This window comes from Gilvibacter sediminis (genome assembly GCF_028561565.1).
GTDB lineage: Bacteria > Bacteroidota > Bacteroidia > Flavobacteriales > Flavobacteriaceae > Gilvibacter > Gilvibacter sediminis.
In genome coordinates, this window is record NZ_JAQQTE010000001.1 from 1365258 (window position 1) to 1422112 (window position 56855).

General features: G+C 43.4%; 62 protein-coding genes (2 of these 62 cut by a window edge). 47 read left to right on the forward strand and 15 right to left on the reverse strand.

Translation table 11 applies throughout. The annotated features are described in order from the left end of the window. Positions 1 to 1776, forward strand: partial view of a VCBS repeat-containing protein gene (locus POW22_RS06225; protein WP_272831764.1) — the 3' portion only. 1593 nt of this gene lie to the left of the window's left edge; only the last 1776 of its 3369 coding nucleotides appear in the window; its start codon lies beyond the left edge, outside the window; the stop codon is at positions 1774 to 1776. A gap of 1 nt (position 1777) precedes the next feature. On the opposite strand, the gene POW22_RS06230 is transcribed toward POW22_RS06225, so the two are convergent. After that, positions 1778 to 3055, reverse strand: coding sequence for a replication-associated recombination protein A (locus POW22_RS06230; RefSeq protein ID WP_272831765.1), 1278 nt, complete (start codon positions 3053 to 3055; stop codon positions 1778 to 1780). 84 nt (positions 3056 to 3139) lie between these two features. Here POW22_RS06230 and POW22_RS06235 point away from each other — a divergent pair, with 84 nt between their 5' ends. Then, positions 3140 to 3898, forward strand: coding sequence for a rhomboid family intramembrane serine protease (locus POW22_RS06235; RefSeq protein WP_272831766.1), 759 nt, complete (start codon positions 3140 to 3142; stop codon positions 3896 to 3898). Between the two features lie 2 nt (positions 3899 to 3900). Here the strand turns inward: POW22_RS06235 and rlmB are convergent, their stop codons facing one another. The 5 genes from rlmB to POW22_RS06260 form a co-directional block, all read right to left on the reverse strand. Continuing rightward, positions 3901 to 4644: a 23S rRNA (guanosine(2251)-2'-O)-methyltransferase RlmB gene (gene rlmB, locus POW22_RS06240; RefSeq protein WP_272831767.1), complete on the reverse strand. Its 744-nt coding sequence runs from the start codon at positions 4642 to 4644 to the stop codon at positions 3901 to 3903. Positions 4645 to 4704: 60 nt separating this feature from the next. After that, the gene (locus tag POW22_RS06245) at positions 4705 to 5682 is read right to left on the reverse strand and encodes a hypothetical protein (RefSeq protein ID WP_272831768.1); all 978 of its coding nucleotides are present in this window, start codon (positions 5680 to 5682) and stop codon (positions 4705 to 4707) included. Positions 5683 to 5703: 21 nt separating this feature from the next. Next, positions 5704 to 7287, reverse strand: a complete 1584-nt coding sequence (locus POW22_RS06250) for a SusD/RagB family nutrient-binding outer membrane lipoprotein (RefSeq protein ID WP_272831769.1) — start codon at positions 7285 to 7287, stop codon at positions 5704 to 5706. Between the two features lie 99 nt (positions 7288 to 7386). After that, positions 7387 to 10656, reverse strand: a complete 3270-nt coding sequence (locus POW22_RS06255) for a SusC/RagA family TonB-linked outer membrane protein (protein ID WP_272831770.1) — start codon at positions 10654 to 10656, stop codon at positions 7387 to 7389. Between the two features lie 124 nt (positions 10657 to 10780). Next, positions 10781 to 12475 carry a BamA/TamA family outer membrane protein gene (locus POW22_RS06260; protein ID WP_272831771.1) on the reverse strand — a complete coding sequence of 565 codons (1695 nt, stop codon included), beginning with the start codon at positions 12473 to 12475 and terminating at the stop codon, positions 10781 to 10783. A 185-nt stretch (positions 12476 to 12660) separates the two neighbouring features. Here POW22_RS06260 and rpsL point away from each other — a divergent pair, with 185 nt between their 5' ends. The 40 genes from rpsL to ctlX all read left to right on the forward strand — a co-directional run bounded on the left by rpsL (position 12661) and on the right by ctlX (position 38347). Continuing rightward, a complete protein-coding gene (gene rpsL / locus POW22_RS06265; protein ID WP_087524602.1) occupies positions 12661 to 13035 on the forward strand; it encodes a 30S ribosomal protein S12 in 375 nt (124 codons plus the stop codon). A gap of 24 nt (positions 13036 to 13059) precedes the next feature. Further along, the gene (gene rpsG, locus POW22_RS06270) at positions 13060 to 13536 is read left to right on the forward strand and encodes a 30S ribosomal protein S7 (protein WP_272831772.1); all 477 of its coding nucleotides are present in this window, start codon (positions 13060 to 13062) and stop codon (positions 13534 to 13536) included. Between the two features lie 8 nt (positions 13537 to 13544). Continuing rightward, the gene (fusA, locus tag POW22_RS06275) at positions 13545 to 15677 is read left to right on the forward strand and encodes an elongation factor G (RefSeq protein WP_272831773.1); all 2133 of its coding nucleotides are present in this window, start codon (positions 13545 to 13547) and stop codon (positions 15675 to 15677) included. Positions 15678 to 15687: 10 nt separating this feature from the next. After that, a complete protein-coding gene (gene rpsJ, locus POW22_RS06280; RefSeq protein ID WP_010181931.1) occupies positions 15688 to 15993 on the forward strand; it encodes a 30S ribosomal protein S10 in 306 nt (101 codons plus the stop codon). 166 nt (positions 15994 to 16159) lie between these two features. Further along, positions 16160 to 16771, forward strand: a complete 612-nt coding sequence (gene rplC / locus POW22_RS06285; RefSeq protein WP_272831774.1) for a 50S ribosomal protein L3 — start codon at positions 16160 to 16162, stop codon at positions 16769 to 16771. Then, entirely contained in the window at positions 16771 to 17400 is a 630-nt protein-coding gene (gene rplD / locus POW22_RS06290; RefSeq protein ID WP_272831775.1) for a 50S ribosomal protein L4, read from the forward strand. The genes rplC and rplD overlap by 1 nt, the downstream gene beginning before the upstream one ends. A gap of 6 nt (positions 17401 to 17406) precedes the next feature. Further along, complete coding sequence (gene rplW / locus POW22_RS06295) at positions 17407 to 17697, forward strand: 50S ribosomal protein L23 (protein WP_272831776.1); 291 nt, start codon at positions 17407 to 17409, stop codon at positions 17695 to 17697. Between the two features lie 27 nt (positions 17698 to 17724). Next, a complete protein-coding gene (gene rplB / locus POW22_RS06300; RefSeq protein WP_272831777.1) occupies positions 17725 to 18549 on the forward strand; it encodes a 50S ribosomal protein L2 in 825 nt (274 codons plus the stop codon). A 6-nt stretch (positions 18550 to 18555) separates the two neighbouring features. Continuing rightward, on the forward strand, positions 18556 to 18834 hold the full coding sequence (gene rpsS, locus POW22_RS06305; RefSeq protein ID WP_087524609.1) for a 30S ribosomal protein S19: 279 nt from the start codon (positions 18556 to 18558) through the stop codon (positions 18832 to 18834). Positions 18835 to 18840: 6 nt separating this feature from the next. Beyond that, positions 18841 to 19248 (forward strand): 50S ribosomal protein L22, encoded by a 408-nt coding sequence (gene rplV / locus POW22_RS06310; protein ID WP_272831778.1) that lies wholly within the window; start codon positions 18841 to 18843, stop codon positions 19246 to 19248. Positions 19249 to 19255: 7 nt separating this feature from the next. After that, positions 19256 to 19972, forward strand: a complete 717-nt coding sequence (rpsC, locus tag POW22_RS06315) for a 30S ribosomal protein S3 (protein WP_087524611.1) — start codon at positions 19256 to 19258, stop codon at positions 19970 to 19972. 19 nt (positions 19973 to 19991) lie between these two features. Then, a complete protein-coding gene (gene rplP / locus POW22_RS06320; RefSeq protein ID WP_087524612.1) occupies positions 19992 to 20411 on the forward strand; it encodes a 50S ribosomal protein L16 in 420 nt (139 codons plus the stop codon). Positions 20412 to 20422: 11 nt separating this feature from the next. Beyond that, a complete protein-coding gene (gene rpmC / locus POW22_RS06325; RefSeq protein ID WP_272831779.1) occupies positions 20423 to 20614 on the forward strand; it encodes a 50S ribosomal protein L29 in 192 nt (63 codons plus the stop codon). Between the two features lie 16 nt (positions 20615 to 20630). Further along, entirely contained in the window at positions 20631 to 20888 is a 258-nt protein-coding gene (gene rpsQ / locus POW22_RS06330; protein ID WP_087524614.1) for a 30S ribosomal protein S17, read from the forward strand. A gap of 2 nt (positions 20889 to 20890) precedes the next feature. Further along, positions 20891 to 21259, forward strand: coding sequence for a 50S ribosomal protein L14 (gene rplN, locus POW22_RS06335; RefSeq protein WP_272831780.1), 369 nt, complete (start codon positions 20891 to 20893; stop codon positions 21257 to 21259). Positions 21260 to 21271: 12 nt separating this feature from the next. Continuing rightward, a complete protein-coding gene (gene rplX / locus POW22_RS06340; protein WP_087524616.1) occupies positions 21272 to 21586 on the forward strand; it encodes a 50S ribosomal protein L24 in 315 nt (104 codons plus the stop codon). A 2-nt stretch (positions 21587 to 21588) separates the two neighbouring features. Next, complete coding sequence (rplE, locus tag POW22_RS06345) at positions 21589 to 22140, forward strand: 50S ribosomal protein L5 (RefSeq protein WP_272831781.1); 552 nt, start codon at positions 21589 to 21591, stop codon at positions 22138 to 22140. Between the two features lie 3 nt (positions 22141 to 22143). Then, positions 22144 to 22413 (forward strand): 30S ribosomal protein S14, encoded by a 270-nt coding sequence (gene rpsN, locus POW22_RS06350; RefSeq protein WP_087524618.1) that lies wholly within the window; start codon positions 22144 to 22146, stop codon positions 22411 to 22413. A gap of 61 nt (positions 22414 to 22474) precedes the next feature. Then, positions 22475 to 22876, forward strand: coding sequence for a 30S ribosomal protein S8 (gene rpsH / locus POW22_RS06355; protein ID WP_272831782.1), 402 nt, complete (start codon positions 22475 to 22477; stop codon positions 22874 to 22876). Positions 22877 to 22891: 15 nt separating this feature from the next. Continuing rightward, on the forward strand, positions 22892 to 23434 hold the full coding sequence (gene rplF, locus POW22_RS06360; protein ID WP_272831783.1) for a 50S ribosomal protein L6: 543 nt from the start codon (positions 22892 to 22894) through the stop codon (positions 23432 to 23434). A gap of 11 nt (positions 23435 to 23445) precedes the next feature. Continuing rightward, the gene (rplR, locus tag POW22_RS06365; protein WP_272831784.1) at positions 23446 to 23796 is read left to right on the forward strand and encodes a 50S ribosomal protein L18; all 351 of its coding nucleotides are present in this window, start codon (positions 23446 to 23448) and stop codon (positions 23794 to 23796) included. Positions 23797 to 23799: 3 nt separating this feature from the next. Then, positions 23800 to 24324 (forward strand): 30S ribosomal protein S5, encoded by a 525-nt coding sequence (rpsE, locus tag POW22_RS06370; RefSeq protein WP_272831785.1) that lies wholly within the window; start codon positions 23800 to 23802, stop codon positions 24322 to 24324. An 11-nt stretch (positions 24325 to 24335) separates the two neighbouring features. Further along, positions 24336 to 24515, forward strand: coding sequence for a 50S ribosomal protein L30 (gene rpmD / locus POW22_RS06375; protein ID WP_272831786.1), 180 nt, complete (start codon positions 24336 to 24338; stop codon positions 24513 to 24515). Positions 24516 to 24525: 10 nt separating this feature from the next. Further along, positions 24526 to 24978 carry a 50S ribosomal protein L15 gene (gene rplO, locus POW22_RS06380; RefSeq protein ID WP_272831787.1) on the forward strand — a complete coding sequence of 151 codons (453 nt, stop codon included), beginning with the start codon at positions 24526 to 24528 and terminating at the stop codon, positions 24976 to 24978. 13 nt (positions 24979 to 24991) lie between these two features. After that, on the forward strand, positions 24992 to 26335 hold the full coding sequence (secY, locus tag POW22_RS06385) for a preprotein translocase subunit SecY (protein WP_272831788.1): 1344 nt from the start codon (positions 24992 to 24994) through the stop codon (positions 26333 to 26335). Between the two features lies 1 nt (position 26336). Continuing rightward, positions 26337 to 26552 carry a translation initiation factor IF-1 gene (gene infA, locus POW22_RS06390; protein WP_008613577.1) on the forward strand — a complete coding sequence of 72 codons (216 nt, stop codon included), beginning with the start codon at positions 26337 to 26339 and terminating at the stop codon, positions 26550 to 26552. A gap of 141 nt (positions 26553 to 26693) precedes the next feature. Then, positions 26694 to 26810 carry a type B 50S ribosomal protein L36 gene (ykgO, locus tag POW22_RS06395; RefSeq protein WP_010519235.1) on the forward strand — a complete coding sequence of 39 codons (117 nt, stop codon included), beginning with the start codon at positions 26694 to 26696 and terminating at the stop codon, positions 26808 to 26810. Between the two features lie 2 nt (positions 26811 to 26812). Further along, positions 26813 to 27187 carry a 30S ribosomal protein S13 gene (rpsM, locus tag POW22_RS06400; protein WP_272831789.1) on the forward strand — a complete coding sequence of 125 codons (375 nt, stop codon included), beginning with the start codon at positions 26813 to 26815 and terminating at the stop codon, positions 27185 to 27187. 11 nt (positions 27188 to 27198) lie between these two features. Then, a complete protein-coding gene (gene rpsK / locus POW22_RS06405; protein ID WP_272831790.1) occupies positions 27199 to 27588 on the forward strand; it encodes a 30S ribosomal protein S11 in 390 nt (129 codons plus the stop codon). Positions 27589 to 27667: 79 nt separating this feature from the next. Then, entirely contained in the window at positions 27668 to 28273 is a 606-nt protein-coding gene (gene rpsD, locus POW22_RS06410; protein ID WP_087524628.1) for a 30S ribosomal protein S4, read from the forward strand. Between the two features lie 25 nt (positions 28274 to 28298). Next, entirely contained in the window at positions 28299 to 29291 is a 993-nt protein-coding gene (locus tag POW22_RS06415; protein WP_272831791.1) for a DNA-directed RNA polymerase subunit alpha, read from the forward strand. 85 nt (positions 29292 to 29376) lie between these two features. Continuing rightward, positions 29377 to 29850 (forward strand): 50S ribosomal protein L17, encoded by a 474-nt coding sequence (rplQ, locus tag POW22_RS06420; protein ID WP_272831792.1) that lies wholly within the window; start codon positions 29377 to 29379, stop codon positions 29848 to 29850. A 178-nt stretch (positions 29851 to 30028) separates the two neighbouring features. Then, positions 30029 to 30748 carry a hypothetical protein gene (locus tag POW22_RS06425; protein ID WP_272831793.1) on the forward strand — a complete coding sequence of 240 codons (720 nt, stop codon included), beginning with the start codon at positions 30029 to 30031 and terminating at the stop codon, positions 30746 to 30748. A gap of 46 nt (positions 30749 to 30794) precedes the next feature. Then, positions 30795 to 31562 (forward strand): hypothetical protein, encoded by a 768-nt coding sequence (locus POW22_RS06430; protein ID WP_272831794.1) that lies wholly within the window; start codon positions 30795 to 30797, stop codon positions 31560 to 31562. A gap of 24 nt (positions 31563 to 31586) precedes the next feature. Then, the gene (locus POW22_RS06435) at positions 31587 to 32294 is read left to right on the forward strand and encodes a hypothetical protein (protein WP_272831795.1); all 708 of its coding nucleotides are present in this window, start codon (positions 31587 to 31589) and stop codon (positions 32292 to 32294) included. A gap of 144 nt (positions 32295 to 32438) precedes the next feature. Continuing rightward, entirely contained in the window at positions 32439 to 33539 is a 1101-nt protein-coding gene (gene carA / locus POW22_RS06440) for a glutamine-hydrolyzing carbamoyl-phosphate synthase small subunit (RefSeq protein WP_272831796.1), read from the forward strand. 135 nt (positions 33540 to 33674) lie between these two features. Beyond that, positions 33675 to 34961, forward strand: a complete 1287-nt coding sequence (gene eno, locus POW22_RS06445) for a phosphopyruvate hydratase (protein ID WP_272831797.1) — start codon at positions 33675 to 33677, stop codon at positions 34959 to 34961. 167 nt (positions 34962 to 35128) lie between these two features. Then, positions 35129 to 36415 carry a citrate synthase gene (locus POW22_RS06450; protein ID WP_272831798.1) on the forward strand — a complete coding sequence of 429 codons (1287 nt, stop codon included), beginning with the start codon at positions 35129 to 35131 and terminating at the stop codon, positions 36413 to 36415. A 38-nt stretch (positions 36416 to 36453) separates the two neighbouring features. Next, positions 36454 to 37365: a dimethylarginine dimethylaminohydrolase family protein gene (locus POW22_RS06455; protein WP_272831799.1), complete on the forward strand. Its 912-nt coding sequence runs from the start codon at positions 36454 to 36456 to the stop codon at positions 37363 to 37365. A 52-nt stretch (positions 37366 to 37417) separates the two neighbouring features. Then, positions 37418 to 38347 carry a citrulline utilization hydrolase CtlX gene (gene ctlX, locus POW22_RS06460; RefSeq protein ID WP_272831800.1) on the forward strand — a complete coding sequence of 310 codons (930 nt, stop codon included), beginning with the start codon at positions 37418 to 37420 and terminating at the stop codon, positions 38345 to 38347. On the opposite strand, the gene POW22_RS06465 is transcribed toward ctlX, so the two are convergent. From POW22_RS06465 to POW22_RS06475, 3 genes are all read right to left on the reverse strand, one after another. Beyond that, the gene (locus POW22_RS06465) at positions 38344 to 39774 is read right to left on the reverse strand and encodes an SDR family oxidoreductase (protein ID WP_272831801.1); all 1431 of its coding nucleotides are present in this window, start codon (positions 39772 to 39774) and stop codon (positions 38344 to 38346) included. The two genes, ctlX and POW22_RS06465, sit on opposite strands and share 4 nt — an antisense overlap. 65 nt (positions 39775 to 39839) lie before the next feature. Next, a complete protein-coding gene (locus POW22_RS06470) occupies positions 39840 to 40271 on the reverse strand; it encodes a hypothetical protein (protein ID WP_272831802.1) in 432 nt (143 codons plus the stop codon). A gap of 4 nt (positions 40272 to 40275) precedes the next feature. Continuing rightward, positions 40276 to 40965 carry a chromophore lyase CpcT/CpeT gene (locus POW22_RS06475; RefSeq protein WP_272831803.1) on the reverse strand — a complete coding sequence of 230 codons (690 nt, stop codon included), beginning with the start codon at positions 40963 to 40965 and terminating at the stop codon, positions 40276 to 40278. A 119-nt stretch (positions 40966 to 41084) separates the two neighbouring features. On the opposite strand from POW22_RS06475, the gene argS reads away from it, so the two are divergent. Further along, positions 41085 to 42857, forward strand: coding sequence for an arginine--tRNA ligase (argS, locus tag POW22_RS06480; RefSeq protein ID WP_272831804.1), 1773 nt, complete (start codon positions 41085 to 41087; stop codon positions 42855 to 42857). 1 nt (position 42858) lies between these two features. Here the strand turns inward: argS and POW22_RS06485 are convergent, their stop codons facing one another. From POW22_RS06485 to POW22_RS06510, 6 genes are all read right to left on the reverse strand, one after another. After that, on the reverse strand, positions 42859 to 45399 hold the full coding sequence (locus tag POW22_RS06485; protein WP_272831805.1) for a TonB-dependent receptor: 2541 nt from the start codon (positions 45397 to 45399) through the stop codon (positions 42859 to 42861). Continuing rightward, complete coding sequence (locus tag POW22_RS06490; RefSeq protein ID WP_272831806.1) at positions 45386 to 46288, reverse strand: FecR family protein; 903 nt, start codon at positions 46286 to 46288, stop codon at positions 45386 to 45388. The genes POW22_RS06485 and POW22_RS06490 overlap by 14 nt, the downstream gene beginning before the upstream one ends. 49 nt (positions 46289 to 46337) lie before the next feature. Next, positions 46338 to 46868 (reverse strand): RNA polymerase sigma factor, encoded by a 531-nt coding sequence (locus POW22_RS06495; protein WP_272831807.1) that lies wholly within the window; start codon positions 46866 to 46868, stop codon positions 46338 to 46340. Positions 46869 to 47687: 819 nt separating this feature from the next. Further along, positions 47688 to 50192: a TonB-dependent receptor plug domain-containing protein gene (locus POW22_RS06500; RefSeq protein WP_272831808.1), complete on the reverse strand. Its 2505-nt coding sequence runs from the start codon at positions 50190 to 50192 to the stop codon at positions 47688 to 47690. A 16-nt stretch (positions 50193 to 50208) separates the two neighbouring features. Then, positions 50209 to 51105: a FecR family protein gene (locus POW22_RS06505; protein ID WP_272831809.1), complete on the reverse strand. Its 897-nt coding sequence runs from the start codon at positions 51103 to 51105 to the stop codon at positions 50209 to 50211. 52 nt (positions 51106 to 51157) lie between these two features. Then, positions 51158 to 51673 carry an RNA polymerase sigma factor gene (locus POW22_RS06510; RefSeq protein WP_272831810.1) on the reverse strand — a complete coding sequence of 172 codons (516 nt, stop codon included), beginning with the start codon at positions 51671 to 51673 and terminating at the stop codon, positions 51158 to 51160. A 98-nt stretch (positions 51674 to 51771) separates the two neighbouring features. Between POW22_RS06510 and POW22_RS06515 the strand changes: the two genes are divergently transcribed. From POW22_RS06515 to ffh, 4 genes are all read left to right on the forward strand, one after another. Next, positions 51772 to 52440 (forward strand): hypothetical protein, encoded by a 669-nt coding sequence (locus POW22_RS06515; RefSeq protein WP_272831811.1) that lies wholly within the window; start codon positions 51772 to 51774, stop codon positions 52438 to 52440. 177 nt (positions 52441 to 52617) lie between these two features. After that, positions 52618 to 54465 carry a fasciclin domain-containing protein gene (locus tag POW22_RS06520; protein WP_272831812.1) on the forward strand — a complete coding sequence of 616 codons (1848 nt, stop codon included), beginning with the start codon at positions 52618 to 52620 and terminating at the stop codon, positions 54463 to 54465. A gap of 134 nt (positions 54466 to 54599) precedes the next feature. Further along, positions 54600 to 55661 (forward strand): hypothetical protein, encoded by a 1062-nt coding sequence (locus POW22_RS06525; RefSeq protein ID WP_272831813.1) that lies wholly within the window; start codon positions 54600 to 54602, stop codon positions 55659 to 55661. A gap of 114 nt (positions 55662 to 55775) precedes the next feature. Next, positions 55776 to 56855 carry the 5' portion of a signal recognition particle protein gene (gene ffh, locus POW22_RS06530; RefSeq protein ID WP_272831814.1) on the forward strand. Its footprint extends 249 nt past the window's final position, so only the first 1080 of its 1329 coding nucleotides appear in the window; the start codon lies at positions 55776 to 55778; its stop codon lies off the right edge, out of view.

Consider the following 56855-nt stretch of genomic DNA (forward strand, 5'->3'; position numbering starts at 1 on the left):
TTCATCACCGTAAAGACCGAAGGGAAACTCTCCGAGGCCTTTCCGCAGATCTTTTTGACACAAAATTCGGGCAATACCCAACTCATTGAAGCTAAGCGCGTGCGTGGCTATCTCTCGGCAACAACCAATTCCGCATCTTTTGGTATTGGAAAAGATACCCAGGTTGCTGAGGTGAAAGTACTATGGCCGAGCGGGAAGCAAGAAATTAGAACAGATATTGCAGCCAACAGCACGTTGACTTTTAAGGAGGCTGATGCTACAGATTCTGGGCGTAATGTAAATCCATCCCAAGCCATGCTTAAGGCTACGGCTTCAACTATGGGCTTGGATTTTCAGCACAAAGAGAATGATTATAACGACTTTAGTTTGGAGGTGCTTCTGCCATACAAACAGTCTACTATGGGCCCCTTTATGGCCACTGCAGATATCAACGGTGATGGCCTTGAAGATGTATTTGTTGGAGGTGCTGCAGGGCAGAGCGCTTATTTGTTCAAACAAACCCAGAGTGGTTTTAGCCGTGTGCGTGTGCCTGCCTTTACTGCAGATGCTGAGGCTGAAGATATGAAGGCCGTCTTCTTTGATGCCGATGGAGATTCGGATATGGATCTTTATGTGGTGAGCGGTGGTAACGCCTTTGCGCAGGGATCCATTAAATACACCGACCGCTTGTACCTCAATGACGGTCAAGGCGGTTTTACCAAAAGCGAGAACGCTGTTTTAGGTGCCTTCAAACAGAGCGGTCACGCTGTTGCGGCCTTAGACTTTGATCAAGATGGTGATATGGACCTGATGGTTGGGAATCGAATGCTTCCGCAGCAATACCCACAAGCTGCTCCGAGTTATTTACTCAAAAATGACGGGAACGGTCAATTCACTCCTGCGGGTACTGCGGCCTTTTCAGATGCTGCTAACCTCGGCTTGGTCAATGATCTTCTAGTGACCGATTTTGACAATGACGGTTGGTCCGATCTTATCGTAGCGACCGAATGGGATGCCGTGAAGATGTATCGCAACAATCAAGGGAGTTTTGAAGCCTATCAAGGCGTAGCTGGTCTGGCTGATCAAAAAGGCTGGTGGTTCTCCGTTAGTGAGACCGACATCAATAAAGATGGAAAGCCCGATTACATTTTAGGGAACCTCGGAGTGAATAGCAAGTATAAGGCCACTGAGAGTACACCGCTTAAAGTGTACGGTTATGATTTTGATGACAACGGAAGCTTTGATCTGGTCTTGAGTAGTAAGTACAACGGTCGCGATGTCCCGGTTAGAGGTAGGGAATGCTCTTCTCAGCAGATGCCCTTCATCGCTCAGAAATTTGAGACCTACGCAGCCTTCGCAAATGCTTCCTTGCAAGATATCTACGGAGCAAAGCTTAACAGCGCCTATCAACGTGAGGTCAATCAGTTTCATTCTATGGTTATGCTCAGTAATAGTGCTGGTGGACACGATCTTATAGAATTGCCTGCCTATGCACAAACGGCTCCTGTTTTAGGAGGAATTACTGTGGATGTGGCTTCGGATGGAACTCCTGCCTTTGTTGCGGTAGGTAATATTTACAATACAGAGGTGGAAACCCCACGTATGGACATGGGAACAGGAATGGTACTGCAGTGGCAAGACGGTTCATTTAAGGCCAGCGGAGGGCCATCAACTTTTTATGTAGAAGGTGATGCTAAATCCATAACCGCTATTGACCACAAAGGGACTGGTAAAACTTTGGTGCTTGTTGGGAGAAACAATGGGCCGCTAGGCGTGTTTGAGCTTGTAAAGTCCTAACTTAGAATTTGTATTTGTCTTTCCAAAGCTGGCTTAGGTAGTCTTTGAGCGCGCGTTCTCTTTTGTTATTCCCGGGACGGTAGAAGTTGTAATTGCTGAGTTCTTCAGGTAAGAACTGATGCGGAACAAAATTTCCCTCATAATTATGGGCGTACTGATAACCTTCTGAATAGCCCAGTTCTTTCATCAATTTGGTTGGTGCATTTCTAATGGAGAGCGGCACAGGAAGATCCCCTTGCGCCCGAACGGCAGCCTGTGCTTCATTTATAGCCACATAGGAAGCATTGCTCTTTGCTGAAGTTGCCAAGTATATAGCACACTGAGACAAGATGATCCGCGCTTCTGGATAACCAATTACGCTAACGGCCTGAAAGGTGTTGTTAGCAACCATTAAAGCCTGTGGATTCGCGTTGCCAATATCTTCTGAGGCAAGGATCAAAAGTCTGCGCGCAATGAATTTGACATCCTCGCCGCCTTCTATCATTCTGGCGAGCCAATAAACCGCAGCATTTGGGTCGCTGCCTCGAATCGATTTAATAAAAGCCGATACAATGTCATAATGCTGTTCTCCGGTTTTGTCATAGCGCACTACGTTTTGTTGTACCTTTTGAGTAACTAGGTCATTGGTTATGACAACACGGTCAGAATCTGCCGTGGCCACAACCAATTCAAGGATGTTGAGCAGTTTTCTTGCATCACCACCAGAAATGCGCAACATAGCCTCTGTTTCCTGTAGCTTTATGTCTTTTTTGTTCAACAGGTCGTCTTGAGCAATTGCACGCTTTAAAAGCGCCTCTAAATCGTTTTTAGAGAAGGCGTTGAGTACGTAGACCTGACAGCGCGACAATAATGCGGGAATTACCTCAAAACTCGGATTTTCTGTCGTGGCACCGATCAGGGTGACCCAACCTTTCTCTACAGCCTCTAAAAGTGAATCTTGTTGGGATTTACTAAATCGGTGAATCTCATCAATGAATAACAATGGATTCTTTGTAGTGAAAAGCCCATCTTCTTTTTTTGCTCTATTGATCACCTCTCGGACGTCCTTTACACCGCTGCTAATAGCGCTGAGTTTAAAAAAGGGGCGCTCTACGGTATTGGCAATAATCGTGGCAAGAGTTGTCTTTCCTGTTCCGGGTGGTCCCCAAAGAATCAAAGAGGGGAGTATGCCTTGTTTGATCTGGTTGGTCAAAGAACCTTCTGGACCCACTAAGTGTTGCTGACTGATGTAGTCTTCTAAAGTTCTGGGTCGGATCCGTTCTGCCAATGGTGCATTCATGGGCTAAAAATACGTTTTTAACGCAGGAAGTGACAAATTAGCAGCGCCGAATTCATGGCTGAATTTTTGATACTTTAGTACTAGATGCAAAAAATTGAATATCCCTCTGTATTTGAATTTCGTCGGATCGCTATCTCTGTAGGTCTGGTTATGCTTTTGTGGATTGCGCTCTGGGCCGATCTAAGATTTGATCTCAATTTACGCAGTTGGGGTGTTTATCCCAGGACCTTTGAAGGTTTAAAGGGACTTGTATTTACTCCTTTTATTCACAAAGACCTCAGTCACCTTACCAATAATAGTATTTCCCTAGTGGCCCTGCTGTGGTTTCTGTTTTACTTCTATCCACGGGCTGCATGGAAAGTATTGCTATATGGCGCTTTACTGTCAGGGCTGGGAACCTGGCTGATCGGTAGACCAGCGTTTCACATCGGTGCCAGTGGTATAGTCTATATGCTGGTGAGCTTCCTGTTCTTTAAAGGCGTATTTAGCGGCTACTATCGTCTTATTGCTTTATCACTAATTGTCGTGTTCTTATACGGAGGATTGTTGTGGTATGTTTTCCCTATTGATCCTAAGATCTCTTGGGAAGGTCATTTGTCCGGATTTTTTGTGGGCTTTCTTTTTGCTGGAGTCGTGAAGAGCGGTGTGACACAGGAGTATCACTATCCGTGGGAACATCCAGAGTTCGATCCGTCTAAGGATCCATTTATGAGACGCTTTGATGAGTCGGGTAATTTTGTTCCTGATGAGCCTGAGCCAGAGATCGAAGTTGAAACAGATCAACAAGCGCAAAAGGTCGAGATCAAATACAATTTTAAACCTTCCTCAGAGGACAGCGAGTAAGTTTAGGACAAGCGCTGTCTTTTTGCCTCAAAAAGAATTACTGCACTTGCAACAGCGACGTTGAGCGAATCTACTTCTTCTGCAATGGGGATGTGGATCTGCGTATCAATCATTTTTAAGACCGATGGATTAACCCCACGTCCTTCAGAACCCATGACTAGGGCAAAGCTATTTTTGAGATCGGTGTCGAAAAGGGATTGTTCACCCTTTTCTGTGGCCGCGATTAGCTGAACGCCTTCAGCTTGAAAATAGAACAGCGCGTCTTTGATATGATCTACCTTGCAGATCGGAATTTTGAATAAGGTTCCTGCGGATGTTTTAATCGCATCAGCGTTAACAGGCGCGCCACCTTTCTTTTGAATGATGATTCCATTAGCACCTGCTGCAACTGCAGATCTAATGATTGCTCCAAAGTTTCTTACATCACTGATCTGATCCAACAGGATAAAGAGGGGAGTGGTAGTAGCTTCATTTGCCAGAGTTACCATTTCTTCAAGATCGACAAAAGAGACGGGAGCAATATTGGCTACAATACCTTGATGATTACGTCCTTTGGAAAGTTTTTGCAACTTCTCCATGGGTACGTAAGAGATCGTCGCACCTTGTTTAGCACATTCGTTGAGTAAGGCTTTTACCTTTGGATGTTGCTGATTGGTTTGTGCAAATACTTTAGAAATATTCATGGAAGCCTGAAGGGCTTCTTCTAAAGCGTGAATTCCGTAGATACGACTGACTTGTTCTTCCATAGGGCAAAAATAAAAAAGCTGCCTCGAAAGGCAGCTTTTTCTATATAATAAGTGAGAATCTTATTGTTTAGTGAGCGTAGCGAATACGTCTCTTGGTCCTTCACCACAGTCGCTTCCTTCGTTATCAGTAAAGCGGATGATGAATACAGAGTCATCTCCAGTTGTGTACTCACCCAAGTCTCCGTTTGGAGATGGGCCAATAGTTAGACCAGAAGAACACTGTAGACCAGAGTTCTGTCCTGGAGGGATCACAACTGTGTTACAGATAAACTGCATTGCGAAATCAACAGGATCTTGTCCTACACCAGCATCTGGAAGGTAAACGTAGTCGAAAGCACGATCTACAGAAGTACCACCTTCTGGGAAGTACATCTCTACAATTACTCCTTCTTCAAATACGTTGAAGTCAAGTACACCAGGAACACCGTTAGTAATTTGGTATGGTCCTAGGAACTCTTCTTCACCTACAGGACATACTACTGGAGTAGTGTACTGGAATGGAGAAGCAAAGAAACCACCGGTAATGATACCACCAGCATTGTTTACAGAGAATACACGTCCGTCAGTAAGATTAAGAGCGAAACGAGTAGTGAAAGTATCACCACCAAAGATCGCATCAGGAGTCAATCCTACTGCTGCTAACATCTCAGTAAGAGTAAGCGTATACGTAGTTCTTGGAAGACCGAAAGGTCCTGGAGAGAACTCGCTAGCAGGAATGTTACGGATGAACACTTCCTCAGTGGTCGCTGCAGAAGAATCACCTTCGTCAGCAGAACCATCAGCAAAAGTCAAGTAAGCGTCAACACTTTCTAGAAGTGCTCCACCTTGATTGTCTTGCTCTTCGATTTCAACAGAAAAGACAGCGTCCGTAGAACCTAAAGGAAGTTCGTTAGACGTAATAGCGATAGTTCTAAGAACAGCACCATTAGTTACACCGTCAAATACCTGATCAATCGTATTGTTTGCGTCTTCCTCACAAGAAGTTGTACCCATAACGAGTACAGCTCCTAGTGCGGCAAATTTTAATAGATTTTTCATTCTTTTCAATTTTTTTTTCAATTAGTTAGCAGGTGGGAAAGCCGGTCCAGCTGGCTTAGTATCCCAGAATACCTGCGTTGCGTTGTCTTGTCGTTGAGTAACGTTTGGATTCGCAATAACCTCTACAGATGGGTACAAGAAAGTTCTTGGGAACACACCTGGATCTGGCTCTACGTTTGGATCTAGAGTAGTTGGGTAACCTGTTCTTCTGTAGAAGTTGTAGGCATCACCAGCACCACCAAACATAGTAACGAAGTACTGCTCAGCAAGAGCATTCCAAGAGTCGTCTGAAGTATCAGTAATCATCCCTGATTTAGCAGCGATAAAGTCAGATACAGTAGTCGCGTCTGGCTCGAAAGACGTGTCGCGGTTTGTGTCAAGTGCACCGAAAGACTGAACTTTAGCGATTGACTTAGTCAAACCAGCTTCAACCAATCCAGAAGCAGCAGATGGAGATCCACCAGCTAGAGCTACTTCAGCTCTCCAGAAGTCAACGTAAGAAGCAAGGATGATAGGCTCGATTCCTTCACCTAGTCCACCAACATCTTGGTTAAGACCACCGAAGCTGTTATCATCGAACAATCCACCAGCAGGGTAAACACCTACAGCAGTACGTGTAAAGTTATCTGGAGGAGTACCGTCATCATCACCGTGGTTACGACCCCAGTATCCATCTTCTAGGAAACAGTAAGGGATCCCAGCGTATTGTGGTGGAGCAGATTCAAGAGAACAAGAAAGTGTTTCACCATTTCCTTCAGGAAGACAAGATGCACCAGGAGTACATTCTGACTGACGGAAGAAGTAGTAACGGATACGTGGATCATCATCAGAACCGTCAGCAGCGTCAGCATCTTGCATAAGACGCATTAGCCACATTGACTGATAAATGTTAGCACCAGATACAGTGTAATCTGCGTTGTAATCTGGGTGACGAGTGTTCGGGTTAAGCAATTGGGTTCCGTATTTGAACTCAAAGTCTTGAGAAGTTTCTTGGATGTAGTTTCCACCAGAAACTACAGCGTTGAAAGCTGCGATATCACCAGTAGTCAATGCGTGACGCATGATCAAAGTGTTTACAAGACGTTGCCAGTTGCTAACCTCTCCATCGTAGAAGAAGTCAGTAGCAGAACCTACGCTAGCACCTGTAAAGAATGCATTCGCCTCATCCAATCGAGCGCGAGCAGCAGCGTAAACAGCAGCGTCGTCATCTAGAGTTGGATTCGGGAACTCATCTGGGTTAAGAGCTTCAGATAGTGGAATATCACCAATGAAGTCTACTAGCATCATCAAAGTATAAGCTTCGATAGTTTTAGAAACTCCTAAGTGGAATTCTAGTCCTCCACCGTCAGCTTCGTTTTGTTGCTCAATGATACGTACGTTAGCGAAGATGCTGCTGTAAGTACGACTCCATACACCGTCAAAGGTAGAAGAGTTGTAGTTGTTGAAGTAGTCACGTCCGAACATATAGTCGATACGTGTCAATTCTGCAGATCTATCGTTGAACGTGATAGCGTTTGTTACAAAAGCACGCTGAATGGTGTTAAGTAACAGATCTGGGTCTGCCTGTTCTGGCGAGATTGCGTTCGGACTTACAAGTTGTTCCAACTCGGTTGTCTCACAAGAGTAGAATAATGATCCACTCGAGATTAACGCAAGTAAAAAGATTTTATAGATTGTTTTCATAACTAAATTAAGAGATTATAATTAGAATGATGCTTTAACGCTAAGTCCGTATCTTCTTGATGAAGGACCGTTGATGTAGTCAAATCCACGTCCGTTACCAATACCAACACCGGCTACGTTAGGGTCAAAGTTCGCTCCGTCAGGAGTGTTGTAAGCATCATACCAAAGGTTGAATCCACTTGCTGTAACTGATATAGAACCAAATGGTGTTTTTTCTAGCCATTTCTTAGGAACAGTGTATCCGAAAGAAATTTCTTGTAGACGAACTACAGATGCATCATAAACTTGCAATTCTTTAGGTCCGAATAATACATTCGAGAAGTAGTACTGCGAGTTGTTGATCTGGATTTCGTTAGGCTGACCAGTAGACTGGCTAACACCTGGTAAGATGAACGTGTTTGCACGATCTTCAGTCTCAACAATCAAACCACGTCCAAGCAATACTGCGATAGTAGAAGAAGCGATATCTCCACCTTTAGTATGGCTAAATTGGAATCCTAGGTTGAAGTTCTTGTAAGAAAGACTGTTGATGAAGTTCATTACGTAATCCGGGTTCGGGTTACCGATGATCGGAGTAATCTGACGACCGTCGTCAAGAACAACTTGATCTTCAGTTACGTAGTTACCAGCGCTGTTTACAACGAAGTTACCAGCGTCATCACGTAGAATACGAGTACCAACTAATACACCTAGCTGCTCACCACGGATAGCGGCGTTAGCTCCAAGGAATGCTGCAGTAGAACCAGCGAAAAGAATTTGATCTTCTTCTTGCTCAGTTACGATCTGCTCACTCTGTGTAAAGTTAACACGAGAATTCCAGTTGAATCCGTCTTCTTTGTCACTCTTAAAAATATCTACACTTAAGTCAACTTCCCATCCGTCACCTTCTACTTTACCAATGTTGTCCTGAGTCTGGGTAAATCCAGAAGAAGGAGCCAATGGCTTGAATACGATAAGGTCTTCAGTAGAACGGTCGAAGTAAGAAACGTTCAAGTTAACACGGTTGTTCAAGAAACGCGAGTCAAAACCAAGTTCGAATTCTGAAATAAGTTCAGGCTTCAAGTCTGGGTTAGCACGGAATCCTGAGATCGCGTTTGTAGTAATAGGTCCAACAGCACCACCGTTTCCGTTGATTGCTAGGTTCAAGTTCTGAACTGTTGGGAATCCTGTTGGGAATCCAGCAGAAGTACCAAGACCTGCACGTAACTTCAAGTAGTTAAGTCCCCATTCAGATGAACGGATAGAAGGGAATGCAGCAGTTGGCAAGAACGATGCAGAGATCGAAGGATAGAACTGGCTGTTGTTTTCAGTTGGTAAGTTAGAAACCCAGTCATTACGAGCAGATAGCGTCAAGAACGCCCAGTCGCTGTAGTCGATAGAAGTTTCAGCAAATACACCAACGATGTTTCTGAAAGTTGTATTCTGGATAGGAGTCTGAGTCAAGAAGTTGAAGTGACGAAGTACGCCAAATACAATTTGTCCATCAGACTGAACACCTTGCTGATCGAAGTTTCTTGAACGGCTAGTTGCACCAGCTGTAAAAGTAATTCCGATATCGTCAGTTAGGTCATAATCACCACTAAGAGTTAAGTAGTGGTCCCAAATACGTACGTTGTTATCCCAAGTGATGTACTGACCAAAGATAGCTTGGTTGAAGTTTACACCATTCTTGTTAGAATATTGCGTGTTACGTTCGTTGTAGAAGTCAACACCCGCACGATATAAAATGTTCAAGTTGTCGTTGAAGTCGTACTGCAGCTGAGCTGTACCGAATACACGGTTAGTCACCTGAGTAGATCCAGCGTTCTCTACTGTCCAGCGTGGGTTGATGATATCGTTACCGTTACGGTAGTAGATAGATCCACCTGTTTCTGGAATAGTAAAAGGAAGTCCCATCAAGTCTACAGAACGCGGCGTAAAGAATACGTTAGCGAAAGTAGAGAAACCTAAAGTACCGTTACCACGAGAGGCCGCTACTGGAGGAGATGCAACTGCGTTTCTAGAGAAGTTCAACGTTGCAGATACAGTGAAGTTGTTAGTAAGCTGTGCGCGACCACCAACTGCAAGAGTATTTCTGCGAATGTTGTTCCCAGGAGTAAATCCTGTTTCGTCTAAGTGACCGTAGTTTACGTTATACGCTAGTTTACCATCATCAGAGTTTCCACGGATGTTGATAGAAGTGTTAACCACGTTACCAGTGCGGAAGAAGTTCTCAACACTGTTGTAAGGTCTCCACTCGTAGCGCTGTCCTGCGAATTGTCTTGCCAATTCATTATCACCACCGTTAAGGTTGTCAATAAAAGCAGAAGTATCGTAAGGGTGAGCCAAAGTTCCTTGAGCGTCGATCAGACCAGCAGGGTCATTCAAATAACCGTCAACTCCACCAGCGTTAAAAGATGGACCCCAGTTAGAGAAGAACCATCCGAAAGACTGGTCGAAACCGTTACCGTACTTGTCTTGGTAGTCAGGTAAAGAAGCAATTTCATTTACGAAGTACGATTGGCTAACTGTGATCTCGGTCTTCTTAGTTGATTTGTTTGCTCCACCACCACCAGACTTGGTAGTAATTACAATTACCCCGTTACGTCCAGCTGTACCGTAAAGTGTTGCTGCTGCAAGACCTTTAAGTACGTTTACGCTTTCGATGTTGTTAGGATCTAAGTCTAGGAAACGAGAAGAACCAACGTTACCATCTAGGAAGTTACCTTGGGCGTTAGTATCACTAGAGAATGGTACACCATCTACAATGAATAATGCCTGGTTACTACCGGTAATCGAATTGTACCCTCGAATTACTACGTTAGTTGCAGATCCAGAAGTACCACTTTGAGCAGTGATCTGTACCCCAGAAGCTTTACCAGAAAGCACACGAGCAACGTCACCTTCTGTACGTTGTTCAATGTCTGCTGATTCAACAGTACTTACCGCATAACCTAAGGCCTTAGCCTCACGCTTAATACCTTGGGCAACTACCAATACTTCTTCAAGCTCGGTTCCCGGTACCATTTGTACGTTAAGAGTAGATGTACTTGCAGTTACTGCGATTTCCTGTTGAGTAAAACCTACGTAACTGTAGACAAGCGTCTGTCCAACTGATGCTCCGATGCTATAATTACCATCAAAGTCAGATTGAGTTCCAGTCGCGGTGCCTTTTACAATAATGTTAACCCCAGGTAAAGGTAGACCGGTATCATCGGTCACGTTACCCGTGATTGTTTTGTCTTGTGCGAACGTCAGTTGCACTACAAACGCCATGAATAGCGTTAAAATTCCACTAAACTTTGTTCTCATTTTTATAATTTATTTGAATTAGCCAATGCCAAAAATCACAATAAAAAGTTAATTACACAAGTTTTTATACTTAAAATTTACTTTTTTTTAAGGTTATTGTTACCCCTGTGTTAAGGCGGTTTTCCTAAAAATTTGAGCGTAAACTGAGGTGGATTTTTGTGTTCGAAAATGAGAAGGGAAGAGACCCTGTTTTTCCGTTTGCGATATTGATCTTAAAAACCCCTGCTTTGGATAAAAATCCAAGGCCGATTCCGAAGCTAATTAACTCTTCTTGGGTTTGATTGAGTTCATTTTCGAGATATCCAACATCCGCAATGCTATGTACATAGAGCCCTGGGTTGACTAAATAGCGGTATTCGGTATTGAGTACCGAATAGAATTGGGCGTCAATGCTGTTCTCGTCAAAGCCGCGTATGGAGGTGATGCCGCCAAAGCGCATCAGTTCATTGGTCAGGTAGTTGTCACTTATTAAGGTCTCTGTGGTATTCCTTATAAAGATGGAGTTGTTGTCGTTAAGATCTAATATGTAATAGCCGTCAAAGCTTACCTTGACCTGGTCACTGGTCATCGAGGCGCTCCGATTACCAAATTGTCCTTTGAGTTCCCACCGCGTTTTGTTGGGGAAGAGTAAGCTCGGTTGCGGGATCTGATATTGCAATCCGCCTAAAACAAAATCAGAGGTATAGTCGTCAATGTTGTTTGCGGTCAAAGTTTCCTCCAAAAGGTTGTTGGATTCAAAATGGGTATAACCGGCTAAAGCGCGTAAGCGCGGATTGATCTGATAGTGTACTTGGGCTTTTTGTTCTACAGTAACAAAGCTGGAATCGCGTTTGAAGATGTACAATTCCAGATCGACACCCAAAGGAGTCTTAAATAAATAAGGTAGGGAGGTAGCCACTCTAAAGTTCTGTTGATCCCGACCGTCGCTTTTGTAATTGATTCGAATCTCCTCGCCGAAATTCAAATTGTTGCGGAGCTCCAGATCCAGGTAGCCGTTAAAGATGATCTTAGAGTCGGTCTCACTATTGGCAAATCCCAAGATGCCATCAAAGCTATTGCTGGAGCGCTTCTTTAAATAAAGGTAGACTTCTGTGCTGTCTGGTCGGAAGAGTACTTCAGGCGCCTTGGTGCTCGTAACAAAAGGAAGACTCTCTATAGCTTCGTAGTTCTTGAGTAATTTACTGCGATCAAAAACGCCTCCTGTTTTAATTCCGGCGAAGTATTTCAAATAAGACCTCGGGAACTTTTCATAACCCTTAATGATGATCTCATCCAAAGAGCGAGCTGTTCCAGATTCGATGCTTAAGGTTCCGCGCATGGTTTGTGGATCTTCAAAATCCAAGTCAATGAGTTGGGCGGCGGCAAAAGCATTGCCCAAACTGTTTTGATAATCGGTAATGGCTTGCATGCTCGCTTCGAGATCTTCGAAGTCTATGGAGATGGTTTTGTCGTCTACCTCTGAAAATAATTTTTCGAGATCCTTTATGGGGATGCCTGATAGGCTGTGGTCAATTTGAAATCGAGTCACACGAACTCCTAAATTGTATTTTGCTGTAAAAGTACTGTCTTGAGATTTTACTGGGTTGTTGTACTCCAGATTAAGGTAACCGCCTTTGCGCAAGTTCTCTGCTGCTGCTTCTGCAGCCTGATTCATGCTGAGAAGATCTGAGAATTCTTTGGGGCCGATCAGGTCTTGAACCAATTCGGATTCTGTATTGGGAATTACCTCAATTTCCAATTTGAAATTCTGGGCTGAGACCAATCCGCAGAATAGTATATATATATTAAGGTATAAAGCGCGTTTAAAAAATCGGTTCAAAATCCCTGCTATTAGCTCTGTAAAACTAACGCAAGTGTTCGGTTTTTCATATAAATCGAGTTATCAAAATGTAAGCTTTTGAAAATTACAGAGTATACGTTTGATTACTAGAATAATATTTCTACCTTTGCATGCCCTTAAAAAGGGCCTTTTAGAATTTAAAAAAAAGTATAACAAAGGATTTTATGCCAACAATTTCACAATTAGTACGAAAAGGAAGATCCAAAATAACCAAGAAGAGCAAATCGGCTGCTTTGGATTCGTGCCCTCAAAGAAGAGGGGTATGTACTCGTGTGTACACAACCACACCTAAGAAACCTAACTCAGCAATGAGAAAGGTTGCACGTGTGCGTCTTACCAATGGTAAGGAAGTGAACGCCTACATCCCTGGAGAAGGACACAATCTACAAGAGCACTCGATAGTATTGGTTAGAGGAGGAAGGGTAAAAGATTTGCCGGGAGTTCGTTATCACATTGTACGTGGAGCACTTGACACCGCTGGTGTTGAAGGCCGTCTACAACGTAGATCGAAGTACGGAGCGAAACGCCCAAAGAAGTAAATTAACACCCGTTAAGACGAAGACATGAGAAAAAGACAAGCGAAAAAACGTCCGCTTTTACCAGACCCAAAGTTTAACGATCAACTAGTTACACGTTTTGTGAACATGTTGATGTGGGACGGTAAAAAATCTGTGGCGTTCAAGATATTCTACGATGCGATCGATATCGTAGATCAGAAAAAACAAGACGACGAGAAAACGGCTTTAGAGCTTTGGAAAGACGCTCTATCTAACGTAATGCCTCACGTAGAGGTACGTAGCCGTCGAGTGGGAGGGGCAACGTTCCAGATCCCAATGCAAATCAGACCAGACCGCAAGGTTTCTACAGCAATGAAGTGGTTGATCCTTTTTGCGCGTAAGCGTAACGAGAAGTCAATGGCTCAGAAATTGGCTGCAGAGATCCTAGCTGCGGCTAAGGAAGAAGGGGCTGCTGTTAAGAAGCGTGTGGATACACACAAAATGGCAGAAGCAAACAAAGCATTCTCACACTTTAGATTCTAAGACATAAAATGGCAAGAGATTTAAAATTTACTAGAAATATCGGGATCGCTGCCCACATTGATGCGGGTAAGACAACTACAACAGAGCGTATCCTTTATTATACTGGTGTTAGTCACAAGATTGGTGAAGTGCACGATGGTGCTGCAACCATGGACTGGATGGAGCAAGAGCAGGAGCGTGGTATTACAATTACCTCTGCTGCAACTACTTGTACTTGGAACTTCCCGTTAGAGAACGGAAAGCCAACTCCAGACACTAAAGGCTACCACTTCAACATTATCGATACTCCGGGTCACGTTGACTTTACCGTAGAGGTAAACCGTTCTTTACGTGTACTTGACGGATTGGTATTCTTGTTCTCTGCAGTAGACGGAGTTGAGCCTCAATCTGAGACCAACTGGCGTTTGGCAGACAACTACAAAGTGCCACGTATCGGTTTTGTGAACAAGATGGACCGTCAGGGATCAAACTTTATGGCGGTATGTCAGCAGGTAAAAGATATGTTGAAGTCTAACGCAGTGCCAATTGTAATGAACATTGGTGATGAGGCAGACTTTAAAGGTATCGTTGACCTTGTGAAGAACCGTGCTATTGTATGGCATGATGAAACTCAAGGGTCTACTTTTGACGTTATCGATATTCCAGAAGAGCTTAAAGAAGAGGCTGCTATGTTGCGCGGACAACTTATTGAAGAAGTTGCTGCTTACGACGAGAACCTACTTGAGAAGTTCATGGAAGATGAAAACTCTATTACAGAAGAAGAGGTTCACGCTGCATTGCGTGCCGCTGTAATGGACATGAGTATCATTCCTATGGTTTGTGGATCAGCATTTAAGAACAAAGGTGTTCAGTTCCTATTGGACGCAGTTTGTCGTTACTTGCCTTCTCCAACAGACAAGGAAGGTATTGTAGGTACTAACCCTGATACTGAAGAGGAAGAAGTACGTAAGCCAGATGTAAAGGAGCCATTTGCTGCCCTTGCATTTAAGATCGCTACTGACCCATTCGTAGGTCGTTTGGCTTTCTTTAGAGCGTACTCTGGACGTCTTGATGCAGGGTCTTACGTATTGAACAACCGTTCTGGTAAGAAAGAGCGTATCTCACGTATCTACCAAATGCACTCGAACAAGCAAAACGCTATCGAATATATTGAAGCTGGTGATATTGGAGCTGCTGTTGGATTTAAGGACATCAAAACTGGTGATACCCTATCTGACGAGAAGAATCCAATCGTACTTGAGAGTATGGAGTTCCCAGATCCTGTAATTGGTATCGCGGTTGAGCCTAAAACTAAGGCAGACGTAGACAAACTAGGTCTTGCTCTTGGTAAATTGGCTGAAGAGGATCCAACCTTCACCGTACGTACTGATGAGGCTTCTGGACAGACTATCATCTCTGGTATGGGTGAGCTTCACTTGGATATCATTGTTGACCGTCTGAAGCGCGAGTTCAAGGTTGAAGTAAACCAAGGACAGCCTCAGGTAGAGTACAAAGAAGCAATCACACAATCTGCAGATCACAGAGAGGTTTACAAGAAGCAATCTGGTGGTCGTGGTAAGTTTGCCGATATCGTATTTACAATGGAGCCTGTTGAGGACGAAACCAAAACTGGTCTTGAGTTTGTTAACGTGATCAAGGGTGGTAACGTACCAAAAGAATATGTTCCAGCGGTTGAGAAAGGATTTAGAGATGCCATGAAGAACGGTCCTTTGGCTGGTTTCGAAATGGATTCTATGAAAGTTACTTTGAAAGACGGTTCCTTCCACCCTGTGGATTCGGATTCTCTATCTTTCGAATTGGCTGCGAAACTTGGTTACAAAGCTGCTGCTAAAGCTGCACGCGCTGTGATCCTTGAGCCAATCATGAAGCTAGAGGTTATTACTCCAGAAGAGAACATGGGTGATATCGTAGGTGATTTGAACCGCCGTCGTGGTCAAGTTAACGATATGGGAGATCGCGCAGGAGCTAAGGTTGTTAAAGCCGAGGTGCCACTTTCTGAGATGTTTGGTTATGTAACTACGTTGCGTACCCTTTCTTCAGGTCGTGCGACTTCAACTATGGAATTCTCTCACTATGCAGAAACTCCTTCTAATATTTCAGAAGAAGTAATCGCTGCTGCTAGAGGAACTGCTAACGTATAATATTCAACAGATGAGTCAGAAAATAAGAATTAAGCTTAAATCTTACGATCACAATTTGGTAGACAAATCTGCTGAAAAAATCGTAAAGACCGTAAAGAGTACTGGTGCTGTAGTAACTGGTCCAATTCCACTACCTACACACAAAAAAATCTTTACCGTATTGCGTTCACCTCACGTGAACAAGAAGTCTCGCGAACAGTTCCAATTGAGCTCTTACAAGCGCCTTTTGGATATCTATTCGTCTTCTTCTAAGACCATCGATGCTTTGATGAAGCTTGAATTGCCAAGCGGTGTTGAAGTTGAGATCAAAGTCTAAGGCACAAAGCTTCCCACTTTCGTGGGAAGTGAACATGTCCCGAGCGGTTGTCGAGGGAAAAACGGAGAAAAATACATTCAGGGTTGAAAGTATTTTGACCCTGAATTTTTTTGAAATAGGAAGCATAAGAGCTTCAAAATAAATAAGTAAATAACAATTAATAATTATGTCTGGGTTAATAGGAAGAAAGATAGGAATGACCAGCATCTTTGACGAGAACGGGAAGAATATCCCTTGTACCGTAATTGAAGCAGGTCCCTGTGTTGTTACCCAAGTCAGAACCACAGAGGTTGACGGGTATGAAGCTCTTCAGCTTGGTTTCGATGACGCTAAAAAGGCAAACATGGCTGCCGCTGGGCACGCCAAGAAAGCTGGAACCGTTGCAAAACGTAAAGTCGCCGAATTCCAAGGATTTGAAGAGGAGTATAAACTAGGTGATACGATCACCGTAGAACACTTCGCTGAAGGAGAATTTGTTGATGTATCTGGTACATCAAAAGGAAAAGGATTCCAAGGGGTAGTAAAACGCCACGGATTTGGCGGGGTTGGACAGGCCACTCACGGTCAGCACAACCGACTACGTGCTCCTGGTTCTATTGGTGCGGCATCTTACCCTGCACGTGTATTCAAAGGAATGCGCATGGCAGGTCAGATGGGCAACGAGAAAGTAAAAGTTCAAAACTTGCGTGTATTGAAAGTGGTTCCTGAAAAGAATCTACTTGTTGTGAAAGGGTGTGTGCCTGGACACAAGAACGCTTACGTAACCATTCAGAAATAATGAAAGTAGCAGTATTAGATAAGAACGGAAAAGAAACCGGAAGACAAGTAACCTTGTCTAAGGAGGTTTTCGCAGTAGAGGCTAATGAGCATGCTGTTTACTTAGATGTAAAGCAATACCTAGCTAACCAGCGTCAAGGGACTCACAAGTCTAAAGAGCGCGCTGAGATCGCAGGGTCTACTCGCAAGATCAAAAAGCAAAAAGGTACGGGTACTGCTCGTGCTGGTAGTATCAAATCTCCTGTATTTAAAGGAGGAGGTCGCATCTTCGGACCAAGACCGAGAAACTACCGCTTTAAGCTGAACAAAAACCTAAAGCGTCTGGCTCGTAAATCAGCTTTGACGATGAAGGCTAACGATAAGGCCATCCTAGTTGTAGAGGACTTCCAAATGGATGCTCCTAAGACTCAGGAATTCTCTCAAGTGATTAAGAATCTGGGACTTGAAAACAAAAAGTCTCTATTCGTGTTGGGAGAGTCAAATAATAACCTATATTTGTCGTCTCGTAATTTAAAAGGTGCAGAAGTTGTAACTAACTCAGAATTAAGCACTTACAAAATTGTGAATGCAAGTAGCCTAGTGTTATTTGAAGGTTCTTTGGAAGGAATTGAAACAAACTTAAGTAAATAAGAAGCGATGAGTGTCTTAATAAAACCCATTATTACGGAAAAGGCTACTGCAGCTGTAGAAGAATTAAACGTCTACGGATTTGAGGTAGCTCCGACGGCGAATAAGGTAGAAATTAAGAAGGCAGTTGAGGCTGCTTACGGCGTTTCTGTTACTAAAGTTCGCACAATAAATGTCCGCCCAGATCGTCGTACTCGTTATACGCGTACGGGGATGCAAACTGGTAAAACAAATGCTTACAAAAAAGCACTTGTACAGGTGGCGGAAGGTGATACAATTGATTTTTACAGTAACATCTAGAATTTCTAGAAAACTAAAACGACAATAATGTCAGTAAGAAAATTAAAGCCTGTCACCCCAGCACAGCGATTTAGAGTAGTTAATGGTTTTGACGCCATTACTACTGACAAGCCGGAGAAAAGCCTATTGGCTCCGAAAAAACGTTCTGGGGGTAGAAACAGTCAAGGAAGAATGACCATGCGCTACAAAGGTGGTGGTCACAAAAGAAAGTATCGAATCATCGATTTTAAGAGAGACAAAGCCGGAGTTCCTGGTACTGTTGCCTCTATTCAGTATGATCCGAACAGAACCGCTTTTATCGCCCTGTTGAACTATCAGGATGGCGAAAAGCGTTACATCATAGCCCAAAACGGCCTTAAAGTAGGACAGAACGTAGTGTCTGGTTCTAAAGTAGCTCCTGAGATCGGGAACGCTATGCCGTTATCGGATATTCCATTAGGTACTATTATTTCATGTATTGAACTACGTCCAGGACAGGGAGCTGTTATGGCACGTAGTGCTGGTGCTTTCGCGCAGCTTATGGCTCGTGACGGAAAGTACGCTACCGTGAAATTGCCTTCTGGTGAGACCCGTTTGATTTTAGTGACTTGTATGGCAACTATCGGTGCTGTTTCTAACAGTGACCACCAGTTGTTGGTGTCTGGTAAGGCAGGACGCAGCCGTTGGTTGGGTCGTCGTCCAAGAACTAGACCAGTAGTGATGAACCCAGTCGATCACCCAATGGGTGGTGGTGAAGGGAAGTCCTCTGGAGGTCACCCACGTTCTAGAAATGGTATTCCTGCAAAAGGATTTAGAACCCGTTCTAAGACGAAAGCGAGTAATAAGTACATTGTAGAACGTAGAAAGAAATAATAAGATATGGCACGTTCATTAAAGAAAGGACCTTACGTTCACTATAAATTAGAGAAGAAAGTTCAACAGAATGTTGAGTCGAACAAGAAAAGCGTTATCAAGACTTGGTCTCGCGCTTCTATGATCACTCCTGATTTTGTTGGTCAGACCATTGCCGTTCACAACGGACGTCAGTTTGTTCCTGTTTACGTAACAGAGAACATGGTAGGTCATAAACTAGGAGAGTTTTCACCAACGCGTTCCTTTAGAGGTCACGCGGGGGCTAAAAACAAAGGAAAAAAATAATACGCCATGGGAGTTCGTAAAAGAGAAAGAGCCGAGCAAATGAAAGAAGCCAAAAGAAACATGGCTTTTGCTAAGTTGAATAACTGCCCTACTTCCCCTCGCAAGATGCGTCTGGTAGCAGACCTGATCCGCGGAGAGAAAGTAGACAAGGCGTTGAACATATTGCGCTTCAGCCAAAAAGAAGCTGCTGGTCGTTTAGAAAAGCTTTTGCTTTCGGCCATCGCTAACTGGCAAGCCAAGAACGAAGAAGCTGACGTTGAGTCTGCAGATCTTTTTGTAAAAGAGATCCGCGTAGACAGCGCTAGCATGCTTAAGCGTTTGCGTACTGCACCGCAGGGACGCGCGCACAGAATTAGAAAACGCTCTAACCATGTAACCTTGGTACTAGGAGCAAACGATAACTCACAAAGCTAGAAAGTAAATGGGACAGAAAACAAATCCAATCGGAAATCGCCTTGGAATTATCAGAGGATGGGAATCTAACTGGTATGGTGGCCGTGATTACGGTGACAAATTGGCCGAGGATGACAAGATTAGAAAGTACGTTCACGCTCGTTTATCGAAAGCTAGTGTGTCACGTGTAATTATTGAGCGTACGCTTAAACTTGTAACCGTTACTATCACAACGGCTCGCCCAGGTATCATTATTGGTAAGGGTGGTCAAGAGGTAGACAAGTTGAAAGAAGAGCTTAAGAAGATCACCGGGAAAGAAGTACAGATTAACATCTACGAGATCAAGAGACCAGAATTGGATGCACACCTAGTGGCTGCTAGTGTTGCTCGCCAGATCGAAAGCAGAATCTCTTACCGTCGTGCCATCAAGATGGCTATCGCTGCGGCAATGAGAATGAACGCTGAAGGAATCAAGATCCAGATTGCTGGACGTCTTAACGGTGCTGAAATGGCGCGTACGGAGTCTTACAAAGACGGCCGTATCCCATTATCGACCTTTAGAGCTGATATTGATTATGCACTAGTTGAAGCCCACACTACTTACGGTAGATTGGGTGTAAAAGTGTGGATCATGAAAGGCGAGGTATATGGAAAGAGAGAGCTATCTCCACTAGTTGGTCTTGCTAAGAAGCAAGGTAAAGGTGGCGGTGGTCGCGGAGGAAACAAATCTCGTCGCAGAAAGTAATTATTAAAGACATTTAGACATGTTACAACCTAAAAGAACCAAATTCCGCAAGCAACAGAAGGGGCGCATGAAAGGCAATGCCGGACGTGGAAACCAGCTTTCTTACGGTACCTTCGGAATTAAATCTTTAGATTCTAATTTCTTGACTTCACGTCAAATAGAAGCTGCGCGTATCGCCGCTACACGTTACATGAAGCGGGAAGGACAAATGTGGATCATGATTTTCCCAGATAAGCCAATTACCAAAAAACCACTCGAAGTACGTATGGGTAAAGGTAAAGGTGCTGTGGATCACTGGGCTGCAGTTGTTAAACCCGGTAGAGTGTTGTTTGAAGTATCAGGTGTACCATTTGAAGTTGCTAAAGAAGCACTTCGTTTGGCCGCTCAAAAGCTTCCCGTTAAAACAAAGTTCATTGTGTCCCGAGATTTTCAGGCGTAATTAATTAAGAGATGAAACAAGTAGAGATTAAAGAAGCATCTACCGCCGATCTACAAGAAAAGCTTGTAGAGTCAAAAAAGGCTTATACAGATCTTAAGATGGCTCACGCCATTTCACCGTTGGAAAATCCGATTCAGCTTAGAACGCAGCGTCGTACTATCGCTAGAATTCAGACCGAACTAACTAAAAGAGAAGTACAGTAAGTACGAAAGCGGAAAGATGGAAAAAAGAAATTTAAGAAAAGAGCGTATCGGGGTAGTAACCTCTAACAAGATGGAGAAATCTATCGTTGTTTCTGAGGTGAAGAAAGTAAAGCACCCGATGTACGGAAAGTTCGTACTTAAAACTAAAAAGTACGTTGCCCACGACGAGCAAAACGACTGTAACGAAGGTGATACTGTACGTATCATGGAAACACGTCCGTTGAGTAAATCGAAGTGTTGGAGACTAGTAGAAATCATTGAAAGAGCTAAGTAATCATGGTACAACAGGAATCAAGACTAAAAGTAGCAGACAATACAGGAGCTAAGGAAGTACTTACCATCCGTGTATTGGGAGGAACCAAGCGTCGTTATGCGTCGATTGGGGACAAGATTGTAGTTACCGTGAAAGAAGCCACTCCAAACGGTACAGTAAAGAAAGGAACCGTTTCTACCGCTGTGGTAGTACGTGTGAAGAAGGAAGTACGTCGTCCAGATGGATCTTATATCCGTTTTGATGACAACGCTTGTGTACTGTTAAACGCTACTGGAGAAATGCGCGGAACTCGTGTATTTGGACCAGTTGCGAGAGAGCTTCGCGATAAGCAATTCATGAAGATTGTATCATTGGCACCAGAAGTGCTTTAATCGATCAGACAAATGACAAAGCTGAAAATTAAAACAGGAGATAACGTAACAGTAATTGCTGGAGACCACAAAGGTTCAGAAGGTAAGGTACTACGCGTTATGGCTGATGCCAATAAAGCCATCGTTGAAGGTGTAAATCTTGTAAAGAAGCACCAGAAGCCAAGCGCTAACAATCCTCAGGGAGGCATCGTAGAGAAAGAAGCTGCCATTCACATTTCTAACCTGTCGCTAATCGACCCTAAGTCGGGAGATGCAACACGTGTAGGATACAGAATGGATGACGGGAAAAAAGTACGTTTTTCCAAGAAATCTAATGAAGTAATTTAGTTATGGGCTATACACCAAGACTTAAAGAAGAATACAGAAGCCGCGTGATGAACGCCCTTACCGATGAGTACGGGTATGCTAACGTAATGCAGGTACCAAAATTGGAGAAAATTGTAGTATCCAGAGGTATTGGTGCTGCTGTGGCTGACAAGAAACTTATCGAGTACTCGGTAGAGGAGTTGACTAACATCACAGGTCAAAAGGCAATCCAAACGATCTCTAAGAAAGACGTTGCAACCTTTAAGTTGCGTAAGGGAATGCCAATTGGAGCCATGGTTACATTGCGCGGAGAGCGCATGTACGAATTCCTTGATCGTTTGATCACATCGGCATTGCCACGTGTTCGCGATTTCAACGGAATCAAGGCTACAGGTTTTGACGGACGTGGAAACTACTCTTTAGGAGTTACTGAGCAGATCATCTTCCCAGAGATCGACATCGACAAGGTGCGTAAGATCGAGGGGATGAACATCACTTTCGTAACCTCTGCAGAGACCGATAAAGAAGCTAAATCATTATTAACTGAACTGGGATTACCCTTTAAAAAGAACTAAGAGATGGCTAAAGAATCAATGAAAGCCCGCGAGGTAAAAAGAGCCAAACTAGTTGCCAAATATGCTGAGAAGCGTAAGGCGTTAAAAGAGGCTGGTGATTACGAAGCATTGCAAAAGCTTCCTAAGAACGCTTCTCCAGTACGCATGCACAACCGTTGCAAGCTTACAGGACGTCCTAAGGGTTACATGAGACAATTCGGAATTTCTCGTGTAATGTTTAGAGAAATGGCCAACAAAGGTTTGATTCCAGGAGTTCGTAAAGCAAGCTGGTAAACGTTTAACTGGTGGAAGGTCCTAAAACAAGAAAGGAAACCCTCACCGCAATCAATTATAAATGACAACAGATCCAATCGCAGATTATCTGACTCGTGTTAGAAATGCAGTAGCTGCCGGCCACCGTGTGGTAGAGGTACCTGCTTCTAACTTGAAAAAAGAGATCACTAAGATCCTTTTTGATCAGGGATTCATTTTAAGCTACAAATTCGAAGACAAGCAAGGTCCTCAGGGAACTATCAAGATCGCTTTGAAGTATGACAAGCTTACCAAAGATCCAGTGATCAAGAAGATTCAAAGAATTAGTAAACCAGGTCTACGTAAGTATGCCGGTGCCAACGAAATGCCTAGAGTATTGAATGGTTTAGGAATTGCAATCGTGTCTACTTCTGCGGGAGTAATGACCGGTAAGCAAGCTACTGGCCAGAATGTAGGTGGAGAGGTACTTTGTTACGTATATTAAAAAGAGACTAGAACCATGTCAAGAATAGGAAAAAGCCCAGTAGCAATCCCTGACGGTGTAACCGTAGAAGTAAACGGGAACGCTGTTACAGTAAAAGGGAAGTTAGGCGAGTTAACACAGGATCTGAGCGATATCACCGTAAAGGTAGAAGACGGTCAGGTAACTGTGGAGCGTCCTTCAGATCACAAAGACCACCGCGCTAAGCACGGATTGTACCGCGCACTTATCGCCAATATGGTGGTCGGTGTCTCAGAAGGTTGGACCAAAGAGTTGGAACTTGTAGGGGTAGGATACCGCGCAAGCAACCAGGGTCAGAAACTAGACATAGCCATCGGATTTTCACACAACATCGTTATGGACATCGCTCCTGAGGTGAAAGTGGAAACTATTTCTGAAAAAGGAAAGAATCCGATCATCAAATTAACATCTCACGACAAACAGCTTGTTGGTCAAGTAGCAGCTAAGATCCGCAGCTACCGCAAGCCTGAGCCTTACAAAGGAAAAGGAATCAAGTTTGTCGGAGAACAAATCAGAAGAAAAGCAGGTAAATCTGCATAAACAGTTAGGTTATGGCATTATCAAAATCAGACAGAAGAGAGAGAATCCGCAACCGTATTCGCAAAACTGTTGCAGGTACCGCACAGCGTCCTAGACTTGCTGTGTTCAGAAGTAATAAAGAGATCTATGCTCAATTGATCGACGACGTGAACGGAGTGACTATCACTGCAGCTTCATCTCGTGACAAAGGAATCAGTGGAGCAAACAAATCAGAAACTGCTAAGGCAGTGGGTGTAGCTATCGCAGAGAAAGCAGTGAAGGCTGGTCTGGAATCAGTATCATTCGATCGCGGTGGATATCTATACCACGGAAGAGTAAAATCATTAGCCGAAGGAGCCCGTGAAGGCGGCTTAAAATTCTAAGATATGTACAAAGATTATAAAAACGTAGAATTAGTAAAACCAGGAGGTCTTGAGCTTAAAGATCGTTTGGTAGGCGTACAACGGGTAACTAAAGTAACCAAAGGGGGTAGAGCTTTCGGATTTTCTGCTATTGTAGTAGTAGGAGATGAGAATGGTGTAGTTGGACACGGACTTGGAAAATCTAAGGATGTGGCTAGCGCTATCGCTAAGGCTGTTGAAGACGCTAAGAAAAACTTAGTACGTATCCCATTGAACAAGGCTACATTGCCACACGAACAAAAAGGTAAATACGGCGGAGCTCGTGTAAACCTTATGCCAGCTGCTCCCGGTACCGGGGTAATCGCAGGTGGTGCAGTACGTGCAGTATTGGAAGCCGTAGGAGTACACGATGTACTTTCTAAGTCGCAAGGTTCGTCTAACCCACACAACGTGGTAAAGGCTACCTTTGATGCTTTGTTGCAAATGCGCAGCGCGCAAACTGTAGCTAAGCAGCGCGGTATTTCATTGGAAAAATTGTTTAAAGGATAAATCGCACAAGAATGGCAAAGATTAAAGTAACCAAAGTTCGCTCTGCAATCAACCGTACTCAGAATCAAAAGAGAACGTTGGAGGCCTTAGGCTTGCACAAGATTGGGCAAACCGTTGAGCACGAGAACACGCCAAATATTCTTGGCATGATAAACAAAGTACAACACCTGGTTTCTGTAGAAGCCAACTAAGATATTACTCATGGATTTAAGCAACTTAAAACCAGCCGAAGGTTCAGTACATGGCAAAGGCAAGCGCGTAGGACGCGGGCAAGGTTCCGGTAAAGGAGGAACTGCTACCCGTGGTCACAAAGGTGCCAAGTCACGTTCAGGATATTCTAAGAAATTAGGATTTGAAGGTGGACAAATGCCACTACAACGTCGTGTACCTAAGTTTGGTTTCAAAAATATCAACCGTAAAGAGTACCAAGGAATCAACTTGGATACCCTACAGAAAATGGTTGACGACAAGAAGATCAAAGACAGCGTTTCAATTGAAGAATTGGTAGCGTTGCGTTTGGCTCATAAGAATGATTTAGTGAAGATTTTAGGAAGAGGAGAACTTAAAGCCAAATTGACCGTAACTGCTCACAAATTTACGGCTACTGCTAAGCAAGCTATCGAAGCTGCTGGTGGAGAAGCCATAACGCTGTAATACATTACTAAGGATGAAGTTTATTGAAACCTTAAAGAATGTTTGGAAAATAGAAGAACTGCGCAACCGCATTCTGGTTACGCTCAGTCTTTTGTTGGTGTATCGATTCGGTGCTCAAGTAGTACTTCCGAACATCGATGCGGCACAATTGGCCGAGTTTTCTGGAAAGTTTGAAGGCGGAGGAATTGGAGCGATTCTAAACGCATTTACCGGAGGGGCTTTTGCCAACGCTTCGGTTTTTGCCTTGGGAATCATGCCGTATATCTCGGCTTCGATTGTGGTACAGCTGATGCAGATCGCAGTTCCCTATTTGCAGAAATTACAGAAAGAAGGAGAGAGTGGTCGTAAGAAGATCACGCAGATCACGCGTTGGTTGACCATCGCGATCTGTTTGGTACAAGCGCCGAGTTACCTTATTGGACTTGACGCCTTAGGTGTACCGCCAGAGGCCTATATCCTTCCAAGAGGATTTATGTTCTATTTCACTTCTGTGATCATCTTAACTACTGGGTGTGTGTTCGCTATGTGGTTGGGTGAGAAGATCACGGACAAAGGAATCGGAAACGGTATCTCGCTACTTATTATGGTGGGTATCATCGCTACGCTTCCACAATCGTTTGCACAAGAGATTAACTCACGTTTGCAAGCTGGTGGTGGTGGAGCTATCATGATTCTTTTAGAATTGGTGATCTGGTTCCTGATCATCCTAGCATCGGTGATGCTGGTGATGGCTGTGCGGAAGATACCGGTGCAATATGCCCGCAGAACTGCAAGCGGTGGATACGAGAAGAACATCTTTGGAGCGCGTCAATTCATTCCATTGAAATTGAACGCTTCTGGAGTAATGCCGATCATCTTCGCTCAGGCGATCATGTTCGTGCCAGCTGCTTTGGCTAGTTTGTCTGAGAGTACTTGGGCAGAAAGCGTACAAGCAGAATTCAACAATCCATTTGGACTTTGGTACAACGTAGTGTTCGCAATACTAATTATTGTATTTACGTATTTCTATACGGCGATCACAGTACCGACCAACAAAATGGCTGATGATCTTAAAAGAAGCGGCGGATTCATTCCAGGGATCAAACCAGGAACGGATACAGCTGAATTCTTAGACCGAGTAATGTCACAAATTACCTTCCCGGGTTCTTTGTTCTTGGCTGCCATTGCAGTATTTCCTGCAATCGTTCAGAACATCATGGGGATCCAACAAGGTTGGGCATTATTCTTCGGTGGTACTTCCCTACTGATTATGGTTGGGGTGGCTATCGATACCATGCAACAAATTAATTCGTACTTACTCAACCGTCATTACGACGGATTGATGAAGTCAGGTAAAAACAGAAAAGCAGTAGCATAATATGGCAAAACAACCGGCAATCGAACAAGACGGAAGCATCATTGAAGCATTATCTAATGCGATGTTCCGTGTAGAATTAGAGAATGGTCACGTAGTGACGGCTCATATTTCCGGAAAGATGCGTATGCACTACATCAAGTTATTACCAGGAGATAAAGTAAAACTAGAGATGAGTCCTTACGATTTGACTAAGGCTCGGATCACCTACAGATACTAATATCTGATAAAAATTAGAGAGATGAATTGAGCTTTAATTGTTTTATTGAGAGCTTAATTGAAAAAAATAAAACAATAAAAGCGAAATCCTGAATCTGAATATTTTTTTATCAGGTTCATCTTAAAGAAAAAAATAGAAGAGATGAAAGTAAGAGCATCTATTAAAAAAAGAAGCGCAGACTGCAAGATCGTTCGCAGAAAAGGTCGCTTATATGTAATCAACAAAAAGAACCCTAGGTTCAAACAAAGACAAGGATAATTATGGCAAGAATCGCAGGTGTAGATATCCCGAAGCAAAAAAGGGGTGTAATCGCGTTAACCTATATCTATGGAATCGGAAGAAGCCGAGCCAAAGATATTTTGGACAAAGCTGGAGTTAGTGAAGACACTAAAGTATCCGAGTGGACCGATGATGAGATCGGGAAAATTCGTGATGCCGTAGGGTATTACAAAATCGAAGGGGAGTTACGTTCAGAGGTACAACTTTCTATCAAGCGTTTGATGGATATCGGTTGTTACCGTGGAATTCGTCACAGAGCAGGTTTACCGCTTCGTGGCCAACGCACTAAGAACAACTCAAGAACCCGTAAAGGAAAACGTAAAACAGTTGCCAACAAGAAGAAGGCTACTAAATAATCACTGAAGCAATGGCAAAGTCTGGTAAAAGTACTAAGAAGAGAAAGGTGGTTGTTGAAGCTGTTGGGGAGGCCCACATTACTGCTTCATTCAATAACATCATCATATCCTTGACAAATAAGAACGGAGACGTTATTTCCTGGTCTTCAGCTGGGAAAATGGGCTTTAGAGGCTCTAAGAAAAACACCCCTTACGCTGCTCAATTAGCGGCAGAAGATGCATGTGGTGTAGCTCGTGAAGCTGGTCTTCGTAAAGTAAAGGCCTATGTTAAAGGCCCAGGAAATGGTAGAGAATCTGCCATGCGTACCATCCACAACTCTGGAATTGAGATCACCGAGATCATCGACGTGACTCCAATGCCACACAACGGATGTCGCCCTCCTAAAAGAAGAAGAGTATAATTAATTAAGTATAAACCGAAAGGATCATTAGCACTAGAGGACGACCTTAATTTAGTGCTCCTTTCAAACAAATTTTAAAATGGCAAGATATACTGGTCCAAAATCTAAGATCGCTCGTAAATTCGGCGAAGCAATCTTTGGCGACGACAAGTCGTTCGAAAAACGCAATTACCCTCCAGGGCAACACGGTAACAACCGTCGTCGTGGGAAGAAAAGTGAGTACGCTATTCAGCTAGCTGAAAAGCAAAAAGCGAAGTACACTTACGGTATCTTGGAGCGTCAGTTCCGTAACCTTTTCAAAAAAGCAACTGCAGCTCCTGGAATTACCGGTGAGGTATTGTTGCAACTATGTGAGTCTCGTTTAGACAACGTAGTATACCGTATGGGAATCGCTCCAACACGTAGCGGTGCCCGTCAATTGGTTTCTCACGCACACATCACTGTTAACGGTGGTAAAGTAACTATTCCATCGTACCAGTTGAAGCCTGGAGATGTTGTTGCTGTTCGTGAAAAATCTAAATCGCTTGAGACTATCGAGCGTTCTTTGAGTGCCTCTAGCAATGTGTTCGAATGGATTACATTCAACAACGAGACCAAAGAAGGAACTTTCGTAGCTGTTCCTCAGAGAATCCAGATTCCAGAGAACATCAACGAGCAGTTCATCGTAGAATTGTATTCTAAATAATAACCCATACAGGAGTTTTAAAACTATGGCAGTATTTAATTTTCAGAAACCCGACAAAGTAATAATGATCAACTCGACTGAGTTCGAAGGGAAGTTTGAATTCCGTCCCTTGGAGCCTGGCTACGGATTGACCATTGGTAACGCACTTAGACGTGTGTTGCTTTCTTCTTTGGAAGGGTTTGCAATCACTTCGGTTCGTATCGAAGGGGTCGATCATGAATTTTCGACCATTGCCGGTGTTGTTGAAGACGTTACTGAGATCATTCTCAACCTAAAGCAGATCCGCTTTAAGCGTCAAATCGACGAGATCGACAACGAGACCGTAACCGTTTCCGTTTCTGGGAACGAGCAGCTAACCGCCGGTGACTTCCAGAAATTTATCTCTGGATTCCAGGTGTTAAACCCTGACTTGGTTATTTGCAATATGGATCCTAAGGTTAACTTGAACCTTGAGATCACCATTGAAAAAGGACGTGGATATGTTCCGGCAGAAGAGAACAAGAAAGCCAATGCGCCTTTAGGAACCATTTTTACTGATTCTATCTTTACGCCGATTAAAAACGTAAAGTATAGCATTGAGAACTATCGTGTAGAGCAGAAGACTGACTACGAAAAGTTGGTATTCGAGATCAACTCTGACGGTTCTATTCATCCTAAAGATGCTTTGACAGAAGCTGCTAAGACTCTTATCCACCACTTCATGTTGTTCAGTGACGAGCGTATCACCCTTGAGGCTGATGAGATCGCACAGACTGAAACTTACGATGAGGAGTCCTTGCACATGCGTCAATTGTTGAAAACCAAATTGATCGATATGGATCTTTCTGTTCGTGCTTTGAACTGTTTGAAGGCTGCAGAAGTAGATACTTTAGGAGATTTGGTTTCTTACAACAAGAACGATTTGATGAAGTTCAGAAACTTCGGTAAAAAATCACTTACTGAGCTAGAAGAGCTAGTAAGCGTTAAAGGCCTTAGCTTCGGAATGGATTTGTCCAAGTACAAACTAGATAGAGACTAATCATACCGATTAGCAAATTATAAACCCCCAGAGTATTTTGCTCCCCAGAGTGGGTCGATGCAAGACACTGGAAAACTAAAAAGTCATGAGACACGGGAAAAAAACAAACCACTTAGGTAGAAAGACTGCGCATCGCAAAGCGATGTTGGCCAATATGGCTTGCTCACTTATCGAGCACAAGCGCATCAACACCACAACTGCAAAAGCGAAAGCTTTAAAGAAGTTTGTGGAGCCATTGATCACCAAGAGTAAAGAAGATACTACACACAACCGTCGTATCGTATTTAGTCGTTTGCGTCAAAAAGATGCGGTTTCTGAATTGTTCAGAGACGTAGCTGTAAAAGTTGGAGATCGTCCAGGTGGTTACACTCGTATCATTAAGTTGGGGAACCGATTAGGAGATAACGCTGATATGGCGATGATCGAATTGGTTGACTACAACGAACTGTACAATGCTGGTAAACCTGCTAAGAAGAAGTCCACTCGTCGTGGACGCGGAGGTAAGAAAGCAGCTCCTGCTGCCGCCGCTCCTGCCGCTGCTTCTAAGGAGGAAGAATAGATTAGCAAATATTTAACAGATAGGAAAGGGTAAGGTTTTACAAAAGCTTACCCTTTTTTGGCTTTATATTTGATATTTTTGAGGAGAAGTCAAAACCGGGCTACCGTGACCTGAACTGTGAAAATGGGTTTTGTTTTGACGAAAAGAAATTGTTTTGAACACTATAAAATTTAGCAACATGAAAATTACCTCTTTGTGTCTAGCGCTGTTGTGCGCAACAGTAGGCTTTGCACAAAACACAGACGTGGATGCCAATCAGGCAGCAAACCAAGGTGCTGTTAGCAATTTAGCTAACAACCCGAATCAAGGAAATCAATTTACTGGAGCGGCTACCTTCTATAACCCGAAGTTTGACCGTGAAGGTTCGATATATCTTTTTGACGGATGGGATCAATCAGCCACCATCGTAGCTAAAGGAACTGGAGGTTCTTTTAGAGAAAGCAACATCAACTTCAACATACAACGCAGTATGTTTGAACGTAAAGTAGCAGGAGACTCAATTGTAGCCTACAACTTTACCAGTATTGAAAAGATCATCGTAGGCGGACGCGAGTTTAAAAGCTTCTACCTGGATGAGATCAAAAGAAACAAAGCTTTTGAAGTGATTTACCGCGGTGATGATTTCACCATCCTTAAAGGATACACGGTAGATATTTTAGAGGCTTCTCCAAACCCAATGATCGCACGTCCTAGAGACAAGTACATTCAGCGTGTGACCTATTATTTGGAAACGGAGACCAAATTAGAAGAATTTAAATTGCGTAAGCGTGCTATTCTAGAAGCTCTAGAAGACCAAGAAATGGTTGAACGTGCCAAAGAATATGCCCGCAAGTATGACAAGTCGTTCAGTAAAGAAGAAGATCTAAAGCTTATTCTTAATTACGCTTCTCGCAAATAAGGGCTGGCTAGCAGCTGCGCAATACTAACTAAACTTGATTATTACTATGAAAAAATCATTGCTTATCATGCTGTGCGGCATAGCTGGTATGGCTTTTGCCCAACAAGGAGAACAACAGGTAACTACAAGCGCCGTATTTGGTAGCTCTTCAAACTCCGTTGGACTTTTCCAAGGAGATGAAGGAACCCTCTTGATTAATGTGGATGATATTCAAAAAATTGAGGGTGTAGCAAGTATTCGCGATTTTGACAATTGGCAGAGTCAACCCAACACGGAGGGATCTGTGATGCTATTTGATGAATGGGCCGCCAAGGGTTATGTTTATGCGGGAGACAAGAAATACGTCTTCCCAAAAATGAACTATGACATCTTGGAAGGAGCTGTAGTTTCAAAGTTCAAGCAAGATTCCATCTTTAACTTAGGTGTAACCGGATACGATAAGATCGTATTCAACAATACGGTGTTCAAAAGCATCTTTACACCGAGTCGTGGTGGAAACGCTATGTACCAAGTGGTATTTGAGTGTCCTGATTATTCTATTGTCAAAGAATTTGCCATAGAGATCAGAGAGGCTAATCCAAATCCGATGATCAATCGCAACAAGCGCAAGATCATTCAAAAGGAGTACTACTACAAGTTAGAAGGTCAGCGTTTGACCCGTTTCAAATTGAAAAAGAAGACTATTTTGGCCATGGCCGGTGATCAAGCAGATCAGCTTGAAGCCTATGCTAAGGCTAACCGTCTCTCTTTTAAAGACGACAATGATGTGGCTCAGATCTTGATCCACTTGTATAAAATGCAGCATCAGCAATAGAATCCCCAAAGGAAGATTGAATATATGACGAAGAGACATCCCTATACCACGCTCATACTGCTATTGCTGGCAGTGAGTACTGGCTTTGCTCAATTGCAAACCACAGTTAACGCGAACAATAATAATTTAGGAGCATTGGCTACCTACGGTCCTGATGGTGCTAACATTGGAAGCACCTCCTTGGTAATCAATCCGCCTAAAAATATTGAAGGTTCACTTTATCTCTTTGAGCAGTGGAACAATAAGGGGGTGTTTATAACTTCTGAGGAGCGAAAGCTTTTGATCAGAAACATCAATTTCAATATTGATCGTGGTGTATTTGAATCCGAGATCAGTAAGGACACGGTTTTTACCTTCGGATTTGAAAACGTCAATCGTGTTTTTGTAAACTCCAGAGAATTCAAAGCGCGTTTCATTCCTTCTAAAGGCTTGTATGATGTTTATGAAGTGATCTTTGAGAATGATGAATTCGCCATCTTGAAAAAGTGGTTCATCGATATCAAAGAAGGTTCAGACAACCCAATGGTCAACCGCAAGAGTCGTTATGTGCATCGCAGTAATTATTACTTGGAGCGCGACGGCAATGTGGAGTTGTTCAAGTTCAAGAAAAAGAACTTGTTGAAGCTCGCCGGGAATCAAGCGGATGAAGTAGAAGCCTACGCAAAGAAATACAACCTCTCCTTTAAAAAGGAAATAGATGTGAGCCGTATGTTCTCATTTCTATTAAAGTAGTGGTTTTAAAACTATATGAGAAGAGCGCCTGGTGCGCTCTTTTTTTTTGATTGCTGATAAAGTCCACAATTTGTTTAAAACTTTTAGAACAAAACATTTTACAGCAATCCGCATTCTGCGTATTTTTGACAAATCTTTTTCTGCATGAAGTATCAGTTAAGAAAACCGGCCGTCGTTCTCCTCGCAGACGGTACTGTTTTTCAAGGAAAAGCTGTCGGCGAAGTGACCGGTAGCGCATTTGGAGAAGTTTGTTTCAACACCGGAATGACCGGTTATCAAGAGATCTTTACCGACCCTTCTTATTACGGACAATTAATGGTGACTACCAATGCTCACATTGGGAATTACGGCACCCACAGTGATGAGGTGGAATCAGATGGTATTAAGATCGCTGGTTTGATCTGTCGCAATTTCAGCTACAATTATTCGCGTCCTTTGGCAGATGATTCTCTAGAGAACTTTTTGGCCAAGAACAACTTGATCGCGATCTCAGACGTAGACACCCGCGCTTTGGTAAGTCATATTCGTGACAACGGAGCACAGAATGCGGTGATCACCACAGAAGTGGATCGTTTGGATGAATTGCGCAAGGAGTTGGCTGCGGTTCCAAATATGGACGGATTGGAGCTAGCCTCAAAAGTATCAACCAAAGAACCTTATACGGTTGGAAACCCTGACGCTAAATACCGCGTAGCCGCAGTAGACATTGGGATCAAGAAGAACATCTTGAGAAACATGGTTGAGAGAGACTGTTATGTCAAGGTGTTCCCTTACAATACTTCTTTTGAGACCTTGGCAGAATTTGAGCCGCACGGCTACTTTTTCTCAAACGGTCCTGGAGATCCGGAACCGCTTAAAGACGCCATCAATACGGCAAAAGATATTTTAGATAAGGATCTTCCGCTCTTCGGAATCTGTCTTGGGCATCAAGTCATCGCATTGGCTAACGGTATTTCTACATACAAGATGCACCACGGGCACCGTGGGATCAATCACCCGATCAAAAACCTTTTGACCGGTAAAGGAGAGATCACTTCTCAAAACCACGGTTTTGCGATCAATAGAGAGGAAACCGAGGCGAATCCAAATGTAGAAATCACCCACGTACACCTAAACGATCACACTGTAGCTGGAATCCGTGTTAAAGGTAAAAAGTGCTTTTCAGTACAGTACCACCCAGAGGCAAGCCCGGGGCCACATGACGCTTCGTATTTGTTTGATGAGTTCGTCGCTAGTATGGCTTAAAGCCTTAAATAGGGCTGTAAAGTCCGCAAACGTTTTCGTAGAAAAGCCCTTGTTTCAAGGGCTTTCTTCATTTTAAATTAAAGCGAAAATGCGAGGACTTTCGTATATTCACGCTCCAAACTAAACCCTAATTAAATGAGTATAATTGTCGATATTCACGCAAGACAGATCTTTGATTCCCGTGGGAATCCAACCGTAGAGGTAGATGTAATTACTGAGAATGGAGTAGTGGGACGCGCTGCAGTACCTTCTGGAGCTTCCACTGGAGAACATGAAGCTGTAGAGCTTCGCGATGGCGGTTCAGATTATATGGGTAAAGGCGTTACCAAAGCTGTTGAGAATGTCAACGGTAAGATCGCTGGGACCTTATTGGGTGTTTCTGTTTTTGAACAGAACCTTATCGACCAGATCATGATAGAACTAGACGGTACCGAGAATAAATCCAAGCTTGGAGCTAATGCTATTCTAGGTGTTTCTTTAGCTGCGGCTCAAGCTGCGGCGGGCGAATTGGGAATGCCGTTGTATCGTTATGTAGGAGGCGTGAGCGCCAATACGCTGCCGGTTCCTATGATGAACATCATCAACGGTGGGTCACACTCTGATGCGCCTATTGCCTTCCAAGAGTTTATGGTAATGCCTGTTGAAGCTACTAGTTTTACAGAAGCACTTAAAATGGGAACGGAGATCTTCCACCATTTGAAAAAAGTATTGCACGATCGCGGTTTGAGTACTGCGGTAGGTGATGAAGGTGGATTTGCTCCTGAATTGGACGGAACAGAAGATGCACTAGACACTATTGCTTTGGCTGTTAAGAATGCCGGTTATTCCTTCGGAGACCAGATCATGGTAGCCTTGGACTGTGCGGCCGCAGAATTTTACGTGGATGGCGCTTATGACTATTCTAAGTTTGAAGGCGATTCAGGTAAGGTGAGAACCTCTAAGGAGCAAGCAGAATACCTAGCTTCACTTTGCGAAAAGTACCCGATCATCTCTATTGAAGATGGTATGGATGAGAACGACTGGGACGGTTGGAAGTATTTGACCGAATTGGTAGGAGAAAAGGTTCAATTGGTAGGTGATGACTTGTTTGTGACCAATGTGACGCGTTTGTCTCGTGGTATTGAGAACGACATCGCTAACTCAATTTTGATCAAAGTAAATCAGATCGGAACCTTGACAGAAACGATTGCTGCCGTAAACATGGCCAAGAATGCAGGTTACACTTCTGTAATGTCTCACCGAAGCGGAGAAACTGAGGACAACACCATCGCAGATCTTGCTGTGGCGCTAAATACAGGTCAGATCAAAACCGGATCGGCTTCTAGAAGTGACCGTATGGCCAAGTATAATCAGTTGTTACGCATAGAAGAACAGCTTGCAGAAACAGCGTATTATCCTGGCAGAAAAGCCTTTAAGATCTAAAGATCAATCGGATATAATCAAAACCGCCCTCGAGGCGGTTTTTTTATTTTCTATCAATCCGTTAATAAAAGCTTAAATCAGCATGGTGTAATTGTCAAATGTTAAAATTTTCGGTCGATATTTCGTAAATTTGCTAGAACACCAATAAATCAACATTTATTACACCTATGACAAAAATTGCTACGCTAGAAATTGATGGAAAGAAGTATGAATTTCCGATAGTTGAGGGAACAGAAAACGAGCTTGCCATAGACATCAAAACCCTTCGTGGTGCCACCGGTGGTGTGGTGACCATTGACCCGGGGTATAAAAACACAGGTTCTTGTATGAGTGCCATTACTTACCTAGATGGTGAGAATGGAATTTTGCGTTACCGAGGATATTCTATTGAGGAGCTTGCAGAGAAAGCGGACTTTTTAGAAGTAGCCTATTTGTTGATTTTTGGAGAACTACCAGACAAGGAAACGCTAGACAAGTTCCACGCAGACATCAAGCATCACTCTCACGTTGATGAAGATGTAAAGAAAATATTAGACGGCTTTCCAAAGTCCGCACATCCAATGGGCGTATTGTCATCTTTGACCAACGCGCTTATCGCTTTTAACCCATCCTCTGTGGATGTGGATTCAGAAGAGGCCATGTATTTAGCCATTGTTCGAATCCTTGGGAAATTCCCGGTGCTGACTGCTTGGGCCTACCGCAAGCGTAGTGGATTGGCTTTAGACTACGGAGACGATTCTTTGGGCTACGTAGAGAACTTCTTGAAAATGATGTTCAAAAAGCCGAGCGGAGAATACGTATCTAACAAGGTGGTGACAGATGCTTTGGACAAGTTATTGATCCTTCACGCAGACCACGAGCAGAACTGTTCTACAAGTACTGTGCGTATCGTTGGTTCTTCTCATGCAGGATTGTTTGCAAGTTTGGCCTCAGGGATCAATGCCCTATGGGGACCATTGCACGGAGGAGCCAACCAAGCAGTAATTGAAATGTTAGAAGCCATCCGTGAAGACGGTGGTGATACTAAAAAATATATGGCTAAGGCCAAGGACAAGAGTGATCCTTTCCGTTTGATGGGATTCGGACACCGTGTGTACAAGAACTTTGACCCACGTGCGCGAATCATCAAAAAAGCTGCCGATGAGGTACTTGGAGATCTAGGTGTAGAAGATCCAGTATTGGATATTGCCAAAGGTCTAGAAAAAGAAGCTTTGGAAGATCCGTACTTCGTAGATCGTAAACTGTATCCGAACGTAGATTTCTATTCAGGGATCATTTACCGTTCTCTTGGAATTCCAACAGAGATGTTTACGCCTATGTTTGCTTTAGGACGTCTGCCAGGTTGGATCGCGCAGTGGCGTGAAATGCGCTTGCGCAAAGAGCCGATCGGTAGGCCAAGACAAATTTATATCGGGGAGAACCACCGCGAGTTCAAGCCCATTTATCAACGATAATCTAAAAGCTTCATGAGAAATCATGGAGCTTTCTTTTTATGCAACTAAACATTACCAACGAGACTGCTCGGCTTAGGGCCGTAGTATTAGGCAGAGCAGACAGTAACGGGCCCACTCCTAAACCAGAAGATTGCTATGATCCCAAGAGCTTGGCGCATGTCCTTGCTGGGACTTATCCACTAGAAAAAGACATGGTTCCAGAAATGGAAGCTGTCGCAGCAGTACTCAATAAGTACGACGTGACCGTATACCGTCCAGAGCTGATCGAGGATTGCAATCAGATTTTTTCAAGAGATATTGCTTTTGTCATAGACGATAAAATGGTCAAGGCCAACATCCTGCCGGATAGAGCCAACGAATTTGACGCCATCCGTCATGTTTGGGAGACCATTCCAAAAGACAAACGCATAACCTTCCCAGAGGAATGTCACGTAGAAGGCGGTGATGTTATGCCTTGGGGAGATTATCTTTTTGTAGGCACTTATACAGGCGATGATTATTCGAGCTATATCACGGCGCGAACCAATGATAAAGCCGTAAAAGCACTACAGGTAGAATTCCCAAATAGGATTGTCAAAGCCTTTGAGCTCAGAAAATCCAACACCGTGGCTCGTGACAATGCCTTGCATTTAGATTGTTGTTTTCAACCCATCGGGCACGACAAATGCATCATCCACAAAGAAGGTTTTCTCAATGAACAAGAGTATTTGTGGCTGGTGAATCACTTTGGTGCTGACAATTGCTTCCACATTGATAAGGACGAGATGTACAATATGTTCTCTAACGTATTCTCCATTGCTCCAGATGTGGTGATCTCAGAGAGAAACTTTACTCGTCTCAATACGTGGATGCGTGGCCATGGCATCACTGTAGAGGAAGTTCCTTATGCAGAGATCGCTAAGCAGGAAGGGCTTTTAAGATGCAGTACTTTGCCGCTAATTAGGGATTAATTTCACTGCTGAAATTCCCTTTTACTTATTTAAATTTGCCAAAAAAATAAGCATGCAACAAATTACAGACACCCTGCTGATGATCCGTCCGGTAGCCTTTCGCATGAACGAGCAAACCGCGGTGAACAATTACTTCCAAGAAGACCTTGCAGAGAAGAATGCAAATATCAACACCTTGGCTCAAGCTGAGTTTGATGATTTTGTGGCTAAGCTCAGAGAAGTTGGGGTGAACGTTGTTGTAGAGCACGATGATATCTTGGCCGATACGCCAGATTCTATCTTTCCTAATAATTGGGTTAGTTTTCATGCTGACGGAACCGTGGCTTTGTATCCTATGTTTGCAGAGAACAGAAGGAAGGAACGCCGTATGGAAGTCTTTAGACGCTTAGAAAGCGAAGGTTTTGTCATTGAACAGTTCATTGATTACAGCGAGGCTGAACAAGAAGATGTCTTTTTAGAAGGGACTGGTAGTCTGATTTTAGACCGCGTAAACAAGAAGGCCTATTGCGCCTTGTCTCCTAGAGCCGACGAGGGTCTTTTCATTGAATTCTGTGAAGATTTTGAATACGATCCTGTTGTTTTTACGGCCTATCAAACCGTAGATGACAAACGATTACCGATATACCACACCAACGTAATGATGTGTGTTGCAGAGGAATTTTGTGTGATCTGTCTCGATTCCATCGACGACAAAAAGGAGCGCAAAGCTGTCGTGAATCACCTCAAGCAAACGGGTAAGGAGATCGTTAATATTACTGAGCAGCAATTGCAAAACTTTGCGGGCAATATGCTGCAGGTGAAGGGTAGTGAACGCAAATTCCTAGTGATGAGTGCAGCAGCTGAACGCTCGCTTAACGCGGAGCAACGTGATCAAATAGAGAAGTACTGTGGCATTCTCAGCAGCGAACTTGAGACCATAGAAACCTGCGGAGGTGGAAGCGCTCGTTGTATGATGGCAGAAGTATTCTTACCGCGCGCTTAATATCTTTTCGTAGCAATATTGCGGATCATCCCACTAAAAATAAAATAGTGGAACGGCAGCATGGCATACCAATATAGTCGTCCTGTTAACCCACGAGGTCTAAAGGTTGCGGTTTGGTGCAAGACATTCTTAGAATCGATCTCAAATTCCAACCAAGCCTCTCCAGGTACGCGCATTTCAGCAAACAGCAAGAGTCGTTTGGCTTCTTTATCGGCCAGGATGACCCGCCAAAAATCCAAAGCATCTCCTTCAAAGATCTTATCGGGATGCGTCCTACCACGTCTAAGCCCAACGCCTCCTACAAGCTTATCAATATATCCACGGATCTTCCAAAGCGCATTGCCGTAATACCAGCCACGAGCTCCGCCAATAGACCAGATATTATGGAGCACCTCTTTGGAATCTTCTATGGGAATACTCTGGTGATCTTTCACACAGCCGTATGAGGGTACCTTAACATACTTCTTTAAGTCTTTCGTAAAGCGACCTGCTACTAAGGAGTCCTTCCAGCTAGAGATCACTTGGTTCTGTTCTATACGCTCAAAAGCCAATTCAATGGCCTGTTGATACGGAATAGGGTCTATATGCAGTAGCTGCTGTAAACGGCGATCCTTGGTAATCACTTCAACCCGCATGCTATCCACCAGATTCATAGCCAAAGGATAGGATGTTGAGGTGACAAAATACAGCCAGTAGGAGGAAAGCTTTGGGGTCATCACCGGTACATCCAAGATCAGTAGGCGTAGCTTTCTGACCCTCGCATAGGTCTTCATCATTTCCTTGTAGGTCAAAACATCAGGCCCTCCAATATCGAAAACTTCATTATAGGTTTTTTCATGTCCCAGAACCCCGATCAAGTATTGAATTACATTTCTTATTGCAATGGGTTGGCAGCGTGTTTTAACCCACTTCGGGGTGATCATTAGGGGTAGTTTCTCGCAGAGATCTCTAATGATCTCAAAAGAAGCACTCCCGGAGCCTACAATGATGGCAGCCCGCAACACCGTTAATGCCGCAGGACCCTCCGCCAAAATATCTTCTACATTCTTTCTTGAGGAGAGGTGTTTGGAGAGCTCATTCTCATTGACAATTCCGCCCAGGTATATCACTTGTTTGCAATTGGTCTCTGCGAGCATTTCATTGAAATTTTTAGCAGATCGGGCCTCTTTTTCGTCAAAGTCGGAGGTGGAGGCAGACATGGAATGGATCAGGTAATAAGCTGCATCAATATCTTTAGGAAGTACTCCCGATTTGGGGTCTTCCAAAAAATCTATAGTAACTATTTTAATCTGGGAGCGCAGGTTTTCATTGACCGAAAGTCTGGCGGGATTGCGAACAGCACAGATCACTTCATGTCCCTCTTTTACGAGTAGCGGAAGCAGTCGCATGCCTATATAACCATTGGCTCCAGTAAGTAGAATTTTCACCCTCGTGAATTTAAATTGCTAAAGCGTTTAAGGGTTTAGTAGCTGATTCTATGAAGTTACGAAAATTAAATCGGGCCGGCAACGCTTGCGTCATAACTAGCCTTGGCATCCATGAGTTTTTTCATGAACTTGTGAATGCTTTTGTCTTTTTTGCGTGCTTCTATTGCAACCCGATAGGTATCCATGTGTACTGAATAGGTGTCTGCTTCTCCTTTAAAGAGAACTAGTTTGTAATAAGGGATGATTAGTCCGTAAGATTCCAATAGCGATCTAAAACCTACAATGATTCCGTTGGGTCTCATTTCAATATTGCAGATGTTTCTGTTGTTATCCAGTTTAAGCAAGTTGTCTATTTGAATACTCGCTTGAGAAATAGGCATATGCGGGGAGCCAATTCCTTTTCTTTTGATGCGCTCGCGCAGGGTGAAAGGCTTGCCTAAAATGTCATCTATTTTACGACGGGTCTCTTTGTTGTTATAGGAAGTGTTGAGTATCATGGATTTATTCTGAGGGGTTTGATTCGGTTTGTTCTGCCTTGTCAAACACATAACCACCTTTTTCAGCGCCCCAAACCTGATTGCCTTCAGCATCAAAACCTTGGTCCCAAGATTCGATCCGATCGGCATAAACAGAAACCTTAGAGGTTGCATAAGACGCTCCACGAAGGCTGCTCAAACAGCTCATTTCACTTGTGCTTCCAGAAAAGCCTCCATCTGCTGTGGCTTGTAAAAACACGGTACAGCCTTGACGAATTTCTAGATCGTCTGGGCTTAACGTACTGAAAGCTTCAGGAGTTTTCCACTTTCCGATCCAAAGCGAATCGTTAGGGATCTCATAAACTACAGATCCAATACGGGTGTCATCCACGCGTTCTAGCTTGTAGACTCGTTGACGATACGGCTGATCTTGATTAGCACTGACCGCCTGCTCTACATACAGAAAGTTTCCCTGGTCTGGCCAAATAGGAGCCATATGCAAACTGATGTCATAATAACTACTGTCAGCTTGCGCCTGTTTTGCAGAATTGAAAGATCCTTGCATCATGGTAAAGAGCTTGTCTAACACAGCGTCTTTGGGTTCTGCAGCGGTTTGTGTTTCATCAGAAACAGGATTGGTTTGCACCTGATCTTTGCAGCTCATCAAAGTGAGTACAAGTAGGGAAATGCCTAAGATGTTGCGTAGTGTTCTCATGCTAAAAGTACTGGTGGCTGCGCTTGATAAATTGCAGCAGAGGTGGTTCTTTTACAAAGATACCGCCATTTCAAGTGGAATAAAAATTTTATCTTTGGGGGCTTAAAATCATCGATGCTATGGACTTGCAATCCCTATTGACAACCCACATTCAAGCTGCTTTTAAAAGTCTTTATCAGGCGGAACTCTCCGAGGTAGAATTCCAAGCCACGCGTAAAGAGTTTGAAGGCGATATCACCGTAGTTGTGTTTCCTATGTTGCGGGTGGTCAAGGGGAATCCGGTTGCAATCGGGGAAGCATTAGGCGCTTATTTAGAAGCCGAGCTACCCGCGGTTACTGGTTTTAATGTCATCAAAGGATTTTTGAATCTCTCTTTGAGTGATGCCTATTTCTACGAGGCTTTTGAAACCATTACCGAAAATCCAGATTTTGGTCATGAGCCTCAAGGTGAGGATGCTGTTATTGTAGAGTATTCTTCTCCGAACACCAACAAACCATTACACCTCGGGCATATTAGAAACATCCTTTTGGGATATTCTGTGGCTGAAATTTTAAAGGCAGCGGGTAAGAAGGTGTATAAAACGCAGATCATTAATGACCGCGGGATCCACATCTGTAAAAGTATGTTGGCTTGGAAGTTATTCGGTGAAGGCGAGACTCCAGAAACGAGTGGCTTGAAGGGAGATCATTTGGTTGGAAAGTACTATGTGAAATTCGATCAAGAATACAAAGCTCAGCAAAAAGAATTGGTAGCTGCCGGTAAATCAGAGTCCGAAGCAAAAGAGCAGGCGCCACTGCTGTTAGAAGCCCAGCAAATGCTGCGCAAGTGGGAAGCTGGCGACCCAGAAACCGTTGAACTTTGGAAGACCATGAACGGTTGGGTGTATCAAGGTTTTGATGCTACCTATGAGGCTTTAGGGGTTGATTTTGACACCCTTTATTACGAGAGCAATACCTATTTGTTAGGGAAAGAGAATATAGAGGAAGGTTTGGCCAAGGGTGTTTTCTTTAAAAAAGAAGACGGTTCTGTTTGGTGTGACCTTACCGAAGAAGGTCTTGATGAAAAATTGGTGCTCAGAAGTGACGGTACTGCGGTCTACATGACTCAAGACATTGGGACCGCCATTCAAAGAATCAAGGACATGCCAGATGCCAATGGGATGATCTACACCGTGGGGAATGAGCAAGATTATCACTTCAAGGTCTTGTTTTTGATCCTTAAGAAACTCGGCTATACTTGGGCGGAGAATTTGTTCCATTTGAGTTATGGAATGGTGGATCTTCCTAGTGGAAAAATGAAGAGTCGTGAAGGAACGGTAGTTGACGCCGATGATCTGATCGCAGAGATGGCAACAACGGCTGGAGCAATCGCTTCAGAACTCGGTAAACTAGACGGCTATACGGATGCTCAAAAACAGGCGCTGTATCAAGATATCGGTCTTGGTGCATTGAAGTATTATATCCTTAAGGTCGATCCTAAAAAACGAATCTTGTTTGATCCGGAGGCTTCTGTGGATTTTCAAGGAAACACGGGCCCTTTCATTCAATATACCTATGCGCGCATTCAAGCGATCTTGCGTAAAGCAGCGACTATGGATCTCACTGCCCCTGCTGCGGTTGCCCTTACAGAGAAGGAGCGCGCAGTTATCAAGGAATTGCAGAACTATCCAGTAGCCGTACATCTTGCTGCTGCTCAGCATAGTCCTGCCTTGATTGCCAATTATGTTTATGATCTGGTTAAGGCCTATAATTCCTTCTTCCAGAACGTACCGATCTTTGCTGCGGACTCACCAGAACAATTGCGTTTTAGAGTGACACTTTCACAGACTGTAGGGAATACCATAGAAAAAGCATTGAATCTTTTGGGAATAGCAGCGCCGGAGCGCATGTAATTTAGAAGCTGAGTTCCAGTGCAAAGTTTGGCGTAAAGCGCAAGGATCTATTTTCAATCTGATTGATGGCAAACTGATCTTCTCCAATTTGTTGGGATACAAAATAACGATCCAATAGATTGTTGTTGTTGAAGATGTTCTGAAAGGCCGCATTCGCTTTTAGGGTGTAACCCGACTTATCCAAGACAATGTATTTAAAAGACAGATCTGCTCTAAAGTAGGAGGTGAGTCTTTCCGCATTAGGAGCGCTAAAGGGAATATCTTCCGTGTCCTGAATGGCTGATGGCGCTTCACCTAGTGGAAGCGTAAAGGGTTTTCCGCTGCGCCATTGTAACCCAAAAACAGTACTCAATCGACCTAAGTCATAACTAACTGCAGCCCGCAAGGAGTGCGTAATGTCTAGGTTGTTGGCAAAAGACTGTGGGTCAAAAGCATCAAACTGATAATCATTGTTGGAGTAGGTATAGCCCAACCAAGCCCCAAGTCCGCGCCAGCGTTTATTCACTATCAGTTCCAAACCAAAGACTTGATAGGAACCCAAGGCTGCACTGTTTGCAAATTGATTTTGAAAACCTTGTGTTGTGGCACTAATACCTTCAACAGATTTTTCAAAGTATTCTAAATTGACGAGCCAGTTGCGTCTTGTCCAAACCAGACCCGTAGACCATTGCTCGCTCGTGATCAATGGGATCTCATCTCCGTTCGCTTGGATCCATCTTCGGTTTTCTACCCCTAAAAACTCGTTTTGGAAAGCTACAGCTTGAGAAAGACTTTGACTTTTTAATTCTCCGTGGAATTCAAGGGCGAAACCAGCGCCGAGTTTCTGATGCAGATTCAATCGCGGTTCAAAACGGTATTCGTTGATTTTTGGGTAATGAGTTAAACGCACGCCCGCATTAATCTGTGTTTTTCCGTTAAAGGGATTCCAGTCTAGTTGGTTGTACAGGTGATGACCTACCAGGACCTCCTTGACCCTACGCCTAAATTCTGGAGTAGTGGTCTGATCGCTATTGGTCACTCCTGTTTCCATAAACTCATAACCGGCTTCCCATTGGAGGTTCTTTTTATGTCGGTATAAAACTTGGGCACGACCTACAAAAGAGATGACCTCATTGCCCTGAGTGTCAAATTCTGTGGTAAGTAACTCAAAATTGGCAGCGTCTAGATTGTATTGACTTCTGTATGCTCCAACTGTGCTACTCCATTTGCTGTTCCACGTGCGCTGCCAATGCAAGCCAGCAGCAATGTTCTCTTGGTTGAGTTCACTGGTTTCACTGAGTTCAAAAGCATCGTTGGAAAGGTTTTGATTGAAGTTCAGGTTATTGTTTATGGCCAAGAAGTTTAAACGCAAGCGGTCCTTTTGTGAGGGATTGTATAAGACCTTCGCGCTAATGTCAAAAAAGTTGAAGTCTTCTGAGGTGTTCAAATCTGATTGATCATTGGGAGTGGCCAAGTTGGTGATCTGTGTATCTTGGAACACACGCTCCGAATAACTGTTGTATATAGGAGTCTGATACAGATCGTTGAGTGATCTTCTCCCAGCAACCATCACAGAGAGTTTTTCGCTAATCGGAATGTCTAAAAAGGCGTTGGCATGTAAAAGGTTTAAGGTCGCTTTTCCGTGGATCTGATCAGTGACCTCGTCCATTGCCTTAAGATCGATCACACCAGAAACACTTTCTCCGTAGCGGCTGTGGGTTCCATTGCGGTAAATAAATACGTCTTCTGTGATATACGGATTGATCGCAGAGATCAGCCCATAGAAGTGTCCGCTTTGATAAACACGCATGCCATCCCAAAGCAATAGATTCTCGCCGTTGCTTCCGCCGCGAATATTAATGTTGGATACGGTTTCATCTACACTTTCTACTCCAGGTAGCGTTTGAGAAATCTGCAGAACATCTGTTTCTGCGATCCCCGGGAGTAGTCCAAATTTTTCCGTATTGAACCGATAAGAACCATCATTGGTTCTGTAGATCCCTTGGGTAAATACAGGCTGCAGTAACACCTCGTCTAACTGGTCTACGCTGGGCTTTAAACTAACAACCACAGTATTGTATTCAACAGGACCGAGGTTGAGTCCTTCGGTCTGATAGCCCAAGTACTGTACTTGAACAAAAATGGTGTTTGGCGGATTCGGTATATAAACGCTGCCTTCTGCATTGGTGGTATAACCAGCCGCTTGATCCACTATTCTTACATTGGCATTGGGCAAGGGGTCTCCATTTACCGCGTCAAGCACGACTAAGTGAATGCTGTTGGGAGCGCTTACGGAGTAATAGCGTTCATTGATCTTGGTGATCTGTAAACCAGTTCTCGCTTTTATGTATTCAATATTGGCCTGAAGATCTGGAGTTGAGGTAGGAGTCAGACTGATGTCTTCAATAGCCTCCGGCGCATAAGAAAAACGCACATCGTTTTGCCGCTCTAGTTGTTTGAGATAGCTGCTGAGCTTGATCTGCTCTTGTGCAAATGCAGTTGTGTTTGTGATCAGCAGTAGTAAGCTGATCAGAAGGAAATACCCAGATTTACTTTGCCTCATTCAACACTACTTTGTTTTGGTCTAAAACGCTGTAGGTCATTTGAAGCGGGTTACAAATAGATTGTAAGGCAATATCCAGATCTTGGTGGGTAAAGCTTCCAGTGAAACGCTTTTGCAGATCGATATCGCTTACTTCTAGTTGGATGTTATAGTAGTGCTCCAATTCATTAAGTACTTCCGCTAAAGGGGCGTTGTTAAAAGAACTTTCGTCCTGTAACCAACGTGGGGTACTCAAGCTTGTTGTTAAATTCTTTACGGCACTGCCTGTCTCTAACTCCAAGGCTTCACCAGCCTTTAACGTGATGACCTCTTGGTCTAAAGATACAGAAACGACCCCTTCAAAGCAACTTACTTTAAGCAGGTTCTCTCGTGCAAAAACATTGAATTGGGTTCCGAGAACAGTAACATCTCCAAGATCAGTTTCTACCACAAAAGCACTTCCTTTAGCAACTTTAAAGTAAGCTTCGCCATCTAAATGCAACGTGCGAGCGTCTTTCCAATCTTGTTCATTATAGGTTAAAAAGGAATCGGCATTAAGGGCAACTTGAGATTGATCTGGAAGTGTGATCTCTGTTTTTTCGGCAACCGCGGTGTTGATATCCGTATCTAAACCTTGCCAGAAAACATAAGAGAAAGCGACTATTGCAAAAACAGCGGCAATTCTAACCATATACTTAAGCGGCTGTAATGTTCGCACTTTAGTCGGTTTGTTCAATTGCTGAATGTTCTTCCACACGGCATCTTTTGGAAACTCCGGAGCTTCCATACTGCGCGTTTGTGCTGCAATTTCCATCATCGCGCGCATCTCAGGATCCTCACGCAAAGCGCTCTGTTCGGCTCCTGTTAGCTCGTCATTCATCCATTTATGAAGCAACTCTTGCTTGTTCATTCGATTTCTTTTTCAAGGGTATAACAGTTCAATTCAGAAATACCCTACCTTATTTATTAAATCCTTCCAAGTTTTTTTTCAGACTGACCAATGCTTGACTGATTCGCTTTTCTACCGCCTTCACACTGATTTCTAACTCTTCTGCGATCTGTTTGTATTTTTTTCCGTCGATACGGTTCATTAAAAAGGCCGTGCGCTGCGCTTCTGTTAAGGTATTCAAAGCTGCATTCAACTTTTTGCCGTATTCTTTTTCCTCCAATAAAAACTCAGGCGATTGTTTGTCTACTCCAGAGGATTGCATATTGCGGTAATTGAGCACCACCTTTTTATGTGCCACTGCATTTAAAAAGCTGTTATTGGTAACGGTATATAAAAAGGAGCGCGCTTTGGCAAAACTCACCTTGCCGCAATTGTTCCAAAGTTTTACAAAGGCTTCCTGTACCAGGTCACTGGCATCATCTGAATTACCGCATTTATAATAGGCAAAATTCCACAAGGCCTGCCCGTGCGCATTGTAAAGCGCATTGTAGGTGCGCTCTTCGCAAACGTTTGGTTCTTCCTCTGAATTTTTGATGGCCATCTAATCCTTTGTTTTTAAAGGGGTGTAAATATAATTTAAAAGTTTTTTAAAATTTTTGGTAGGGTTTTTTTTGACTGCCCTGTTTTACTTACAAATCGACCCAATAGGATCGATGCTCTTTGAAAAGATGATTAGCCGGATCGGTGCTTCCAAAAGAAGACATTTAAAATTAGCTATCTATGAAAAGGAGAAATCCGATAATCTGATTTTAAGCAATAATGCTATTTTTTTCAATAACAAGTCACATTAGTTAAACTGTTAGTATTATCCTTAGAATCTTTGGGCACGATCAGCAGCAAGAAACCTTAAACCTACAGTTATTCATTTTGATGCTAGTTAAAAGTTTCTGTTCATAATGACTACCTCTTGTTGCTGACCGCCCTTTTATAAAAGCACCAAAGGTAAGGCCGGCAGCCGACCGCAACGCATTAGACGCATAGTGAGGCACCAAAGCTTTTTCTTTAGGTTAAACGAAAAACGGTGTAGCGTCTTTGAGATAAAGTTGCATGCAATATCCTTAACCTACAGTAGGTCTCTGCCATCCTTACCTTTAATCATCTTTTTTTGCGCCAATAAAATATACCGTCTCTCGAGACGGTTTTTTTATTTATTCACGCCACTTTTAACCTACTCCAGTGGCTACAAACTGCCGCTGTTTCCCTACTAGTTGTCTTTTTTTCGCTCCGTAGCGCTGCTATGAAGCTCAATAAAGCCTTCAATTATGAAAACATCTGCTAGTTTTCGCTTTACTGTTTCCGGTTAAAAGTCGCGTGTTGGGTACTTCTTTAAAAAACTTAGGCGGTCGGCTTTAAATAATAATTACTTAATAATAATACGCAGGGTGGCGTTTGGGGTAAAGCGCAAGGCGAGATCGTCAATTTGTTGTACTTCTTGCTCGTCATTAATGCGGTAAAAGGTATTGACCACATTGTCATTGCTCAGTAAATTCCAAAGCGAAATTCCGCTGACCAATCGAACCTTTTCGCTTAGATCATAAGTGTAAGTCGCAGAGGCATCTACTCTAAAATAATCGTCTAAACTCACACTGTTGGGATCTAAATAATCCACAAAACCCACTTGGGGAATTGAATTATCCCCCACAGGAGTAAAGGGTCTTCCGCTGTGCCAGTTGAGGCCCGCGCCTAGATTAAATCGTCCTAGATTGAAGTTAGCGCCTAGAGAAAGTACATGCCGTATATCTAAATTGTTGCGGAATTCAGAGGGGTTAAATTCATCAAAATCATAATCGTTTTGCGCCAAGGAATAACTGACCCAAATGTTGGTGTTTTCCCATTGCTTATTGGCCAAGAAGTCCAAGCCAATTACAGAATAGGTTCCATGGGTCCTGCGGTCCTCAAATTGATCTTGAAATCCTTGGCTTTGACTAGTGATACCATCAATTTCCTTCCAATACGGTTCTGCGCTGAAAAGCCAGCCTTTGCGCTGATAACTGAAACCCATGCCCAAATGGCGGCCTTTGATGATCGGGATATTTCCAGGGTCAGAAAGTACCCATCGTCTGTTCTCAATACCTAAAAAGTCGTTTTGCAGATCAATGACCTGAGAGGTGGTTTGACTGTTAAGTGCTGCCAAGAGTTCAATGCTCAAATTACGCCCCACACGTTGTATCACCCGAACTCTAGGCTCCACCAAAACCTCGTTGAACTTATTGATGTGATTAGCGCGAAGTCCTGCTTCTATACGGGTCTTGCCGTTGGTGGTTTCGTAGAAAAGACTGCTGTATAAGCTGTGGGTGCGCAATACTTGCTTTTCCAAACGTTCAAAGGTTGGATTATTGATGTTCTCAAAGTTGGTGATCCCCGTTTCATTGAATTGATATCCTTGCTGCCAAACTAGGCGGGAGTTGAGTCGCCATTGATTCTCCACTTTTATACCCGTTTCAACCAGATCGTTTTCTTGGATCAGTCGTTGGTCATTCTCTATATCTGCATTCAGGGCGGTGAGTTCATATCCGCTACCGTACCATTGCACTGAGGTCTGTACACGCTGATTCCAGCTGCGGCGGTAATAAAGTCCCGCAGAGGAATTGTCCTGAGTCAGGTTGGATTGCCTTGCTTGTGGTTCTCCTTCTAGCATACCATTCTCCAGAAAATCCAAACGGTTCCCAAGGCGCAATAAACTTAGCCTGAACTTATCCTTTACTGTTGGCTCATATTGCAGTCTCAAGTGCGCGTCAAAGAAATTAAAATCTGCGTCTGATGTTCGGTTGGACATAGCTGCAGATTGCAATTCAGTATTTTGAAAGGCTTTGTCAAAGTAGGCCTCATAAGTAGGAGTGGTGAAGAGCGAATTCAGCGATTGCCGCCCAGCCACCTCTATGGAGAGTTGATCATTGATCGGTATTTCTGCCATGGCATCCGCACTCAAAAGATTGAGCCCTGTATTGACTTTAAATTCACGGATAAGATCCTCGGAGCCTTCCATAGAAATGATGCCAGATACCCCATCTCCATAACGCGCATTACCTACACTTTTATAAACATTTACCTCTTTGGTGAGGTTGGGATTAAAGGCAGAGATCAATCCAAAGAAGTGTCCGCTTTGATACATCTTTATACCGTCCCAAAGAATCAAATTTTGATCATTGGTCCCGCCGCGAATATTTAAAAAGGAGACCGTTTCATTCACGCTTTGTATTCCCGGCAGCTCTTTGAGGGTGAGCAGAACATCACTTTCTATTAGTCCTGGTAAAATGTCAAAGGCGTCATAGTTCACGTTAAAAGCGCCGTCTGCTTTTTTGCTGATTCCTTTTGTAATGAAATTAGAGAGCAACACGGGATTGAGTGATTCCGCCTGTTGCGCAAGTGCCACGGTGTAACACATGCCAGACACCAAATTTGGGTCAATCCGATCCCTGTAATCAGCATAACTCAAATAAGAAACTTCAAATTCCAGCAAAGAATCCACATAACTCACATTTACCTTACCGCGATCATCCGTACTTAATTGCTGATAGGGAGTACTCACTTTGGCTCCTTCCAAGGGGTTTCCCGTCTCTCTAGAAATAACAACAATGCAATAATTGCCTACTCCGCTTTTTGGTGCTACGGTAACTGTATTGTCTTGCAATAATTTATAATCAAATAGGGTATTGGCTTGAAGAGCTTCTAAGGCTGTAGGGAGGTCGTTAGGTAAGTCCGATGTGGAATACCTATGATTGGCTAGGGCTGCATCTTCATAGGAAAAGGTACAGTTGAACTCAGCTTCTAATTGTTGAAAATAATCTGTAAGTGCAACAGCTTGTTGACCAAAAAGGGCAAAAGTGGGGGTTAGGAGTAAAAGAAATAAGATGCGGCTGCGCACGCTTTTGATTGAGTGATTATTTTGTGATAGTCACTCGATCTCCATCAATTTTATACTTTAATTGCAATGGTTCTGTTACCGCTCTTAGTGCAGTTTCCAGATCTTGATGAGTGAAACTTCCAGTAAAAATAACACTTTTATCAATTGCAGATGCATCAATTTGAATTGTGTAGTGGCGTTGGAGTTCCGCTAAGATCATATGGTAAGGCGTACTTTTAAAGACCGATTTGTCGTTTACCCAGCTCGGATTGCTCACAGCGGTCTCAAAACGACTGGCCTTACTGTTTAACAACCTAAGCCCTTGGCCAGCGGTGATCTCAACGGCCTCTTTCCCGTTAATCGCAACAGCGACACGACCTTCATAGCAGGTCACTTCAAACAAACCTTCGCGATTGATCACGTTAAACTCTGTTCCTAGAACTTGTACTGAACCGGCATCAGTTTCTACAGTAAAAGTGCTTCCTTTGGCGACTTTAAAAAGAGCTTCCCCATCTAAGGAAACATCTCTCGCATCTTGCCATTTTTCTTCGTTAAAACTAAGGGTTGTGCCTGCATTGAGTTGTACGGCCGAATCATCTGGTAAAGTTACTTCCAAGGATTCTGCGGTGGCAGTGGAGTAGGTAGTTAATTCATCCGCATTCAAGTTGAACACTAAGAAACCTAGAACAAGTAGGGCTGCAATGGCAGATGCTATGCGCCATGGCTTTAAACGCCTGACTTTAGTTTCTTCTTGTTGCTTTAAGCGGAGGCGATCGTAACTTGAGCTGGCGTCAAACTCCGGTGCCCGAAAGTATTGTGCAGCTTGGGAAATTTTTTCGTAAGCACTGAAGCGCTCGTCGTCTTGCAACGCCGTGCGATCCGCTTCACTCAAGCTATGATCTAACCACCTTAAAAACAAATTTTCCTTTTTCATATTAATTTGTCACTAATAGAACAACCCTAGCTGTAAAATTCCTACCCAAGTCTTACAATTCTTTTATTTCTTGTCTCAATTTATCCAAAGCCGTGTAGATGCGTTTCTCAACGGCCTTTCTGGAAATGCCCAACATATCGGCGATTTCTTGATGTTTTTTTCCTTCTACTCGGTTTAGCATAAAGGCAATACGCTGACCTTCAGGCAAGTTGTTCAAGGCGCGCTCAAAGCGTTGCATAAACTGCTGCTCCTCCATAACAAACTCTGGGGTCTCGTTGGTATAGCCCTTGGGTTTCACGGCCTGATGCTTTAAAACTACCTTTTGGTGTTTAATGCTGTTGAGCGATGCGTTATTGACCAAAGTGAAAAGAAAACTTTTAGCCTTTGCAAAAGGGACTTCTTTGCATTTTTCCCACAACTTCATAAAGGCCTCATGGACCTTGTCCTCCGGATTGATAGAATCCCCGAACTTGTAGTAACAAAAATCGTGTAGATCTCTCGCGTGCTGCTGGTAGAGTCTTTCGTAGACTTTTTCTTCACAGACGGAATCGAAAAGTTCCTTTTTCATGCAAATGCTGATAAAACCCTTTATTTGGATTTAATCTGAGGTAAAGATATCAATAAATTCTGGGTAGGAATTTTTGCCGTAAGTTTGTTCTATTACAAATGAAGAAGAATATATTATATATTATTGTAGCAGTGAATGTGTTGTTTTTAACAGCAGCATGTCAACAAGAGACCCTAAGAGTCACGCAAGATCAACAAGAAGATTCCTTCTTATTTGACACCAACCTGGTAGGTCTTGTACAAGGCGTAACTGCTCATGATGGAAGTCATGACAACGCTATTGACGGTTCTAGTTGCTTCAGTATTAACTTCCCTTTTAGTTGTATTGTAGATGGTGAGGAACAATATTACGAACAAGCGAGTGATCTTGTGGATTTGTATTTGGCCAGTGATATTGACCCGGTCTTTCCTATTACGGTAACCTATGCCGATTATTCCGAGACTCAGATTAACAATGCCACAGCTTTTGACGAGCTCATTACGCAATGTGCTTCCGGCGCCTTATACAATCAGGTGATTCGTTGTGTCGATTTTATCTATCCGCTAGAAGTCGCAGTTTTTGATCCGAACACTTCAGATTTTGAGACGCTTGTTTTTGATCACGATCGTGCAACCTTTAGTGGGATTGTAGATTTGTTGGATCAAGCTATGATCGCTCAAATCCAATACCCGGTCCAAGTAACCATTTTTGAAGGTGAAACCCTTCAAATTGACTCCGATGAGGACTTAAAAGCCATCATCAATACCAACCTCAATTTTTGTGAATAATTCCTCAGAATTCACAATTTACCATCTAACTTATTGATTTTCACGATACTAATTGTTTAAACTTTGATTTAAAACGTTAAACAAAATGTTAAAGTTCTATTAATTCCGGTTTTTTTGGTAGTACTTTGTGCTGTGCTGTTGTTGTATAGACAAATGTATTACACCAAAAAAAATAACATGAAAAACGTATTCAAAATTTCACTAATTGCGCTACTTACAGTAACGCTATTTTCGTGTAACAATGACGACGATAACTCCAACCCGATAGACCCGGGAACTGAAGTTAGCATCGCCGAATTTGTTGCCAACAACGACGACTATTCTTCCTTAGAAGCTGCACTAGAGGTTGCAGGTCTAACAGAAACATTAAGTGCTGGTGAGTTCACTGTTTTTGCACCAAACAACGCTGCTTTTGAAGCATTCTTAAACGCACAAGGTTTTGCAGCTTTAGGCGATGTGCCTGTAGATGTTTTGACTAACATCCTTCTAAACCACGTAGTAACTGGAACTAACGAGTCTTCAGATCTTATTACTGGTTACGTATCTTCTTTAGCTACAGAGGCTACTTCTGGAGCTAACTTGAGCCTTTTCATCAACACTGCATCTGGTGTTAATGTAAATGGTGTTTCTAACGTAACCACTGCTGACATTGCTGCGACTAACGGTGTTATTCACGCTGTGGACGCTGTGATCGGTGTTGCCAATATTACTACACAAGCGCTAGCGAATCCAGATTTCTCAATTTTAGTAGATGCTTTGATCGCTGCTTCTGACACTGATTTAGACTACGTAGCTCTACTATCTGGATCTACAAGTGCTCCTTTCACAGTGTTTGCGCCAACAAACGAAGCTTTTGTTGACCTACTGAACGCTTTAGGATTCGGATCTCTTGACGATGTGCCACAAAGCGCACTACGCACAATTTTGAACTACCACGTAATTGCTTCTGCAAACGTACGTTCAGGTGACCTGGAAGATGGACAAACTCCAACAACTTTTGAAGGATCAACTTTTGAGATCAGCCTAGACGCTGGTGCGCAAGTAATTGATGCTACTGGAGTACCATCAAACATTATCGCTGTTGACGTACAAACAGGAAACGGAGTGATTCACGCTGTAGATAAAGTATTATTGCCAATGGCAATTGCAGACGGAGCTGCTCCAACGCTAACAGGTTTGGCTTACACAAACCCAGCTTTGACCAGCTTATTCGCTGCTTTGAAAATTACAGGATTGGATGCAGTACTTGCTGACTCAAGTGCAGATTTCACTGTATTCGCTCCAACAAACGATTCTTTCGCAGCTTTCTTAGATGCTGCTGGATTCAACAGTATTGATGAGGTTCCTGTTGAGGTATTGACTCAGGTAGTATTGAACCACGCAATTAGCGGTTCTCTATTCGCTGCTGATCTAACAACTTCTTACGGAAACACACTAGCGACATTCGCTGATACTGATGCTAACTTGAGCATCTACATCAACACAGACAGTGGAGTAACCTTAAACGGACAATCTTCAGTGATCATTCCAGACGTAACTGCTACTAACGGTGTAGCACACGTTGTTGACGCGGTGATCGGATTGCCAACTGTGGTAACGTTTGCTACAGCAGATGCTACTTTCGGAACACTAGTTACGGCTTTGACCAGAGATGATCAGCCAGATTTTGTAAGTGTTCTTTCTACAGGAAACGGAACTGATCCAGCTCCATTCACTGTATTCGCTCCAACAAACGACGCCTTCGGTGATCTTTTGACAGAACTAGGAGCTTCAAGCTTAGATGATATTGACGGTGCTACATTGACCGCTACCTTGAACACACACGTGATTGCAGGAGCCAATGTACGCGCAGAAGACCTTGTAAGTGGTACAGTAGGTACCCTAGGGGCAGATATTGAGATCGATGCTACTAACGCGACTATTACAGACTTAAATGGTCGTGTGGTAAACATCATCGTAACGAATGTGCAGGCAGCCAACGGTGTAGTTCACGCTATTGATAGAGTGATCTTACCAGAGCTGTAACTGTTCATATTTTAATTGTTTAGTTAGTTGATGAAAGCCGTCTCTGCCAAACTTCTACAGGCAGGGGCGGTTTTTTTTAGTGCTTTTTGAAGCAACCTTTTAGGGTGTTTTCGTACTAGTAGTAAAACCTAGTTATGAAGCACTTTTTTCTTTTTCTCTTCGCCGCAGCGACCCTAAGCTGTGTGAATGAACCGCTCAATATTGATCCTGTTGCTCAAGGCGACCTTATTGAGGAATCTTCAGAACTCTTCCAATTCTTAGCTCAGATCACAGAGGATGAATCCGCTCAGACCAGTGTGACCTGTATTGACTTTATTTATTCCTTTGTCGTTTATGTATACGATGAAGAGGACGAATACGTTTCGGCTACGCGTGTAGGTAATGATCTGCAGTTTTGGCAATTCCTTTTGAGTATTCCCGAGGAGCATTCCGTAGGCATCAGTTTTCCAATACAAGCTACTTTAGACGATGGAACCCTCTTTGAGATCAATACTGCGGATGAGTTAGCCCAGAGCATTCAGGGGTGCATAACCGAAATTCAACAAGAGGTGCTCGGCGGTGTTGCAGAGGCTTTTAAGCAATGCGGATGGGAAGTAAGAGCCGCAGAAGGCAATGCGCCCGATCAATACGAATTCAGTGTTTTTGAAGTGACTCCGAGTGGTGGGGTAGTGTTCTACGATGCGGGATTAGGTTCTCCGGGAACCTGGATCTTTTATTTTATCGCCAATCAACTCCATATGAATATCAATCTTGACGGAGTCAATGATCCTATTGAGGAGAATTGGAATAAGGATTGGATCGTAACCTTTTACGGCGAGAATACCCTGCAGATCATGCGAGATGAGCTCACTTATGAGCTCAACAAGATCTGCGAACCGGAGATCTACTGTACTACCTTATTCTTTGAGGAATGTGTTTCTGATGATGACGATCCACTGCCGCCATTCACCGCAAATTTCGAATTTGAGAATTACAGCCGTTGCATTGGCCTGATCACAGAGAAGCCCTTAGAAGAAGGGTACAGTTTTGACTATTTTGAAACGGAGGCAGACGCAGAAGCCAACGTTAACGCCTTGCCGCAAGACGGATATACCAATATTGTAAATGCCCAAACAATCTACGTACGGATTACAGACCCGACTGATGTGGAGTTCGAGTTGGTGGAGATCACCATTTTGGCCTCGTTATGTGAATGATTTTTTAAGAATCAGCCAAACGAAAAGACGACCCTCAGCGGTCGTCTTTTTGCGTTTAAGGGGCTTGTCCAACTTCAGGCAAAAATGTACCTTTGCCCTTTACCAATTTTAGCGATGTTTGATAATTTAAGTGATAAGTTAGATAAAGCCTTACACGTGCTCAAAGGGCACGGTCAGATTACAGAAGTAAACGTGGCTGAAACCTTAAAGGAAGTACGCCGAGCGCTTTTAGATGCGGATGTCAACTACAAGATCGCCAAGGACTTTACCAATACGGTTAAAGAGAAGGCCTTGGGTCAGAACGTATTGACTACTCTTCAACCGGGCCAATTGATGGTCAAATTGGTGAAAGATGAGCTTACCGAGCTCATGGGTGGCGATGCCGCTGGAGTTAATTTGAGCGGAAACCCTTCTGTGATCCTCATGTCTGGACTACAGGGTAGTGGTAAAACGACCTTCTCTGGAAAACTCGCTAACTTCTTAAAGACCAAAAAATCTAAAAAACCTTTATTGGTTGCTTGTGATGTTTATCGTCCGGCGGCAATTGATCAGCTTCACGTTGTTGGAGATCAGATCGGGGTAGAGGTATATTCAGACCGCGGGAACAATGACCCAGTGTCTATTGCAACAGCGGCTATTGCTCACGCCAAATCCAACGGCCACAATGTAGTTATTGTGGATACCGCAGGTCGTTTGGCAGTGGATGAAGAAATGATGACCGAGATCGCTAATGTACACGCAGCGATCAAGCCAGAAGAAACCCTTTTTGTGGTGGATTCCATGACCGGTCAAGATGCTGTGAATACAGCGAAAGCCTTTAACGATCGTTTGAATTTTGACGGGGTCATCCTCACCAAATTAGATGGTGATACCCGTGGTGGTGCGGCCATCTCTATTAAGAGTGTGGTCAACAAACCGATCAAATTCATCGGTACGGGTGAAAAGATGGAAGCCATTGACGTCTTCTATCCTTCACGTATGGCCGATCGTATCCTAGGGATGGGAGACGTGGTGTCTTTGGTAGAACGCGCTCAAGAGCAGTTTGACGAAGAAGAAGCTCGTAAACTCCAAAAGAAGATCGCGAAGAACCAATTTGGTTTTGACGATTTCTTAAAGCAGATCCAGCAGGTAAAGAAAATGGGGAATATGAAAGACCTCATTGGAATGATCCCGGGTGCAGGAAAAGCATTAAAG

What these genes read in the sequence shown, in the direction of transcription:
- rplW (WP_272831776.1), top strand. Translation starts at nt 17,407, where the DNA reads ATGAGTGTCTTAATAAAACCCATTATTACGGAAAAGGCTACTGCAGCT.
- POW22_RS06430 (WP_272831794.1), top strand. Translation starts at nt 30,795, where the DNA reads ATGAAAAAATCATTGCTTATCATGCTGTGCGGCATAGCTGGTATGGCT.
- rpsE (WP_272831785.1), top strand. Translation starts at nt 23,800, where the DNA reads ATGTACAAAGATTATAAAAACGTAGAATTAGTAAAACCAGGAGGTCTT.
- argS (WP_272831804.1), top strand. Translation starts at nt 41,085, where the DNA reads ATGGACTTGCAATCCCTATTGACAACCCACATTCAAGCTGCTTTTAAA.
- rplE (WP_272831781.1), top strand. Translation starts at nt 21,589, where the DNA reads ATGGGCTATACACCAAGACTTAAAGAAGAATACAGAAGCCGCGTGATG.
- rpsS (WP_087524609.1), top strand. Translation starts at nt 18,556, where the DNA reads ATGGCACGTTCATTAAAGAAAGGACCTTACGTTCACTATAAATTAGAG.
- rpsM (WP_272831789.1), top strand. Translation starts at nt 26,813, where the DNA reads ATGGCAAGAATCGCAGGTGTAGATATCCCGAAGCAAAAAAGGGGTGTA.
- rplB (WP_272831777.1), top strand. Translation starts at nt 17,725, where the DNA reads ATGTCAGTAAGAAAATTAAAGCCTGTCACCCCAGCACAGCGATTTAGA.
- rplV (WP_272831778.1), top strand. Translation starts at nt 18,841, where the DNA reads ATGGGAGTTCGTAAAAGAGAAAGAGCCGAGCAAATGAAAGAAGCCAAA.
- eno (WP_272831797.1), top strand. Translation starts at nt 33,675, where the DNA reads ATGAGTATAATTGTCGATATTCACGCAAGACAGATCTTTGATTCCCGT.
- POW22_RS06230 (WP_272831765.1), bottom strand. Translation starts at nt 3,055, where the DNA reads ATGAATGCACCATTGGCAGAACGGATCCGACCCAGAACTTTAGAAGAC.
- rpmC (WP_272831779.1), top strand. Translation starts at nt 20,423, where the DNA reads ATGAAACAAGTAGAGATTAAAGAAGCATCTACCGCCGATCTACAAGAA.
- rpsN (WP_087524618.1), top strand. Translation starts at nt 22,144, where the DNA reads ATGGCTAAAGAATCAATGAAAGCCCGCGAGGTAAAAAGAGCCAAACTA.
- rpsC (WP_087524611.1), top strand. Translation starts at nt 19,256, where the DNA reads ATGGGACAGAAAACAAATCCAATCGGAAATCGCCTTGGAATTATCAGA.
- POW22_RS06450 (WP_272831798.1), top strand. Translation starts at nt 35,129, where the DNA reads ATGACAAAAATTGCTACGCTAGAAATTGATGGAAAGAAGTATGAATTT.
- rplN (WP_272831780.1), top strand. Translation starts at nt 20,891, where the DNA reads ATGGTACAACAGGAATCAAGACTAAAAGTAGCAGACAATACAGGAGCT.
- rpsQ (WP_087524614.1), top strand. Translation starts at nt 20,631, where the DNA reads ATGGAAAAAAGAAATTTAAGAAAAGAGCGTATCGGGGTAGTAACCTCT.
- rplF (WP_272831783.1), top strand. Translation starts at nt 22,892, where the DNA reads ATGTCAAGAATAGGAAAAAGCCCAGTAGCAATCCCTGACGGTGTAACC.
- POW22_RS06510 (WP_272831810.1), bottom strand. Translation starts at nt 51,673, where the DNA reads ATGAAAAAGGAACTTTTCGATTCCGTCTGTGAAGAAAAAGTCTACGAA.
- POW22_RS06495 (WP_272831807.1), bottom strand. Translation starts at nt 46,868, where the DNA reads ATGGCCATCAAAAATTCAGAGGAAGAACCAAACGTTTGCGAAGAGCGC.
- POW22_RS06255 (WP_272831770.1), bottom strand. Translation starts at nt 10,656, where the DNA reads ATGAGAACAAAGTTTAGTGGAATTTTAACGCTATTCATGGCGTTTGTA.
- fusA (WP_272831773.1), top strand. Translation starts at nt 13,545, where the DNA reads ATGGCAAGAGATTTAAAATTTACTAGAAATATCGGGATCGCTGCCCAC.
- POW22_RS06490 (WP_272831806.1), bottom strand. Translation starts at nt 46,288, where the DNA reads ATGAACAAGCAAGAGTTGCTTCATAAATGGATGAATGACGAGCTAACA.
- POW22_RS06485 (WP_272831805.1), bottom strand. Translation starts at nt 45,399, where the DNA reads ATGAGGCAAAGTAAATCTGGGTATTTCCTTCTGATCAGCTTACTACTG.
- ykgO (WP_010519235.1), top strand. Translation starts at nt 26,694, where the DNA reads ATGAAAGTAAGAGCATCTATTAAAAAAAGAAGCGCAGACTGCAAGATC.
- rpsK (WP_272831790.1), top strand. Translation starts at nt 27,199, where the DNA reads ATGGCAAAGTCTGGTAAAAGTACTAAGAAGAGAAAGGTGGTTGTTGAA.
- POW22_RS06470 (WP_272831802.1), bottom strand. Translation starts at nt 40,271, where the DNA reads ATGATACTCAACACTTCCTATAACAACAAAGAGACCCGTCGTAAAATA.
- rplX (WP_087524616.1), top strand. Translation starts at nt 21,272, where the DNA reads ATGACAAAGCTGAAAATTAAAACAGGAGATAACGTAACAGTAATTGCT.
- POW22_RS06245 (WP_272831768.1), bottom strand. Translation starts at nt 5,682, where the DNA reads ATGAAAAATCTATTAAAATTTGCCGCACTAGGAGCTGTACTCGTTATG.
- POW22_RS06235 (WP_272831766.1), top strand. Translation starts at nt 3,140, where the DNA reads ATGCAAAAAATTGAATATCCCTCTGTATTTGAATTTCGTCGGATCGCT.
- rplD (WP_272831775.1), top strand. Translation starts at nt 16,771, where the DNA reads ATGAAAGTAGCAGTATTAGATAAGAACGGAAAAGAAACCGGAAGACAA.
- ctlX (WP_272831800.1), top strand. Translation starts at nt 37,418, where the DNA reads ATGCAACAAATTACAGACACCCTGCTGATGATCCGTCCGGTAGCCTTT.
- infA (WP_008613577.1), top strand. Translation starts at nt 26,337, where the DNA reads ATGGCAAAACAACCGGCAATCGAACAAGACGGAAGCATCATTGAAGCA.
- rlmB (WP_272831767.1), bottom strand. Translation starts at nt 4,644, where the DNA reads ATGGAAGAACAAGTCAGTCGTATCTACGGAATTCACGCTTTAGAAGAA.
- rplC (WP_272831774.1), top strand. Translation starts at nt 16,160, where the DNA reads ATGTCTGGGTTAATAGGAAGAAAGATAGGAATGACCAGCATCTTTGAC.
- POW22_RS06505 (WP_272831809.1), bottom strand. Translation starts at nt 51,105, where the DNA reads ATGAAAAAGGAAAATTTGTTTTTAAGGTGGTTAGATCATAGCTTGAGT.
- POW22_RS06425 (WP_272831793.1), top strand. Translation starts at nt 30,029, where the DNA reads ATGAAAATTACCTCTTTGTGTCTAGCGCTGTTGTGCGCAACAGTAGGC.
- POW22_RS06415 (WP_272831791.1), top strand. Translation starts at nt 28,299, where the DNA reads ATGGCAGTATTTAATTTTCAGAAACCCGACAAAGTAATAATGATCAAC.
- carA (WP_272831796.1), top strand. Translation starts at nt 32,439, where the DNA reads ATGAAGTATCAGTTAAGAAAACCGGCCGTCGTTCTCCTCGCAGACGGT.
- secY (WP_272831788.1), top strand. Translation starts at nt 24,992, where the DNA reads ATGAAGTTTATTGAAACCTTAAAGAATGTTTGGAAAATAGAAGAACTG.
- POW22_RS06455 (WP_272831799.1), top strand. Translation starts at nt 36,454, where the DNA reads ATGCAACTAAACATTACCAACGAGACTGCTCGGCTTAGGGCCGTAGTA.
- rplQ (WP_272831792.1), top strand. Translation starts at nt 29,377, where the DNA reads ATGAGACACGGGAAAAAAACAAACCACTTAGGTAGAAAGACTGCGCAT.
- rpsH (WP_272831782.1), top strand. Translation starts at nt 22,475, where the DNA reads ATGACAACAGATCCAATCGCAGATTATCTGACTCGTGTTAGAAATGCA.
- POW22_RS06515 (WP_272831811.1), top strand. Translation starts at nt 51,772, where the DNA reads ATGAAGAAGAATATATTATATATTATTGTAGCAGTGAATGTGTTGTTT.
- rpsL (WP_087524602.1), top strand. Translation starts at nt 12,661, where the DNA reads ATGCCAACAATTTCACAATTAGTACGAAAAGGAAGATCCAAAATAACC.
- rpsJ (WP_010181931.1), top strand. Translation starts at nt 15,688, where the DNA reads ATGAGTCAGAAAATAAGAATTAAGCTTAAATCTTACGATCACAATTTG.
- POW22_RS06525 (WP_272831813.1), top strand. Translation starts at nt 54,600, where the DNA reads ATGAAGCACTTTTTTCTTTTTCTCTTCGCCGCAGCGACCCTAAGCTGT.
- rplP (WP_087524612.1), top strand. Translation starts at nt 19,992, where the DNA reads ATGTTACAACCTAAAAGAACCAAATTCCGCAAGCAACAGAAGGGGCGC.
- rpsG (WP_272831772.1), top strand. Translation starts at nt 13,060, where the DNA reads ATGAGAAAAAGACAAGCGAAAAAACGTCCGCTTTTACCAGACCCAAAG.
- rplR (WP_272831784.1), top strand. Translation starts at nt 23,446, where the DNA reads ATGGCATTATCAAAATCAGACAGAAGAGAGAGAATCCGCAACCGTATT.
- rpmD (WP_272831786.1), top strand. Translation starts at nt 24,336, where the DNA reads ATGGCAAAGATTAAAGTAACCAAAGTTCGCTCTGCAATCAACCGTACT.
- rpsD (WP_087524628.1), top strand. Translation starts at nt 27,668, where the DNA reads ATGGCAAGATATACTGGTCCAAAATCTAAGATCGCTCGTAAATTCGGC.
- POW22_RS06520 (WP_272831812.1), top strand. Translation starts at nt 52,618, where the DNA reads ATGAAAAACGTATTCAAAATTTCACTAATTGCGCTACTTACAGTAACG.
- rplO (WP_272831787.1), top strand. Translation starts at nt 24,526, where the DNA reads ATGGATTTAAGCAACTTAAAACCAGCCGAAGGTTCAGTACATGGCAAA.
- POW22_RS06435 (WP_272831795.1), top strand. Translation starts at nt 31,587, where the DNA reads ATGACGAAGAGACATCCCTATACCACGCTCATACTGCTATTGCTGGCA.
- POW22_RS06475 (WP_272831803.1), bottom strand. Translation starts at nt 40,965, where the DNA reads ATGAGAACACTACGCAACATCTTAGGCATTTCCCTACTTGTACTCACT.